At 70.9% G+C, this 54,696-nt stretch carries 61 protein-coding genes and 1 pseudogene (2 of these 62 cut by a window edge); 37 read left to right on the top strand and 25 right to left on the bottom strand.

Features of this window, described 5'->3' with window-relative positions:
- The 9 genes from FLV34_RS18195 to FLV34_RS18155 all read left to right on the top strand — a co-directional run.
- Positions 1-285, top strand: the 3' portion of a protein-coding gene (locus FLV34_RS18195; RefSeq protein ID WP_168066271.1) for a branched-chain amino acid ABC transporter permease. It extends 813 nt beyond the left edge of the window; 285 of the gene's 1,098 nt are visible here — the last part of the coding sequence; its start codon lies beyond the left edge, outside the window; it ends in the stop codon at positions 283-285.
- The gene (locus FLV34_RS18190; RefSeq protein WP_168066269.1) at positions 282-1,058 is read left to right on the top strand and encodes an ABC transporter ATP-binding protein; all 777 of its coding nucleotides are present in this window, start codon (positions 282-284) and stop codon (positions 1,056-1,058) included. The genes FLV34_RS18195 and FLV34_RS18190 overlap by 4 nt, the downstream gene beginning before the upstream one ends.
- Positions 1,058-1,774 (top strand): ABC transporter ATP-binding protein, encoded by a 717-nt coding sequence (locus FLV34_RS18185; protein ID WP_142650063.1) that lies wholly within the window; start codon positions 1,058-1,060, stop codon positions 1,772-1,774. The genes FLV34_RS18190 and FLV34_RS18185 overlap by 1 nt, the downstream gene beginning before the upstream one ends.
- Positions 1,771-2,547, top strand: coding sequence for an SDR family NAD(P)-dependent oxidoreductase (locus FLV34_RS18180; RefSeq protein WP_168066267.1), 777 nt, complete (start codon positions 1,771-1,773; stop codon positions 2,545-2,547). The genes FLV34_RS18185 and FLV34_RS18180 overlap by 4 nt, the downstream gene beginning before the upstream one ends.
- On the top strand, positions 2,544-2,930 hold the full coding sequence (locus tag FLV34_RS18175; RefSeq protein ID WP_142650062.1) for a hypothetical protein: 387 nt from the start codon (positions 2,544-2,546) through the stop codon (positions 2,928-2,930). The genes FLV34_RS18180 and FLV34_RS18175 overlap by 4 nt, the downstream gene beginning before the upstream one ends.
- A complete protein-coding gene (locus FLV34_RS18170; protein ID WP_142650061.1) occupies positions 2,914-3,678 on the top strand; it encodes a GntR family transcriptional regulator in 765 nt (254 codons plus the stop codon). The genes FLV34_RS18175 and FLV34_RS18170 overlap by 17 nt, the downstream gene beginning before the upstream one ends.
- A gap of 195 nt (positions 3,679-3,873) precedes the next feature.
- Positions 3,874-4,626, top strand: coding sequence for an SDR family NAD(P)-dependent oxidoreductase (locus tag FLV34_RS18165; RefSeq protein ID WP_142650060.1), 753 nt, complete (start codon positions 3,874-3,876; stop codon positions 4,624-4,626).
- Positions 4,627-4,702: 76 nt separating this feature from the next.
- Entirely contained in the window at positions 4,703-5,872 is a 1,170-nt protein-coding gene (locus FLV34_RS18160; protein ID WP_147943637.1) for a serine hydrolase, read from the top strand.
- A gap of 194 nt (positions 5,873-6,066) precedes the next feature.
- The gene (locus FLV34_RS18155; protein ID WP_142650058.1) at positions 6,067-6,750 is read left to right on the top strand and encodes a GntR family transcriptional regulator; all 684 of its coding nucleotides are present in this window, start codon (positions 6,067-6,069) and stop codon (positions 6,748-6,750) included.
- Between the two features lie 49 nt (positions 6,751-6,799).
- Here the strand turns inward: FLV34_RS18155 and FLV34_RS43400 are convergent, their stop codons facing one another.
- Positions 6,800-7,150 carry a transposase gene (locus FLV34_RS43400; protein ID WP_168066265.1) on the bottom strand — a complete coding sequence of 117 codons (351 nt, stop codon included), beginning with the start codon at positions 7,148-7,150 and terminating at the stop codon, positions 6,800-6,802.
- On the opposite strand from FLV34_RS43400, the pseudogene FLV34_RS18145 reads away from it, so the two are divergent.
- Positions 7,131-7,265 (top strand): annotated as a pseudogene (locus FLV34_RS18145) (IS21 family transposase); the annotation flags it as partial. The gene FLV34_RS43400 and the pseudogene FLV34_RS18145 overlap by 20 nt on opposite strands.
- A gap of 527 nt (positions 7,266-7,792) precedes the next feature.
- Here the strand turns inward: FLV34_RS18145 and FLV34_RS18140 are convergent.
- Positions 7,793-8,293, bottom strand: a complete 501-nt coding sequence (locus FLV34_RS18140) for a MarR family winged helix-turn-helix transcriptional regulator (RefSeq protein WP_147943636.1) — start codon at positions 8,291-8,293, stop codon at positions 7,793-7,795.
- 133 nt (positions 8,294-8,426) lie between these two features.
- On the opposite strand from FLV34_RS18140, the gene FLV34_RS18135 reads away from it, so the two are divergent.
- The 6 genes from FLV34_RS18135 to FLV34_RS18110 all read left to right on the top strand — a co-directional run bounded on the left by FLV34_RS18135 (position 8,427) and on the right by FLV34_RS18110 (position 14,678).
- Positions 8,427-9,182, top strand: a complete 756-nt coding sequence (locus tag FLV34_RS18135) for an ABC transporter ATP-binding protein (protein ID WP_222709550.1) — start codon at positions 8,427-8,429, stop codon at positions 9,180-9,182.
- Positions 9,183-9,186: 4 nt separating this feature from the next.
- Positions 9,187-9,978: an ABC transporter permease gene (locus tag FLV34_RS18130; RefSeq protein ID WP_147943635.1), complete on the top strand. Its 792-nt coding sequence runs from the start codon at positions 9,187-9,189 to the stop codon at positions 9,976-9,978.
- 48 nt (positions 9,979-10,026) lie between these two features.
- Positions 10,027-11,835, top strand: coding sequence for an FtsX-like permease family protein (locus tag FLV34_RS18125; protein ID WP_147943634.1), 1,809 nt, complete (start codon positions 10,027-10,029; stop codon positions 11,833-11,835).
- 429 nt (positions 11,836-12,264) lie between these two features.
- A complete protein-coding gene (locus tag FLV34_RS18120) occupies positions 12,265-12,912 on the top strand; it encodes a nitroreductase family protein (protein WP_142650054.1) in 648 nt (215 codons plus the stop codon).
- A gap of 37 nt (positions 12,913-12,949) precedes the next feature.
- Complete coding sequence (locus tag FLV34_RS18115) at positions 12,950-13,867, top strand: NADP-dependent oxidoreductase (RefSeq protein WP_142650053.1); 918 nt, start codon at positions 12,950-12,952, stop codon at positions 13,865-13,867.
- A gap of 187 nt (positions 13,868-14,054) precedes the next feature.
- Positions 14,055-14,678, top strand: a complete 624-nt coding sequence (locus tag FLV34_RS18110) for a sigma-70 family RNA polymerase sigma factor (RefSeq protein WP_142650052.1) — start codon at positions 14,055-14,057, stop codon at positions 14,676-14,678.
- Between the two features lie 244 nt (positions 14,679-14,922).
- Here the strand turns inward: FLV34_RS18110 and nhaA are convergent, their stop codons facing one another.
- Together nhaA and FLV34_RS18100 are read right to left on the bottom strand one after the other, a co-directional pair.
- Positions 14,923-16,800 carry a Na+/H+ antiporter NhaA gene (gene nhaA, locus FLV34_RS18105; protein WP_142650051.1) on the bottom strand — a complete coding sequence of 626 codons (1,878 nt, stop codon included), beginning with the start codon at positions 16,798-16,800 and terminating at the stop codon, positions 14,923-14,925.
- Positions 16,801-16,923: 123 nt separating this feature from the next.
- Positions 16,924-17,256, bottom strand: a complete 333-nt coding sequence (locus tag FLV34_RS18100) for a conjugal transfer protein TraR (protein ID WP_147943633.1) — start codon at positions 17,254-17,256, stop codon at positions 16,924-16,926.
- 430 nt (positions 17,257-17,686) lie between these two features.
- Between FLV34_RS18100 and FLV34_RS18095 the strand changes: the two genes are divergently transcribed.
- Together FLV34_RS18095 and FLV34_RS18090 are read left to right on the top strand one after the other, a co-directional pair.
- Positions 17,687-18,160 (top strand): hypothetical protein, encoded by a 474-nt coding sequence (locus FLV34_RS18095; protein ID WP_147943632.1) that lies wholly within the window; start codon positions 17,687-17,689, stop codon positions 18,158-18,160.
- A complete protein-coding gene (locus FLV34_RS18090; RefSeq protein WP_147943646.1) occupies positions 18,160-18,786 on the top strand; it encodes a TetR/AcrR family transcriptional regulator in 627 nt (208 codons plus the stop codon). Before FLV34_RS18095 ends, FLV34_RS18090 begins: the two co-directional genes overlap by 1 nt.
- A gap of 257 nt (positions 18,787-19,043) precedes the next feature.
- Here the strand turns inward: FLV34_RS18090 and FLV34_RS18085 are convergent, their stop codons facing one another.
- Genes FLV34_RS18085 through FLV34_RS18065 form a run of 5 tightly spaced genes read right to left on the bottom strand, consistent with a single transcriptional unit; the run spans position 19,044 to position 21,493 of the window.
- Positions 19,044-19,394 carry a GNAT family N-acetyltransferase gene (locus FLV34_RS18085; RefSeq protein ID WP_142650048.1) on the bottom strand — a complete coding sequence of 117 codons (351 nt, stop codon included), beginning with the start codon at positions 19,392-19,394 and terminating at the stop codon, positions 19,044-19,046.
- A 48-nt stretch (positions 19,395-19,442) separates the two neighbouring features.
- Positions 19,443-19,748 (bottom strand): DUF427 domain-containing protein, encoded by a 306-nt coding sequence (locus FLV34_RS18080; protein ID WP_147943631.1) that lies wholly within the window; start codon positions 19,746-19,748, stop codon positions 19,443-19,445.
- A 44-nt stretch (positions 19,749-19,792) separates the two neighbouring features.
- A complete protein-coding gene (locus FLV34_RS18075; protein ID WP_142650046.1) occupies positions 19,793-20,107 on the bottom strand; it encodes a DUF6510 family protein in 315 nt (104 codons plus the stop codon).
- Complete coding sequence (locus FLV34_RS18070; RefSeq protein ID WP_147943630.1) at positions 20,104-20,904, bottom strand: FAD-binding oxidoreductase; 801 nt, start codon at positions 20,902-20,904, stop codon at positions 20,104-20,106. The genes FLV34_RS18075 and FLV34_RS18070 overlap by 4 nt, the downstream gene beginning before the upstream one ends.
- On the bottom strand, positions 20,897-21,493 hold the full coding sequence (locus tag FLV34_RS18065) for a sulfite oxidase-like oxidoreductase (RefSeq protein WP_261985818.1): 597 nt from the start codon (positions 21,491-21,493) through the stop codon (positions 20,897-20,899). Before FLV34_RS18065 ends, FLV34_RS18070 begins: the two co-directional genes overlap by 8 nt.
- Positions 21,494-21,761: 268 nt before the next feature.
- Between FLV34_RS18065 and FLV34_RS18060 the strand changes: the two genes are divergently transcribed.
- Positions 21,762-22,571: an RNA polymerase sigma factor gene (locus FLV34_RS18060; RefSeq protein WP_147943628.1), complete on the top strand. Its 810-nt coding sequence runs from the start codon at positions 21,762-21,764 to the stop codon at positions 22,569-22,571.
- 374 nt (positions 22,572-22,945) lie between these two features.
- On the opposite strand, the gene rpmF is transcribed toward FLV34_RS18060, so the two are convergent.
- Genes rpmF through rpmG form a run of 5 tightly spaced genes read right to left on the bottom strand, consistent with a single transcriptional unit; the run spans position 22,946 to position 24,057 of the window.
- A complete protein-coding gene (rpmF, locus tag FLV34_RS18055) occupies positions 22,946-23,113 on the bottom strand; it encodes a 50S ribosomal protein L32 (protein WP_076443167.1) in 168 nt (55 codons plus the stop codon).
- Positions 23,114-23,115: 2 nt separating this feature from the next.
- The gene (gene rpsN, locus FLV34_RS18050) at positions 23,116-23,415 is read right to left on the bottom strand and encodes a 30S ribosomal protein S14 (protein WP_142650042.1); all 300 of its coding nucleotides are present in this window, start codon (positions 23,413-23,415) and stop codon (positions 23,116-23,118) included.
- The gene (gene rpmB / locus FLV34_RS18045) at positions 23,415-23,651 is read right to left on the bottom strand and encodes a 50S ribosomal protein L28 (protein ID WP_147943627.1); all 237 of its coding nucleotides are present in this window, start codon (positions 23,649-23,651) and stop codon (positions 23,415-23,417) included. Before rpmB ends, rpsN begins: the two co-directional genes overlap by 1 nt.
- Complete coding sequence (locus FLV34_RS18040; protein ID WP_142650040.1) at positions 23,651-23,896, bottom strand: type B 50S ribosomal protein L31; 246 nt, start codon at positions 23,894-23,896, stop codon at positions 23,651-23,653. The genes rpmB and FLV34_RS18040 overlap by 1 nt, the downstream gene beginning before the upstream one ends.
- A complete protein-coding gene (rpmG, locus tag FLV34_RS18035) occupies positions 23,893-24,057 on the bottom strand; it encodes a 50S ribosomal protein L33 (RefSeq protein ID WP_142650039.1) in 165 nt (54 codons plus the stop codon). Before rpmG ends, FLV34_RS18040 begins: the two co-directional genes overlap by 4 nt.
- A gap of 76 nt (positions 24,058-24,133) precedes the next feature.
- On the opposite strand from rpmG, the gene FLV34_RS18030 reads away from it, so the two are divergent.
- The 5 genes from FLV34_RS18030 to FLV34_RS18010 all read left to right on the top strand — a co-directional run bounded on the left by FLV34_RS18030 (position 24,134) and on the right by FLV34_RS18010 (position 28,312).
- On the top strand, positions 24,134-25,288 hold the full coding sequence (locus tag FLV34_RS18030) for a GTP-binding protein (RefSeq protein ID WP_142650038.1): 1,155 nt from the start codon (positions 24,134-24,136) through the stop codon (positions 25,286-25,288).
- Entirely contained in the window at positions 25,285-25,512 is a 228-nt protein-coding gene (gene rpsR / locus FLV34_RS18025; protein WP_147943626.1) for a 30S ribosomal protein S18, read from the top strand. Before FLV34_RS18030 ends, rpsR begins: the two co-directional genes overlap by 4 nt.
- A 64-nt stretch (positions 25,513-25,576) precedes the next feature.
- Complete coding sequence (locus FLV34_RS18020) at positions 25,577-26,533, top strand: metal ABC transporter solute-binding protein, Zn/Mn family (protein WP_147943625.1); 957 nt, start codon at positions 25,577-25,579, stop codon at positions 26,531-26,533.
- A complete protein-coding gene (locus FLV34_RS18015; RefSeq protein WP_261985817.1) occupies positions 26,526-27,437 on the top strand; it encodes a metal ABC transporter ATP-binding protein in 912 nt (303 codons plus the stop codon). The genes FLV34_RS18020 and FLV34_RS18015 overlap by 8 nt, the downstream gene beginning before the upstream one ends.
- Entirely contained in the window at positions 27,434-28,312 is an 879-nt protein-coding gene (locus FLV34_RS18010) for a metal ABC transporter permease (protein ID WP_142650035.1), read from the top strand. The genes FLV34_RS18015 and FLV34_RS18010 overlap by 4 nt, the downstream gene beginning before the upstream one ends.
- Here FLV34_RS18010 and FLV34_RS18005 read toward each other — a convergent pair.
- Complete coding sequence (locus FLV34_RS18005) at positions 28,309-29,259, bottom strand: NADP-dependent oxidoreductase (protein WP_147943624.1); 951 nt, start codon at positions 29,257-29,259, stop codon at positions 28,309-28,311. The two genes, FLV34_RS18010 and FLV34_RS18005, sit on opposite strands and share 4 nt — an antisense overlap.
- Positions 29,260-29,359: 100 nt before the next feature.
- Here FLV34_RS18005 and FLV34_RS18000 point away from each other — a divergent pair, with 100 nt between their 5' ends.
- The 3 genes from FLV34_RS18000 (at position 29,360) to FLV34_RS17990 (ending at position 31,762) form a co-directional block, all read left to right on the top strand.
- Complete coding sequence (locus tag FLV34_RS18000) at positions 29,360-29,926, top strand: TetR/AcrR family transcriptional regulator (RefSeq protein WP_147943623.1); 567 nt, start codon at positions 29,360-29,362, stop codon at positions 29,924-29,926.
- Positions 29,927-30,046: 120 nt separating this feature from the next.
- Complete coding sequence (locus FLV34_RS17995) at positions 30,047-31,195, top strand: glycosyltransferase (protein WP_142650032.1); 1,149 nt, start codon at positions 30,047-30,049, stop codon at positions 31,193-31,195.
- Between the two features lie 87 nt (positions 31,196-31,282).
- Complete coding sequence (locus FLV34_RS17990) at positions 31,283-31,762, top strand: hypothetical protein (protein ID WP_222709548.1); 480 nt, start codon at positions 31,283-31,285, stop codon at positions 31,760-31,762.
- Here the strand turns inward: FLV34_RS17990 and FLV34_RS17985 are convergent.
- The 4 genes from FLV34_RS17985 to FLV34_RS17970 all read right to left on the bottom strand — a co-directional run bounded on the left by FLV34_RS17985 (position 31,749) and on the right by FLV34_RS17970 (position 34,971).
- Positions 31,749-31,961 carry an SDR family oxidoreductase gene (locus tag FLV34_RS17985; protein WP_240971827.1) on the bottom strand — a complete coding sequence of 71 codons (213 nt, stop codon included), beginning with the start codon at positions 31,959-31,961 and terminating at the stop codon, positions 31,749-31,751. The two genes, FLV34_RS17990 and FLV34_RS17985, sit on opposite strands and share 14 nt — an antisense overlap.
- Positions 31,962-32,090: 129 nt before the next feature.
- Positions 32,091-33,926: a glycoside hydrolase family 15 protein gene (locus FLV34_RS17980; protein ID WP_147943622.1), complete on the bottom strand. Its 1,836-nt coding sequence runs from the start codon at positions 33,924-33,926 to the stop codon at positions 32,091-32,093.
- A 105-nt stretch (positions 33,927-34,031) separates the two neighbouring features.
- On the bottom strand, positions 34,032-34,511 hold the full coding sequence (locus FLV34_RS17975; RefSeq protein WP_142650029.1) for a YkgB family protein: 480 nt from the start codon (positions 34,509-34,511) through the stop codon (positions 34,032-34,034).
- A 229-nt stretch (positions 34,512-34,740) separates the two neighbouring features.
- The gene (locus tag FLV34_RS17970; RefSeq protein ID WP_205830729.1) at positions 34,741-34,971 is read right to left on the bottom strand and encodes a hypothetical protein; all 231 of its coding nucleotides are present in this window, start codon (positions 34,969-34,971) and stop codon (positions 34,741-34,743) included.
- A 238-nt stretch (positions 34,972-35,209) separates the two neighbouring features.
- Between FLV34_RS17970 and FLV34_RS17965 the strand changes: the two genes are divergently transcribed.
- Positions 35,210-36,208, top strand: a complete 999-nt coding sequence (locus tag FLV34_RS17965; protein ID WP_147943621.1) for an RNA polymerase subunit sigma-70 — start codon at positions 35,210-35,212, stop codon at positions 36,206-36,208.
- 6 nt (positions 36,209-36,214) lie between these two features.
- On the opposite strand, the gene FLV34_RS17960 is transcribed toward FLV34_RS17965, so the two are convergent.
- The 4 genes from FLV34_RS17960 to FLV34_RS17945 all read right to left on the bottom strand — a co-directional run bounded on the left by FLV34_RS17960 (position 36,215) and on the right by FLV34_RS17945 (position 40,327).
- Entirely contained in the window at positions 36,215-37,177 is a 963-nt protein-coding gene (locus FLV34_RS17960) for a GlxA family transcriptional regulator (protein WP_147943620.1), read from the bottom strand.
- Between the two features lie 101 nt (positions 37,178-37,278).
- The gene (locus FLV34_RS17955) at positions 37,279-38,190 is read right to left on the bottom strand and encodes an alpha/beta fold hydrolase (RefSeq protein WP_142650026.1); all 912 of its coding nucleotides are present in this window, start codon (positions 38,188-38,190) and stop codon (positions 37,279-37,281) included.
- A 411-nt stretch (positions 38,191-38,601) separates the two neighbouring features.
- Positions 38,602-39,231 (bottom strand): HD domain-containing protein, encoded by a 630-nt coding sequence (locus tag FLV34_RS17950; protein ID WP_142650025.1) that lies wholly within the window; start codon positions 39,229-39,231, stop codon positions 38,602-38,604.
- Between the two features lie 118 nt (positions 39,232-39,349).
- Positions 39,350-40,327 (bottom strand): L-threonylcarbamoyladenylate synthase, encoded by a 978-nt coding sequence (locus FLV34_RS17945; RefSeq protein ID WP_142650024.1) that lies wholly within the window; start codon positions 40,325-40,327, stop codon positions 39,350-39,352.
- Positions 40,328-40,656: 329 nt separating this feature from the next.
- Here FLV34_RS17945 and FLV34_RS17940 point away from each other — a divergent pair, with 329 nt between their 5' ends.
- The 4 genes from FLV34_RS17940 (at position 40,657) to FLV34_RS17925 (ending at position 47,144) form a co-directional block, all read left to right on the top strand.
- A complete protein-coding gene (locus FLV34_RS17940; RefSeq protein ID WP_147943619.1) occupies positions 40,657-44,826 on the top strand; it encodes a SpoIIE family protein phosphatase in 4,170 nt (1,389 codons plus the stop codon).
- Positions 44,826-45,128: an STAS domain-containing protein gene (locus FLV34_RS17935; RefSeq protein WP_142650022.1), complete on the top strand. Its 303-nt coding sequence runs from the start codon at positions 44,826-44,828 to the stop codon at positions 45,126-45,128. Before FLV34_RS17940 ends, FLV34_RS17935 begins: the two co-directional genes overlap by 1 nt.
- A 134-nt stretch (positions 45,129-45,262) precedes the next feature.
- Entirely contained in the window at positions 45,263-46,468 is a 1,206-nt protein-coding gene (locus tag FLV34_RS17930) for a cytochrome P450 (protein WP_147943645.1), read from the top strand.
- Between the two features lie 46 nt (positions 46,469-46,514).
- Positions 46,515-47,144: a TetR/AcrR family transcriptional regulator gene (locus FLV34_RS17925; RefSeq protein ID WP_260617403.1), complete on the top strand. Its 630-nt coding sequence runs from the start codon at positions 46,515-46,517 to the stop codon at positions 47,142-47,144.
- Here the strand turns inward: FLV34_RS17925 and FLV34_RS17920 are convergent.
- A complete protein-coding gene (locus FLV34_RS17920) occupies positions 47,112-48,005 on the bottom strand; it encodes a helix-turn-helix domain-containing protein (RefSeq protein WP_147943618.1) in 894 nt (297 codons plus the stop codon). The two genes, FLV34_RS17925 and FLV34_RS17920, sit on opposite strands and share 33 nt — an antisense overlap.
- 91 nt (positions 48,006-48,096) lie before the next feature.
- On the opposite strand from FLV34_RS17920, the gene FLV34_RS17915 reads away from it, so the two are divergent.
- From FLV34_RS17915 to argG, 3 genes are all read left to right on the top strand, one after another.
- Positions 48,097-48,924: an SDR family NAD(P)-dependent oxidoreductase gene (locus tag FLV34_RS17915; RefSeq protein WP_142650018.1), complete on the top strand. Its 828-nt coding sequence runs from the start codon at positions 48,097-48,099 to the stop codon at positions 48,922-48,924.
- A gap of 262 nt (positions 48,925-49,186) precedes the next feature.
- Complete coding sequence (locus FLV34_RS17910; RefSeq protein WP_142650017.1) at positions 49,187-50,383, top strand: ROK family transcriptional regulator; 1,197 nt, start codon at positions 49,187-49,189, stop codon at positions 50,381-50,383.
- 88 nt (positions 50,384-50,471) lie between these two features.
- Complete coding sequence (gene argG, locus FLV34_RS17905; RefSeq protein ID WP_142650016.1) at positions 50,472-51,920, top strand: argininosuccinate synthase; 1,449 nt, start codon at positions 50,472-50,474, stop codon at positions 51,918-51,920.
- Positions 51,921-52,524: 604 nt separating this feature from the next.
- On the opposite strand, the gene FLV34_RS17900 is transcribed toward argG, so the two are convergent.
- Positions 52,525-53,421: an NAD(P)-dependent oxidoreductase gene (locus FLV34_RS17900; RefSeq protein WP_142650015.1), complete on the bottom strand. Its 897-nt coding sequence runs from the start codon at positions 53,419-53,421 to the stop codon at positions 52,525-52,527.
- A 50-nt stretch (positions 53,422-53,471) separates the two neighbouring features.
- On the opposite strand from FLV34_RS17900, the gene FLV34_RS43275 reads away from it, so the two are divergent.
- Both FLV34_RS43275 and FLV34_RS17890 read left to right on the top strand, forming a co-directional pair.
- Complete coding sequence (locus tag FLV34_RS43275; RefSeq protein WP_315985200.1) at positions 53,472-54,023, top strand: helix-turn-helix domain-containing protein; 552 nt, start codon at positions 53,472-53,474, stop codon at positions 54,021-54,023.
- A gap of 572 nt (positions 54,024-54,595) precedes the next feature.
- Positions 54,596-54,696: the start of a glucose 1-dehydrogenase gene (locus FLV34_RS17890; RefSeq protein WP_142650014.1), read on the top strand. Its footprint extends 946 nt past the window's final position; 101 of the gene's 1,047 nt are visible here — the first part of the coding sequence; its start codon is at positions 54,596-54,598; its stop codon lies off the right edge, out of view.

The following is a 54,696-nucleotide window of genomic DNA, read 5'->3' as shown; positions in this document are numbered from 1 at the left end:
GCCGCCGTCCTCATCCCCGTGCAGCAGATCCTGTCCGCGCAGTTGTCCTCGGCTCCCCCGGGGCTGTCGGGCATGGCCTACGCGGTCGTCGTGGCCGCTGTGATGCTCGTCGAACGGCGAGGTCTCGTCTTCCTCATCGCTCGACTGGCGCGAGCGGTCACCGCCGCCGTCCGGGCGCGCCGGCCGCACCGACTCGGCGGGAGTCCGGCCAGCGGTGGCGAAGCCGCGCAAGCGGCCACCGTGCCCGCACAGGAAATCCCCGAACAGCCGAGGAGTGGATCGTGAGCGCCAGCCGTGAGAACGTCCGGACTGGTCCCGACGGGGAGCCGGGTCTGCTGCGGATCACCGGTGCCTGCGTGACGTTCGGGGGACTGCGAGCGGTGGACGACGTCTCGCTGGAGGTCGGCAGCGGCGAGATCGTCGGCCTCGTCGGTCCGAACGGAGCCGGCAAGAGCACTCTGTTCGGCGCGATCGCCGGAGCGGTCCGGCTCAGTGGTGGGTCCATCGAGTTCGCTGGGCGCGACGTCACCGGGCACGGAGCTCAGCGCATGTCGTCCTGGGGCGTCGCCCGGACCTTCCAGAAGGTCAGGTTGTTCCCCACCATGACGGCCGAGGAGAACGTGCTGGTCGCGGCACGCGCGCACCACCGGAATGCTCGCGAGGCCCACGAGGCGGTCGCCGCCGCGCTCGACATGGCCGGCTTCACCCTGGATCCGGCGACTCCCGCCACGGCTCTGGCCCTGGCGGACCGCAAGCGCGTCGAGATCGCTCGTGCGGTCGCCGCCCGCCCCCGGCTGCTGCTGCTGGACGAGATGCTCAACGGGCTCACGCGCCAGGAGACCGACGCTCTCGTGGCCGCGGTCGCGGAGCTTCCGGCGGCGGGGATCACCGTGATGCTCGTCGAACACGTGCTGCACGTCGTACGCAGCCTGTGCGATCGGCTGGCCGTGCTGCACCACGGCAAGCTGATCGCGACGGGCGACCCCGGCGACGTGCTCGCGCGGGACGAGGTCATCGAGGCATGGCTCGGACGAGCCCACGAGGAAGGAGCGCGCTGATGCTCGAGGTCCGGAATCTGTCGGCTCGATACGGCGACAGCCACGTGCTCGATGACGTCTCCTTCGCCGTCGCCGATGGCGACTTCTTCGGGATCCTGGGGCCGAACGGAGCGGGCAAGACCACCATCCTCCGAGCCCTGGCGGGGCTGACCCCACCAGACGCCACCGGCCACGTGCGGTGGAACGACATCGATCTGGCCGCCGAACCCGCGCACCGCAGGCCGGCGCTGGGAGTGGCCCACGTCCCGGAGGGGCGGCGCATGTTCTCGTCGCTCACGGTCGAAGAGAACCTGCTCATGGGGGCCTACCGACGGGGCAAGGCGTGGCAGAGCCGCAACCTCGACCGCGTCCTGGAGACCTTCCCGGAACTGGCCGACCGTCGCGACCAGCAGGCGGGCAGCCTGTCGGGAGGCCAGCAGCAGATGGTGGCCATCGGACGCGCGCTGATGGCGGAGCCGCGGCTGTTGCTGCTCGACGAGCCCTCTCTCGGGCTGGCGCCCGTCGTGGTCGCGCGGGTGTTCGAACTGCTCACCACTCTTCACCAGGCGGACGGCGATCTCACGATCGTCCTGGTCGAACAGAACGCATTGGAGGCGATCCCCCTGCTCACCCGTGGCTGCGTGATCGAGCGCGGCAGCGTCGTCATGGCCGGAACCCGCGCCGAACTCGAGGCGTCGCCGGCCGTTGCCCAGGCCTACTTCGGAGCTGCCTCGTGAGCGCCCCGTCGTCCCGCGCCACACCGCTGCGCGGCCGGACGGCGCTGGTCACCGGCGGGGGAAGCGGCATCGGTCAAGCCATCTGCGCTCACTTCGCCGCCGCGGGCGCGGCTGTCGCGGTGGTCGACCGGGACGGCAAGGCCGCGGCACGGACCTCCGACCAACTGGCCCGCTCCGGAGCCGTGAGCTGCGCCGTGACGCTGGACATCTCCCAGATCGAGCGAATCGACGCGGCGCTCGACGAGGTGGAGGTGGCACTGGGCATCCCGGACGTGGTCGTGAACAACGCCGGTGTCGGCGTGCACGCCGACTTCCTCGACGTGACGCCCGAGCTCTGGGACCAGACGCACTCCATCAACGCCCGGGGCACGTTCTTCATGACCCAGCGCACGGCCGCGCGTCTTGTGGCCCAGGGGCGGCCGGGTTCCATCATCAACGTGACCTCCGTCGTCGCGGAGCGGGTCTGGCTGCCCAGCACGGCTTACGCGGCGAGCAAGTCCGCGGTCCGCACCTTCACCGAGTACGCGGCCGCCGAACTCGGCCCGGCGGGTATCCGCGTGAACGCGCTCTGCCCCGGGCCGACCGATACCCCACTATCCGCTCCCCGCTACCAGGACCCCGACTATCGGGCCGGTCTGCTGGCGGTCGTGCCGCTCCGGCGCATCGGAACCGTTGACGATCTGGCCCGGGCGGCGGTGTTCCTCGCCAGCGACGAATCGGCGTTCACCACCGGCAGCACCGTCTACGTCGATGGTGGAAGGCGAGTCGGGTGACCGGCGCTCTTCGGCTGCTCACCGACGCCGGCGTCCGCGCCGGGGTAGACGTCCCGTCGTCGGTCGGCTCCACTGCACCGAACTGGCGGGGTGCCAGTGATTCGGACCCGGCGTCGGTCGAACGGGCCGACAAGGTTGTGAGCGACTCCCCGGAGCAGGCGGTAGCGGGGAACCGTCCATGGTTCCCCGCTCTGGTGCCGGATGCGCTCGGCGCCGTGGTCGCGGGCCGGCACGTCGCGCGCACCGGGGATGATGAGGTGACCCTCTGCCGCTCGACGGGTCTGGCCGGCTCGGAAGTGGTCCTGGCGGATCCGCTGCTCGACCGCATCGACCGCAGCCGCTCACGGTCAGGACTGGGAGAGAGCCATGCCCCTGTTCGATGACGGGGACTCCGCTGGACCAGCTGCGGCCGGCGCGGACGTGCCGCCGATCCCGGCGATGCAGGTCCGGCGACACGCGCCGATCCGGGAACAGGTTGCCGCGATCCTCCGCCAGGCGATCGTCGACCTGCGTCTTGAACCGGGCCAGGTGTTGATCGAACGTGAGCTGTGCGAGATGACATCCGCCAGCCGCCCATCGGTTCGCGAGGCCCTCCGGCAGCTCGAGGCGGAGGGGCTCGTCGAGTCGGTCAACGGCCGGGGCACGATCGTGCGGGCGATCACCCGGGAGGAAGCGCGACAGGTCTACGTCGTTCGCGCCAACCTCGAGGGGCTCGCCGCTCGCCTCTTCGCCGAACAGGCCGGGAGCGCCCTGCGCCACGACCTGCGCGCCGCGATGGCACACCTGACGGAGAGCATCCACAGCGGCGCCTCCTCTACGAGCCTGATGGCCGCCAAGAACCTGCTCTACGACATCCTCTTCGAGGGCGCCGGGAACGAGGTTCTGCACCAGCTGGTGCGGATCCTGCATCACCGGGTGACGCAGTTGCGAAGGCTTACACTCGCTCAGCCCGGTCGTCCGGCTCAGAGCGCACGGGAGCTTCAGGAGATCGTCGACGCGATCGAGCGCCGGGACGGCGAGGCCGCCGATGCCGCCGCCGTCCGGCACGTCCAGGCTGCCGCCGCGGTCGTGCTCGGCGTCCTGGAGTCATCGTCCACCGCGCTTGACTCCCCACCCACCCCCAGGCCCTAGACACGACCTAGAGGAGTGGCGATCGCTGCGCCCGCCTCACGTCCACCCCGTGCACGCCCACCCCTGGAGCACATTCCGGGCAGCGCGCACGGAGCAATCGGAATCGCGTAGAGAGAAAGAGGTAACGATGGTCATCCCCACGCCGAAGCCGAGGCGGTTTCCGACGCTCCCGCGACGAGCCGGCGCGGAGGAGCGGTGAGTCCCGCGTCCAGTGCCGGGGTCGCGCTTGTCACTGGTGCGGGCCGCGGGATCGGCAGGGCGACCGCCGAGCGTCTCGCCCGCGACGGTCTGCGGGTGGTCGTGGCCGACCGGGATGAGGAGTCGGCCGCTCGGGTCAGTGAGGGCATCACATCTGGAGGCGGATGTGCCGAGGCGCTCTGCCTCGACGTGACCGATCGCGACGCCGTCCGCGGAGCCGTCGAGGACGTCATGACGCGCCACGGGCGACTTGCCGTCGTCGTGAACAACGCTATGTGGATCCGGTACAAGCCCTTCCTGGATTTCACCGAGGATGACATCGACGGCATGCTGGCCGTCGGTCTCAAGGCCGTGTTCTGGACCATGCAGGCGGCCATCGCCGCCATGTCCGAGCAGGGCGGCGGCGTCATCGTCAACGTGTCGTCGCCGGCGGCGTGGCGGGGAATGCCGGGCACGGCCGTCTACTCGGCGGTGAAGGGTGCCGTCACCAGCCTCACCCGGCAAGCCTCACGCGAGCTCGGACCGCTCGGTATCCGCGTGAACGCGGTCATCCCCGGAGCCATCCCGACGGAAGGGGCACGGCAGATCGTCGACGAGGCCGGCTACGACCTCCGTCGCCAGATGACACCGCTGGCGCGACTTGGCTCCCCCGAGGAGATCGCCGCCGGCATCGCCTGGCTGGCGTCCGAGGACGCCTCCTACGTCACCGGCCACCTCCTCGCGGTGGACGGCGGCATCCTCGCCTCCTGATCCCGGCCGGGCGGGACCGCGAGTCCGCTGAACTGGTCGTACGGATCAACGCACACTGCAAGAAGGAGTGAACATTATGGCGATCACCAAGGGCGCGGCTGCCGCCGGGATGTCAGAGGAGCGACTGGCCCGTCTTGAGGAGGTGGTGCAGGCCGACCTCGATTCCGGGCTCTACCACGGTGCCTCAATCCAGGTCGCCCGGCATGGAGAACTGGCCTTGGACCTGGTGGCAGGCCACGCTGACGAGGGCAAGACGCGACGGCTCGAGAGCGACACCGTCTTCACGATCTTCTCGGTGACGAAGACGTTCATCAACATCCTCGCCCTGCGTGCCGTCGAGCTGGGGCAGTTCGCCCTGACGACCCCGATGGTGGAGATCATTCCGGAGTTCTCCGGCGCTCCACGGGAGCGTGCCACGATCTTCCACTTCCTCACGCACACGGCCGGGCTACCGGGGGTATGGGAGGTCAGGACCGGGATGCCGATGGACCGACTCGGCGACATCGTCGCCGCGGTCTGCGAGAACCTGCACGGGGTGGTCGAGCCGGGGTCCAGGTGCGACTACTCGCCCATGGTCAACCACGCGCTCCTCGGTGAGGTCCTGCGCCGGACCGATCCGAAGAAGCGGACCATCAACGAGATCCTCGACGAGGACCTGTTCCAGCCCCTCGCAATGTCTGATACGGCCCTCGGCATCAAGCCGCACATGCGAGAGCGGCATGCCTTCCCCGACCTGCGCGGCAACCTGGCGGTCCGGCACACGTCCTCCACGACGCCGGGGGACCAGGGGCTCTTCGCCTCCGAGTCCAACGAGGCGACCTGGGTCGGGGCGGCGTCAACGACCCGTGATCTCATGCGGCTGGCGGAGATGCTGAGGAATGGTGGCAGCCTTGACGGGGCGCGTATCCTGTCCCCGCGCATGATCCAGATGGCGCGCCAGAACTGGACCGGCGAGCTGCCCAACGAGATCTACCGAGCGGTTGCCCTGCGGCACGGTTACACCCCGCCGCCGGCCAACCTGGGCCTTGGGTTCACGGTGCGCGGCCACGGGGTGGTGCGCCACATCTTCGGCACGATGACCTCACCCGAGACGTTCGGGAACTTCGGCTTCGGCAGCAGTATCTACTGGGTCGATCCGGACCTCGACCTGACCTTCGTCGCGCTGACGACGGGGCTGCTGGGACAGGCAGCCAACATCGATCGCTTCCAGCGGCTGGCCGATCTCGTCGTCGGCGCTGCCGTGTAGCAGCCGGTCAGGATCCTCACTCAGAATGAGGTCGGGCCACCGCGCGCGGTGACCCGACCTCATTCTGAGCGGCCATCCCGAGAGCGTGCGATGTCGGGCCGCCCGCGCGCCGGTGCCCAGAGCGATTCCGCTCGCCCGAGCGAAGCTGCCGTCTTATAACCAACCACGCGCAAAGTTTCGGATACATTCGGGTCATGTGGGAGATGCAGGTCCAACGCCATGCCCCCATCCGTGAGCAGGTTGCGGCTATTCTCCGGCAGGCCATTGTCGACATGCGACTCAAGCCTGGCCAGCTGCTCATCGAACGGGAACTCTGCGAGCTGACCTCGGCGAGCCGTCCGTCGGTGCGCGAGGCGCTCCGGCAATTGCAGGCCGAGGGTCTGGTCGAGTCCGTGAACGGCCGGGGAACCATCGTCAGCGTGGTCACCCCCGGCCAGGCACGCCAGGTGTACGAGGTGCGGGCCAACCTGGAGGGTCTGGCGGCACGCCTCTTCACCCAGTACGCGTCGGACGAACAGCGCGAAGCTCTACGCACCGTCATGGCGGCGTTGTCCGAGTCGGTCAGTCGCGAGGACGAGCCCGCCGCGATCATGGCCGTGAAGAACAGGTTCTACGACGTGCTCTTCGAGGGGTCGAGGAACGAGGTGCTGCAGCAACTTGTGCAGAGCCTGCATCGGCGTGTGACCCAACTGCGGGCTCGGACCCTGGCGTCCGTAGGGCGCCCCGCCCAGAGTGAGGCCGAGATCAAAGCGATCGTCGATGCCATCGAGGCGCGCGACGCGGACCTGGCTGATCTCGCCGCTCGACGCCATGTCCTGGCCGCGGCGGCCGTGATCCTCGGCAGCGGTACGGAGTCGATCGCCGGCACCACCGCGTAGAGGTGTGCGTCGTCGCCCCCTCTCTCTCAGGGCGCGTATCGAGTTGTGATCAAGGGCTGGTCCGGGTGAGGTCTTTGATCCAGATCATCGCGGCACGGAGGTGGAGGCCGGCGAGGTAGCTCGCAGGGGTTTTGTCGTAGCGGGTGGCGATGCCTCGCCAGGCCTTCAGCTTGTTGATCAGGCGTTCTACGGTATTCCGTTCCTTGTACAGGCCGGTGTCGTGACTGACGGGCCCGGCCGCCCTCGCTGCCCTTGTTCTTCCGCTTGGCGGCCTGGTCCCTCTTTTCTGGGGTGACTGCCTTGATACGACGTCCGCGTAGGTAGGCGCGGTTGCCGCGGGATGAGTAGGCTTTGTCTGCGGCGACCGCGCCGGGCGCCCTCCGGCCGATCCGGAGGCCAAGGGCCTGGTCGAACGCGCCAACGGCTATTTGGAGACCTCCTTCCTGCCCGGCCGGTCGTTTGCCGGCCCCGCCGACTTCACCGGGCAGCTGAGCGATTGGCTGGTGCGGGCCGCTACCCGTCATCACGGGCGGCTCGGTTGCCGGCCGACCGACCGGTCGCCAGTTCGCGTCCGCGCGCGGTGACGTATGGTGCGACGAGCCGGTACGGCCCGTGCAGGATGTACGGCGGGGCAAGATCGTGCGGATAGGTCTCGGCCCGCTGCTGAGCAATCTCCAAAGCGCGATTGAACGGCTCGATGCCCCGTAGGACTTGAGCAGCACAAGATTGACCGGTGTGAAGTAGACCTCAACCGCGTCGTCCGTCGCAGGCTGCACGATCACTCGGTCGGCGCGACCGGCGGCAGGGGTAGCATCGCCACCCGGTCGGCCTCCCACGCCGCCGATCCAGGGCGTACTGGTCGAGCGGGAAGAGCGTCCGCTTCAGGATCGTGCCTCGGCTGAGACTGGCGGAGAACAGCCAGGCCGAGCTGAAGACCAGCCCGCCTCATCCAACCCCGTCAACAAAAGGGACATAAACGCGCGAACCGACCTTTGAGACGAGCGGGCCGCCGGGCGTTGCACGGCCCGCTCGCCTGGGACGGTCATCGCGGGGCGGGGGCGTCAGGCGGCGGGGGTGCGGCGGCGTGCTCGGCGAGGCCGCGCAGCAGATCGACGAGGTGGCCGCGTTCGGGCTCGGCGAGCCAGCCGAAGATGTGCTCGCCCACCTGTTCGGTGATCTGCCGCGCCTGCGCCAGGGTCTGCTCGCCACGGCGCGTGAGCACGATGGAGTACGCGCGCCGGTCCTGCGGCGCCCGTTCACGCGAGACCAGCCCGCCGTCTTCCAGCTCGTCGATGAGCCGGACCATCGTGGACTTGTCGATGCCCATGTGATCGATCAGGTCCCGCTGGCTGACCGGGCCGTACATCGGCAGCGCGAGCAGCACGGTGAATCCGCGGACGTTGATGCCCAGCGGGCGCAGCGCCTCGTTGATCCGCTCACGGCTCCGGTTGTGGGCCTCGGCCAGGAGCATGCCGAGCGCCACATGATCGGCGGCCGCGCCACCGTCGCCGGACAGGAGCCGTTCAAGCAGGTCGTGGCGCATGCGCTCATTCTAGTGTCACTTGAGTTAGTCTCATATGAGACTATCTCATATGAGATTCAGTAGACGGGGAGGCGTACATGCGTGAGCAGACCTGTGGGCACGCGCGGAGCCGCTGTCGTGCGGGAGGGCTCCAATGATCGGGGCACCGGCCGGCGAGCGTGCGACCGGCCACGTGATGATCGCAACCAACGTGGTTAAGACGTATGGCGCCGGCGACGGCGCGGTCAGGGCGCTGCGCGGGGTTTCCGCCGCGTTCGCCCGGGGCGAGTTCACGGCGATCATGGGTCCGTCGGGGTCGGGAAAATCGACGTTCCTGCACTGCCTGGCCGGTCTCGACACCGTGACCTCCGGCACCGTCCTCGTCGACGAGGTCGACCTCACCACCCTGTCACGCACGCGGCTCACCGAGGTCCGCCGCGAGCGCATGGGCTTCGTCTTCCAGTCGTTCAATCTCCTGCCGATGTTGACCGCCGAGGAGAACATCCGGCTAACCGTGGGGCTGGCAGGCCGTCACGCGGAGCAGGAATGGTTCGACACGCTGGTGGACGCGCTGGGGTTGCGCCCACGGCTGGCGCACCGGCCCGCGGAGATGTCGGGTGGTCAGCAGCAACGGGTGGCCGTGGCGCGGGCGATGCTGAGCAGGCCGGAGGTGCTGTTCGCGGACGAGCCGACAGGAAACCTGGACTCCCGCTCCGGCGCGGAGGTGCTGGGCTTCCTGCGCGCGGCCGTCGACGACTACCGGCAGACCGTGGTCATGGTGACGCACGACCCGGTGGCCGCCGCGTACGCGGACCGGGTGCTGTTCCTGAGCGACGGGACGATCGTGGACGAGCTGGCCGCGCCCACCATCGACGCCGTACACGCCCGCATGCGCAAGATCGAGGACTGAGGCCATGGGAAACCCTCTGTGGCTCATCGCGCGCCGGACCTTCGCCGAGGGCTGGCTGCGGCTGACCGCCACACTGCTGGCGGCACTGGGATCGGTCGCGCTCATCGCGGGCTCGCTGCAGTTCGCGTTGCGCGCGCAGGAGGCGGTGGCGGGCAGCGACGCCAGCGAGTACGTGCGCGCGGACGTGCTGGTGCAGGGCGGAACGGTGGATCCGGACGACCCGTACGCGCCACCCGACGGGTGGGTGCGGCTCGATCGCCTCACCTCAAGACCGGACGTGGCGGCGGCCGTCGGCGACGCCACGGTGACGGTGACGGCCATGCGTCCCGACGGGCAGGCGATCACGGCCGCCGCCGAGGGCCGCACCCTGCTGCGCCCCTGGGTGCCCGACCCGCGGCTGAACCCCTACCTGCTGGAGGCGGGACGCGCACCCGCCGCCGACGACGAGGTGGCCGTCGTCCGGCATGTGTCGCGCGCCGGGGAACTGCGCGTCGGCGACACCATGACGCTGACGCTGCCCCACCAGACGCGCCAGGTGCGGATCACCGGGATCGTCAGCGTCCATGGCCGCGGCGCGGTGGCCGCCGGCGACCTGGTGCTGGCCCCGCCCGAGACCGTCCGGCGCGCCGCCATGCTGCCCGAGGGCAGGTGGCAGAGCGTCTGGCTGAAGGCCGCACCGGGCGTGTCCGCCGATCGGCTTCGCGACGCCCTGGCCCGCGACCTGGCCCGTGACATGGCCCGTGATCTGGGCGGCACGGCCGCGGTGCGCACCGCCGCATCCGTACGCCAGGCGTAGGCCGCCGCCGCTGCCGGTGAGGGCGCCTCCGTCGCCGGCGTCGTCGGCATGCTCGCCTCCGTTGCGATCTTCGTCGGCCTGTTCGTGGTGGCCAACACCTTCGGCACCCTCGTACGGCAGCGCACTCGGCGACTCGCGCTGCTCGGCGCGATCGGCGCCACGCCGCGGCAGGTCGGCAGGCTCATCCGGCTGGAGGCACTGTTGCTGGGCGGGATCGCCTCCGCAGGCGGCGTGGCCGCGGGCTTCCCGGTGTCCGAGCTGATCATCCGGTTGTTCGCACGAGACGGCTTCGACGTCTCCGCCTCCGACGCCCAGTACGGCTGGGTCGCGCTGGCCCTCCCTGCCGCTGCCGGGATCGTGGTGACTCAGGCCGCCGCGTGGCGGGCGGCGCACCGTGCCGCGGACGTCTCGCCCGTCCAGGCGCTGCGCAGCAGCGTGGCGGAGCCCCGGGAGCGCCGCTGGCCGCGCCTGCTGTCCGCGTCCGTGATCTTCGCGGGCGCCTGCTTCTGGTACATGGTGGCGGTCGTGGTCCGCGCAGACGAGCCGCCCGGGCCGGACCGCACGTTCTCCGTCGCCCTCATGAACCTTTTCGGGACGCTGCTGACCGTGACAGGGCTGGCCGTGCTCACGCCGTTCTTCGTCGGGCCGCTGGGCGGGCTGGTGGGCCGCGTCGGGACGCTGGTCAGCGGGGAGACCGGACGGCTGGCGCGCGCCACCATCACCCGCAGCCCGCGCCGGGTCTCCTCGGCCGCCTCCTCGCTGATGCTCGGCGTCGCACTGCTCGCCTCCGTGGTGCTGGTCACGATGTCGGTGCAGGACCGGTTCCGTGAGGCGGGACGGCAGGTGATGGCGGCCGAGCACGCGATCGCCTCCACCGCGAGGACCGCCGAGGGTGCGCCCGCTCCGCTGGCCAGGGATGTCGCGGCGAAGGTCACGGGCGCACATGGGGTGTCCCGGGCGGTCGTCCTGACCCGGACCGAGGTCACGCTGGTGTCGCCGGAGCCGGACGCGGCCGGCCTGGAAGAGCCGGGCATCGCCGGATCGGAGGAGGCGGCTGAGCCGTTCCGATTCCTGGTCAGTGGTGTCGAGCCGGCCGGGCTGCGGGACGTCCTGAGGCTGGGCGGCCGGCCGCCCGCACTGCGTACAGGGCAGATCGCGCTGTCGTCGGCCGTCATGAAGGAACGGGGACTCCGCCGCGGCCAGGACCTCGTCGTGCGTGGCGCGCGGGGCCGCGTCACGCTTACGGTGGCGGGCGCGTACCACGATCCGTCCCACCTGTTCGCCGACCAGGCGCTGGTGGCCCCGGCGACGATGGACCTGCTCGACGCCAACGCCGCCACCGTGGCGGTGCTCGTGCGTGGCGGCTCGGCGGAGACCCTGGCGCGCGCCGTGGCCGGGGTGCCGGGCGTACGCGTTCTCGGCCGCGACGCGTACGTGGAGGCGGCGTCGCAGTCGCTCACCCGGGCGTTGCGCGCGACGCACAGTTTCGTCGGCATGGCGCTGTTGCTGGCGCTGTTCGGGATGGCGACCACGGTGTCGATGAGCGTCGCCGAACGCAGGCGGGAGTTCGGGTTGCTGGGGGCCGTGGGCGCGACCATGCGGCAGATCCGCTCGATCGTCCGCTGGGAGGCGGCGGCCGTGGTCGCCCTCGGCACGATCCTCGGTTTGGTGATCGCGATGGGCACGCTGGAGCTGCTGCATCTGACGAGCGGCAGCTCGTACCTGCGCCCGGCCCCGCAGTGGTGGCTGTTCCCGCTGGTCGCGGCGGGTGCGGCCGTGGCGACGCTGGCGACCTCGACGCTGCCCGCGCGCCGGGCCGCGTCCGTACCCGTCCTGGAGGCGGCCAGGGCGCAGTGAGCCCCCACGTCCGGTGACGCCGACGGCTTCCAGCGGTACGGGCGGCGACCACGCCAGGCGCGGCAGATGTCCGACGAACGTCTCCGCCCTGGATCGCCGACGTCCCGGGCCGGAAGCCTTGCCGCATCCGCCCGGAGCGAGGTTGGCGACGGCGGGTCGCATCTCGGCAAAGTGGACTATATAGTCCATGTACTGTGGCCTCTTGCTGGTGAACCACGCTGGCATCATGCCTTCAAGGCGGTCGTGGCATCGGATAACTTGGACTATTGGGTCCACTATGCTGGTGTCCGGCTGATTCTCGACAGCTATCTGTGACTCTCGCCGAAGACGATCAGTGGCGCTCGTCCGTGAGCGACGCGCCCATCGATGCGCGCGGCCGGCCGGTCCGCCGCTCTTCACTCACTCCGCGTAGGAAGAAGGCAGATCGACATGGATCTCGACAGGCTCATGGGCAAGCACCTGACCAGGTATTTCGACCCCGGCAGGACCATTCCGGAGGAGACCCTTCAGCGGTTGCTGCGGTTCCTGCGCTCCACGCCCTCGTCGGTGAACGTGCAGCCCAACCACTTCTACGTCGTCGCCACGCCGGAAGGGAAACAGCGGCTCGCGAGCAACCTGGGCGAACGGTTCATGGACAACAGCGAGAAGATCCTGAACGCGTCGCACACGATCATCCTCACCACCAGGGCGGATGTGTCTGACAGCCACCTTGAGGCGGTGTTCGCCAAGGAGCGGGCCGACGGCCGCTTTCCCGACCCCGCCAAGCAGGAGCTGTGGGAATCGATGACCCGTGACTTCCTCAACCTGCGCAGCTACGGCTACAAGGACCTGAACCACTGGATGGAGAAGCAGACCTACATGGCGGTGGGCCTGACCATGATGGCGGCCGCCGAGCTGGGCGTCGAGGCCACACCGCTGGAAGGGTTCGACCCGGCCAGCGTCGACAAGGCGTTCAAGGTCCGCGAGACCGGGCACAGCACGACGGTGCTGCTGGCGCTCGGCTACCCCGACCCGCGCAAGGTGTACAGCAACCCGATCTCGCGGTTCGACGCCGACCGGCTGTTCACCTTCGTCTGAACCGCCGACACTCACAACACAGAAGGGGACAGTCCCGATGAAAGCCATCGTGGTGACCGACCAGGCCGCTGGAACGGCCGGGATGACGCTCGCGGAGCGGCCTGAGCCGTCCGCGGCGATCAACGACGTCGTCGTCCGGATTCACGCCTCCGGCTTCGTCCCGACCGAGATGGAATGGCCGTCGACCTGGACCGACCGCACCGGACGGGACCGGACGCCGTCGATCCCCGGCCACGAGCTGGCCGGAGTGGTCAGCGCCCTCGGCTACGGCACGACCGGGCTGTCGGTCGGGCAGCGGGTGTTCGGCCTGGCCGACTGGCACCGCGACGGCACCCTCGCCGAGTACGTGGCGATCGAGGCGCGCAATCTCGCGCCGCTGCCCGGCGATGTCGACTTCACCGCGGGCGCGTCCCTGCCGATCTCCGGGCTGACCGCGTGGCAGGGGCTGTTCCAGCACGGCCGTCTTCAGGCCGGGCAGACCGTCCTGGCCCATGGTGCGGCCGGGGCGGTCGGGACGATGGTGACCCAGCTCGCGCGGGAGGCCGGGGCGTACGTCATCGGCACCGGGCGCGCCGCCGACCGCCAGAAGGCGCTCGACTTCGGCGCGCATGAGTTCCTCGACCTGCAGAACGATGCGCTGAGCGACGTCGGTGGCGTCGATCTGGTCTTCGACGTCATCGGCGGGGACGTGCAACGGCAGTCCGCCGCCCTGATCAGGCCCGGGGGAACGCTGGTGTCCGTCGTCGGCCCGGTCGAGGCGCGGCCCGCAGACGGTCTGGCGATCGACTTCGTGGTCGAGGCCGATCGCGCCCAGCTGGATGCGATCGTCCAGCGGGTGCGGGATGGACGGCTGCGGACCAACATCGGCACCATCGCCCCCCTCGACGACGCCGTCGCCGCTCTCAATCCGACCGAGCGGCTCAAGGGGAAGACGATCATCCGCGTACGTCCGTGAGTTCTTGACGACAGCGACATTTCCCGACTCGTACGGGAGTGGTGGCCGGGCCGGCCTGCCATCCGGCGTGCACGCCGCGTGATCGCGGCCGGCTCTGCCATATGGACAAAACAGTCGGGCAGTGACCCGGCCGCCGCGTGCGTGGCGTTGCCATGCTCGAAAGTCGTGATGCTCGAAAGAGGAGGCAGTGAGCGACCCGGAGACCGATCGCGACAACCGCCGATGGGTGCGTGATCTCGCCACGGCCGGTCCCGCCAGGGAGGCGGCATGCAGGGAGCTGTATCCCTTGCTGCTTCGCATCGCGCGTTCCGAGGCCCGTCGCCGTGCGCCGAGCCTGGGGCTGTACGGCCCGGAGCTTGAGGACATCGCTCGCCAGGCCGCCGCTGACGCGTTGATGGCGGTCACCGAGCGGCTGGACACGTTCCGAGGTGAGGCGCGGTTCACCACGTGGGCGGGCAAGTTCGTGCTCTTCAACGTCGCCGCCAAGATGAACCGGCACTTCTGGCGTCGCCACGAGGTCTCCTACGATCAGGAGGACTGGTCCAGGATCGAATCGAGGGCCGACGTGGGCCCCGACGACGAGGCGCAGGTCCGGGAGTTCGCGGCGGCGGTCTCGACCGCGGTCGAAGAGCATCTGTCGGAGCGTCAGCGCATCGTGTTCCTCTCGACGGTCCTCAACGGCATGCCGATGGATGTCCTGGCCGACGAGCTGGGCTCGACCCACAACGCGCTCTACAAGGTGCTCTTCGACGCCCGGAAGAAGCTCCGCGCGGCGCTGGTGGCGGGCGGCTACCTTGCCCGAGGCGCCTGAGGCCCTGAGGCCCTGGGGTCCTGAGGTTCTGAGGTCGCGAGGTCCTGGGGTCCTGGGGTCCTGAGGTCGCGAGGTCCTGAGGCCCGCGGAACAACGAGGCCGGCACCCGACCACGTCGCGAGGCCCGCGGCCTGGTGGTCTGCGCCACCAGAACTCGCGTGTGCCGACTCGGCGGCAGCGCGATCGGGCCCTCGTGTCGTCGTCGGCGGAGGCGCCGTTGATCGTCGGGCGACTACGGCATCCGTCACTCGGCGACCGGGGCGTCGGTCGTGGTCGTCAGCGCTCGAAGCAGCGATCGGGCGTCGTACGGGCCGACGTGCCGGCGGCCGTTGATGAAGAGCGTGGGGACGGCGGTGATGTTCATGGCCTCGGCGTCGAGCATGTCGTCGCGCACCCGGCCGGTGACCTCGGCCGAGATGAGGTCCTTCTCGAACCGCTCCAGGTCCAGGCCCAGGTCGCGGGCGATCCGGATGATGTCGGACGGCCGCTGGTTGTCCTGGTCGTCCAGGATCGTGCGCGCGAAGTCGAAGAATCTGCCCTGCGCCGCCGCGGCCTCGGCCGCCTCCGCCGCCGCGAGGGCGTTCGGGTGGATCTGCACGAGCGGGGCGTGCCGCCACACATAGCGGAGCCGGTCTCCGAGCACGTCGCGCACCTCCAGGATCGAGCCGGTCGCCTTGAGGCAGAAGCCGCACTGGAAGTCGCCGTACTCGACGATCGTGAAGGGAGCGTGCGGGTCGCCGAGCACGTGGTCGCGCTCCGGGTCGACCGGGCGCGCGAGCGTCTGACCCGAGTCGTCGTCGGGGCGCGCGGCATCCGAGATCCGGAAAGTGATCGTCGCGAGCACGAAGGCGATGACGGATGCCGCGAGCACGCCCACCCGTGCCTCGTTGCGCGCGAGCTCGTCGTCGATCGCGAGGTCCACGATGAACAGCGAGATGGTGAACCCGATCCCGCACAGGACGGCGCCGCCGAGGACGCGATCCAGGGTGAGCCCCGCCCCGAGCTCGCCGAGCTTCAGGCGCCGCAGGAGCGCGCTCGATCCGAAGACACCGAAAAGCTTGCCGGCGACGAGACCCACGACGATGCCCCACGTCAGGGCGGAGCGGGCGGCGCCGGCCAGGAGCTCGGAGCTCAGTACGACGCCCGCGTTGGCGAGGGCGAACAGCGGAAGGATGACGTACGCGACGTACGGGGCGTAGGCCGCCTGGAGCCGCTCGTTGATCGAGATGGATTCGCGGAGGCTGTTCGCGGCGGCGCGGGCATACTCGGTGCTGGGCGACTGGCGGAAGGTGCGCGCGAGCTCCAGTGCGTGTTCGACGTCGGTGCGGTTGGGGCGATACACGGGCACCAGCAGCGCGATCGCGACGCCCGCGAGGGTCGGGTGCACACCCGAGGCGAGGAAGGCCAGCCACACCACGATCGCGAGGGATACGTACACCGGCCCGCGGCCGCTGGGGAGATAGCGCGTGACGTACACCCCGGCGAGCCCGGCGGCGGCGACGAGGAGCGGCAGCGGGGTGAACCTCTCGGTGTAGACCAGCGCGATGATGCTGAGCGCCCCGATGTCGTCGACGACCGCGAGCGCCAGGAGGAAGACACGCAGGCGTCCGGGGACGCGAGGGCCGACCAGGGCCAGGGCGCCTACGAGGAAGGCCGTGTCGGTCGAGATCACGACTCCCCACGCGTGCTCGTTTCCGGAGCCCTGCGCGATGAGGACGAAAAGGAGCGCGGGCACCACCAGGCCCGCGACGGAGGCGGCGACGGGCACGAGGGCACGGGACCAGCTCGTCAGCTCGCCGATCGCGAACTCCCGGCGCACTTCGAGCCCGACGGTGAAGAAGAAGATCGCCATCAGCGCGTCGTTCACCAGCGCGTGAAGCGTGAAGTCCAGATGCCGGTCACCGACGCCGACCATCAGATCGGTCGCCCAGAACGTCTCGTACGACGGCAGGGACACGTTGGCCCAGACGATCGCCGCGAGCGTCGCGACGAGGAGGATCAGGGCGCCGATCCGGTTCTGGCCCATCGCGCCGATCCGCGCGGCGATCGACGGGCGCCGGCGAGCGCCGGTGGCACCCCGCTCAGGGGCGAGTGAGGTCTGGGTGACGGTGGGGTTCGTCATGATTACTCCCACGCCGGCCGTTCCCGCTCATGTCGGGATGCGGGTCGCGTGCGGCGATGACGGTGAACACGGTGGCGGCGAGGGCGAGTTGTCGCTTCTGTGCAATGTACGCGGTGCCGGGTCCTACTCGGCCTCGTCGACGAGAAGCTCCGCCGCGGGGTCGGCTTCGAGCCGCTCGTCCGGAATGGGCCGGCCGCTGCGCAACGAGACTCCGTACGTGCCGGCCCGCAGGCGCTCGCGGGCCCGGTCGAGCGCGGCCAACCGTGCGCTGAGCTGCTCGGCCACGGCATCGTCAAGCAGCTCTTGAGCGAGCGGGCTCGCCGAGTCGAAGACCGAGATCCTCGCGTCGGCGGCCGCCTCCAGGTCGGCCGCCCGCACCGCGGCCGAGTATGTGAGCAGTTCCTTGACGCGTGCACGTTCACGCTCGATCAACTCGTGTGCCCGGGTCGGGTCCATCTGTGACTCCCTGGTGGTGACGATCGGCGATCGGCGTCGGCGGCGGGGCGTCGGCCGGCCAGGTCATGGCCCCTGGCTCTCTCCTGGTTAGTGCCGGGGAGTCCGCGTCTCTTACGTCCGCATCTCCTACGTCCGCTCGCGGTGCCGCGAATGGACTATTCAGTCCAATGCGGCGTGGCGTTGTCGACCACTGTGCGCGCCGCCGGGCGTGCCCGTCCCCGCGTGGAGGAGCAGCGTTGGCGTACGAGGTCACTGCCACCGGTTCGATCATCGGCGCGCCGTGGTTGCGCCGATCTCGGGGTGGCCCATCCGATATTGGACTGAGCAGTTCACTTATTGTGCGGGTTGCGACCTATTTCCATTTGTCCACCATGAGAAAATGGACTGGATAGTCCCATAAAGGGCAGAGCGTGTGAGCCGGGAGGGATTGATGAGGACCCACTTCGCGGAGGTCCTGGCCCGCGAGAGCGTGTGTCTGGCCGCAGTCACAAACGGGGCGAAGCTGGCCGGTTGGCGCCGCCGGGTCGTCGAGGAGCTCATGACGCCCAGGTCGCCGTACGCGCTCGCGCTGAGACAAGCAGGTGACGGCGCTGAGCGAGCCGACTTCCTCGATCGGTGGCGCGAGCTCATCACCGAGACGCTGGACCGATTGCTGCGGTCCGGCTCGACGGGCGACACACACTGCTCCTCGGGCCAGACGCGAAAGGCCGATGCCGATCCCCGGAAAACCGCGGTGCTCATTCTCGCGGCGCTGCATGGGGGCAGCACGCTGAGCCAGATCGCGAAAGACCCTTGGCCGCTCAACGCCGCGCTCGACCTCGCGCTCGCACCTTTTGTGGCAACCGAGGACAACGGCCCAGCAAGGACGGTAATGAGTAGTCCGATCGGTACCATGAGCCCGTGATGACGACCGCTGACTCGCACAATGGCAGACGCCTGACGGCGCGCGGTGCAAAGACGCGGTCAAGGATCGTCACCGCCGCGAGCGACCTGATGTACGTAAAGGGAGTCAGGGCTACCACGCTTGATGACGTGCTGGCGGCGAGCGGAGTCAGCAAGTCGCAGTTGTATCACCACTTCGACGGCAAGGACGCGCTCGTGCGGGCCGTCATCGACAACGTGGGAGAACGCGTCATCGAGCGCGAGCGCGAGGCACTCGGCCATGTCTCGACGATCCGGGGCCTGCGACGCTGGCGGGACGCGTTGGTCCAGAACAACGCCCTTCGGCATGGCGCCTACGGCTGTGCGCTCGGCTCGCTGGCCTCCGAGGTCTCCGATCACGACGCGGTCGCACGCGAAGCCCTGTCTCGGCTGTTCAACGAATGGCAGGGACTGCTGGCCGGCGTGTTGCGACGACTTCAAGACGGTGGTGGACTCGCGCCCGAGGCGTCGGCGGACCAGCTCGCGACCGGGCTCATGGCCGCCCTCCAGGGCGGGTACATGCTGGCCCAGACCGCGCGCGATGTCACCCCGATGGCGACGGCACTCGACATGGCACTCGCGCACATCGAGAGCCTGTCGAAAGACTGAGCTCGTCGCCGTACGGTCCCGGCCGCGAGCCGAAGTCGCAGGCCGGGAGCACGCCCTGCCCGGAACCCGCGTAAGCCGGCAGCCGAGCGAGCCACCCCGTCACACGCGCCCTCGCTTCCCCGTGGTCGTACGACGACACAGGCAGGGCCGGGTCATATGGCGAGGCGTGCGGGCTCGGCGGTGACCTGCGGGTCCACGTCCACCTGCCTTGTTGTCTTCCGCACAGATCGGCCCCGCGGATCTGACGAGTCCATCGCTCACCGGTCGCGGTTCGAGTCCCGCGCGGTGCGAGTGGCGATGAAGGCCGAGCGGTTGATGTCGACGGCGTCCTTCCATTCGGGATGGTCTTCGACGTAGTCGGCGACGAACCCGCAGTAGACGCCGGCCCTGGACCGACTCCGGCTCAGATCTTCGAGCGCGTAGCGCGCCAGGGCCGAGGCGACGCCTCGATGCCGTTGGTCCGGGTCCACGTAGGAGTGCGTGAGCGAGATCCGCCCACCGGTCGTCTCGTACGCGAGACTGCCGACGACCTGCCCGTCGATCAGTGCCTCGTACAGGCGGGTGGTCTCGTCCTTGCGCACCTCAACGGCGGCCGGTGATCGATTCATGCCGTCCTCTCGCCTCGTTCGTCTCCAGTCGGTGCCTGTGGGCGGTTGTCAGCTCTCGATCCGAACCTGCCGCCTGTCGAAGGCGACATAGCCGATGAAGTCGCGGCCGCCGCGGGCCGCCGCCGACTCCTTGATGCCGGGGTAGGACCACGCGCCGTCGCTGAGCACCGTCTCTCCGGCCAGGACGTCGTGATACTGCGCCTTCCCCTTCCAGGGACAGGTGTAGGGCGTCGGGCTGTCGCGGAGCGTGCCGGCCACGACCGAGTCCGGCGGGAAGTAGACGTTCCCCTCTATCCTGACCACCGCGTCGTCCGCGGCCTCGGCCACCACGGTCTCCCCCACCACTGCCCGCATGTCCGTTTCCCTTCATCGATCCTTTGGCCGGCCGATGGTCGCGGTCAGGCGAGGCCAGGGGCGGGCGAGAACGACCACGAGCTGGAGCCCGAGAGGTCGAGCCACGTGCCCCGAGGTGTCCGGGCCACCCGGGCGACCATCGCCTCGCACTCGCGGCAGCGCAGCACGGTTCCAGGCCCGCCCATGTAGGCATGCAACTGCCCGAACGCCTGCGCGGCGCCGCAGCCGGCGCAACGGACGGTGGCGATGGTCGGGTCGCCCGCGATGATCCCGGCGAACTCGCCGGCGGCGGCGTTGCCGTCCAGGACCGGGCCGGTGCCGCCGCCGGGTGCGGCCGGGGTCGAGAAGTCCGAGGTCATCGAGTAGCTCCCGTTGCTCCGAATCGTTCCGTACGTATGCGATCTTCGGGGTATCCCGTCGTGCGGAGCAGCCGTGTGGCGTGGTCGACGAAGCCGGAGGGGCCGCACACGTAGACCCGGGCCGCCAGAGGCTCCGGCCACGCGGACGGAGGCCGGATGTCCTCGACCGTGAGGTGTCCGGCGGGACGGAGGTGCCCGTCGGGGACCCTGCGCGTGTAGACGAGGCGCACGTCCGCGAACCCCGGCGCGGACGGATCGGCCGACATCTCTTCCAGCTCGGGCCCGTACATGAGGTCGCGCGGGCCGCGAAGCGAATACACGAGCATGGTCCGCGTCGGGTCCCCCGCTCGCTTCCGGGCTCGCACCATGGTGACCAGCGGCACCACTCCTGATCCACCGGCGATCAGGAGCACCGGGCCGTCCCCGATGGACGGGTCGCCCGGCTCCCAGACGAACCATCCGCCGATGGGCCCGCGTACGTCGAGCTCGTCGCCGATCTCCATGGTCTCCACCAGGTAGGGCGAGACCTCGCCATGGGGCAGGAGGTCGACGGTGATCGCGACGCGGTCGGGCGTGGCGGGCTCGGCCAGTGAGTAGCTCCGCTGGGCCGAGTAGCCGTCCGCCGCTGTGAGACGGATATCCACGTGCTGGCCGGGCAGATGTCCGGTCCAGCCGGGCACGTGGAGATCGAGTGTCCGGGAATGCCACGACTGCGAGTGCACACCGACGAGCGTTGCCTTGCGCCAGCGATTCCCTGCCAGAGCCACGGAGCCCAAGGCCGTGTTCGTGTCAGTCATCGGCGTACCGCTGCTCGCGCCATGGGTCGCCGTACGTGTGATAGCCGAAGCTCTCCCAGAAGCCCGGCTCGTCGGAGCGCTGCATGGTGATGCCCTTCACCCACTTCGCGGACTTCCAGAAGTAGAGATGCGGCACCAGGAGCCTGGCCGGACCGCCGTGCTCGGCGTGAAGCGGCTCTCCCTCGAACTCGTACGCGATCCAGGCCCTGCCGCCGAGCAGGTCCTCCAGAGGGAGGTTCGCGGTGTAGCCGCCGTACGAGTGGACCATCGCATAGTCGTCGTCGGTCTCGACGTCCTCGAAGAAGGTGTCGAGCGCGACGCCCCGCCACCGGGTCCCGAGTTTCGTCCACCGGGTCACGCAGTGGATATCGACGTTGATCTCCTCGGAGGGCAGGGCCGTCATCTCGTCCCAGCTCCACCGCTTCGGCTCGCCGATCTCCGGTGTGATGGTGAAGCTCCACCTCTCCGTCGGGATCAGCTGCGTCGGACCGGCCGTCAGCACGGGGAATCCGTGGGTCAGATGCTGGCCGGGCGGCAGATCGGCGGCACGCGGGTCGTGATGGCCGAAGAAGCCACGCGAGATTGTCACCCTGTGCTCTCTTCCAGACCCAACGGTCTCTAGTGGTGGGCGCCTCACGGACGAGTTGATGGACTCTTTGGTCCAAACTAGGGTCCGGCTGCGACCGGTGTCAAAGCGTATCTGGCCCGTTATATGCCGCATGTGACCATGAGATAGGTTGCAGAAATTGGACTGCATAGACCAATCTCCGACGAGATGGCCACGGAGGCAGGCTGTCGATCAACGCCTCCGGCCGGTGATGTCGTGGCGCGGCCTGGCGAACCGAGAAGGTGACTCCGTGACTGATGGCAGATGCTCCGACATGGTGCGATTCGGCGGCGATCTCGGGCTGGCACCGGAACACCTCCGGGGTTCGCTGACCGCTCATCTGGCCGACTGCCCGGACTGCGCGTCGTATGTCTCACAGATCGCCACGACCCGCGAGGTCCTCGGACGGCGCTCCGGTCCCGGTGGCGTACGGAACGACGGGTCCCCGGCGGGCGCCGAGGCCTTGCGACGTGCTCTCCTCGCGCGTGCCGAACTGCTCGACCCCGCGAACGCCGAGGACCTCGCCCAGCGATCGCTGGAGGTGGGCCTGGCCCTGCAACGCAGGGATTCCCGCCCGCGAGGGATCGCCGAGCTGACCACGATCATGCACGCGCTCAGTGACGCGCAGATGCGGCTGGAGGGCCGCACGACGCCCGCCGTCGACGTCGACGCGGCCGCCCGAGCCCCGGCGGGCTCACTGGACGACCTCAACAGCGATGCCGATGAGCCCGAGCTCTTCTATCCGGATCTCTACCCGGGTGATGACGGGATCGACGGGTGGGTCGACAGCCCGAGCCGGTGGCGGTACGGCGCGGAGATCCTGGGCCCGGAGGAAGCGGACGAGACCGGAGAGGTGTACGACCTGGTCGACAAGGCGCTCGGCGAACTGCCCGAGCCGCTCGGCGACCTTCTCGCGCTCGTCGACATACAGGGCTACCCGCTGACCGGCGCGGCGCGGGCACTCGGGCTCGATGAGCCATCGGCGACGGCTTCCTTGGCCCGCGCCCGGAACCACGTCCGTGGCCGTCTCGACGAGCACCTGCGTGGTGTGTCCCGGTAGGCCAAGACCACGATTCGGTACCCCCGCGAGAGCGGTGGCCCTTCGGGGTGGCCGTCGGCGGCCGTTCGGGGTGGCCGCATCACGGGCGCGCGGCAGATGGGCGGCGAAGGGTTGCGCCGAGGGGTGCCATGCAGGGCAAGGGTTGCGCCGAGGGGTGCCATGCAGGGCAAGGGTTGCGCCGAGGGGTGCCCAGCAGGGCAAGGGTGGTGGCGAAGGGGTGCCCAGCAGGGCAGGGGCGGCGGCGACCTGCGATGCGGCCCACAGGTCGCCGCCGCTTCGGCCCAGGCCCGTGCGGGACCATGACCACGCCCCCGAGGTGACCCCGCCCCCCGAGGTGACCCCGCCCCCCGAGGTGACCCCGCCCCCGAGGTGGCTCAGCCGGGAACGATGAGCCCGCGCTGGTAGGCGCGTACCAGCCGGCGGGGCACCAGGAGCTCGCGGCCGTTCACGGTGATCGGCACCAGGTCGGGCGGAGTCGCCTTCCACTGGCTGCGACGGTGGCGGGTGTTGCTGCGCGAGGTTCTGCGCTTGGGAACGGCCACGATCACCAGCTCGCCTTCGTCACGCCCGGCAGTTCGCCCCGATGGGCCATCTGCCGGAACCGGATCCGCGACAGCCCGAACGTGCCGAGATATCCCCGCGGGCGGCCGTCGACGGAGTCGCGGTTGCGCACGCGGGTCGCGCTCGCGTCGCGCGGCTGGCGCGCCAGCTCGCGTACGGCCGATGCCCGCTCTTCCGGAGTGCCGGTGCGTACGACCTCCTTCAGCTCCGCACGCCGCCGGGCGTAGCGGGCGACCACGGCCTTGCGCCTCTCGTTGGCCGCGATCTTGCTCTTCTTGGCCATCAGATCTTCTCTCCGCGGGCCCGGATCCGGGCGACGGCGGTCTCGATGCCGATCTTGTCGATGGTTCTGATCGCCCGGGTGCTGAGCGTGAGCCGTACATAGCGGTTCTCGCTGGGCAGCCAGTAGCGGCGGTGCTGGATGTTGGGGTTCCATCGCCGGCGGGTGCGGCGGTGGGAGTGGGAGACGCGGTTGCCGAAGACCGGCGCGGCTCCCGTGAGCTGGCAGTGCGCCGACATCAGGCCCTCCCGTAGCGCTGGTTGAACCGCTCGACCCGGCCGGCGGTGTCGAGCACCCTGCTGCGCCCGGTGTAGAAGGGGTGGCTCGCGGAGGAGACGTCGACGTCCACCACGGGATAGGTGTTGCCGTCCTCCCACTCGATCGTCTTGCCGCTGGTGATGGTCGAGCGGGTGAGGAAGGCGAACCCGGCGCCCGGGTCGCGGAACACGACCGGGTGGTAGTCGGGGTGGATGCCCTTCTTCATCGTTCCTCCCGGAATGCGACGTGCCTGCGGATGATCGGGTCGTACTTGCGGAGCGTGAGCCGGTCGGGGTCGTTTCGCCGGTTCTTGCGGGTCACGTAGGTGTAGCCGGTGCCCGCGCTCGATCGCAGCTTGATCACGGGGCGTAGCTCGTTTCTGGCCATGGGCCGTTCCTCTCTCGCCGTCGATATGTGTAATGATAACGATAATCGTTTTCATTCCGGCAACCCGGAGGCACCCATGTCCACCCCCGTCGTCCTGGTCGCGGGCCTGCACGCCTCTGCTCGCACGGCCGTCGTCGATCGCCTCCTGCGCGACCATCCCGGCTCCGTGGCCGTCCACCACGACCTGCGGGAGGTGACCGCCGACCGGGTGCAGCGCGTGGTGCGCGACGCGTCCACCGTGCTCGACCTGGCCGACGTACGGCTCGCGCACGGCTGCGTCACCTGCACCGTCCGCGAGGACCTGCTCCCTCAGCTGGTGCGGCACGCCGCCACCGCGTCGCTGCTCGTGGTCGACCTGTGGGACTCGGTCGAGCCGCGCTCGGTCGCCGAGGCGCTCGACTGTGAGGAGGCCCACGACATCCTGCGGCTGACCTGCGTGCTGACCGCGCTGCACGCCGAGCACATGCCCGTCGACATCACCCGCGGCGACCGCCTCCGCGAGACCGGCCAGATCGCCGCGTCCGGCGACCAGCGCTTTCTCGCCGAGGTCCTGGCCCGGCAGATCGAGTACGCGACCGCCCTGTCCGTGCACGGCGGCGACGAAGAGGATGTGGAGCTCTCCCGCGCCGTGCTCGCCCACCTCGCGCCCTGCACGCCGGTTTTCGCCCCGGGTTCCGCCGAGTCGCCGCTGCCCGACGTGACCGGCGCCCGGCTGTGCACGCGGGAACTGGCCGAACGCGTCGACCCCGCCACCGCCCAGCTGCCCTGCGACGCCCAGACCGACGAGATCACCACGGTCGTCTGGCACCGGCTGCGCCCGCTGCACCCCGCCCGCCTGTTCGAGGCCGTGGACGAGCTGGTCACCCAGTCCGTACGCTCCCGCGGGCGGTTCTGGCTGGCCAGCCGGCCCGATCGGCAGCTCGCCTGGGACGCGGTCGCGGGCATCGTGTCGGTCGAGGACGCCGGGCCCTGGCTGGCCGCGCTGCCGGAGGCCGCCTGGGACATGGTCTCCCCCGCCCGCCGTACGGCCGCCGGCCTCGACTGGGACCCCGTCACCGGCGACCGGGTCCAGCACCTGGTGTTCACCGGGCCCGACCTCGACCGCGAGCGCCTCCACGCCCTGCTCGACTCCTGCCTGCTCACCGGGGAGGAGGCACGGGCGGGCTCCGGCGTGTGGGCCGGTTACGACGACCCCTTCGCCCACATCCTCGACCTCAAGGAGATCGCATGAAGCCCCGCCGTACGCCCCGGAAGAAGGGCAACCCGCTGCAGGGCGTGAGCTACATCGACTACAAGAACACCGACCTGCTGCGGAAGTTCATCTCCGACCGCGGCAAGATCCGCAGCCGCCGCGTCACCGGCGTCACCGTGCAGCAGCAACGCCAGATCGCCCGCGCCATCAAGAACGCCCGTGAGATGGCGCTGCTCCCCTACGCATCCCAGCCGCGTTCCTGACCGGCACGGCGCCCCCGGCCCTCGGCGGGCAGACCGTCGACCCGTTCGAACCACAAGGATTGACATGAACACCTCCTCCCTCCGTCGTCCCGCCGTGCTCGTCGTCGCGGGCGTGGCTTCCGTGCTGCTGGCCGGCTGCGGCGGCTCGCCTGCTCCCGCGGCGTCCGCGGCGCCGTCCGCGAGCGCGTCCACGAGCGCGTCCACCGGCGCGGTCGCCGTGGTGACCTCCACCAACGTGTACGGCGACATCGTGCGGCAGATCGGCGGCGACAAGGTCGCGGTGACCTCGTTCATCGCCAGCCCCGACCAGGACCCGCACTCCTACGAGGCCAACACGCAGAACCAGCTGGCCCTGTCGAACGCCAAGGTGATCATCGAGAACGGCGGCGGCTACGACGACTTCATGGACAAGATGCGCGACGCCGCCGGCAACACCACGGCCCAGGTGCTGAACGCGGTCGAGATCTCCGGGAAGACGGCGGCCGCCGGGGAGGAGCTCAACGAGCACGTCTGGTATGACTTCCCGTCCGTCGCGCGGCTGGCCGACTCGATCGCCGCCGCGCTGGGCAAGGCCGATCCCTCCGGAGCCGCCGCCTTCACCGCAGGGGCCGAGGCCTTCAAGCAGAAGCTCACGCCGCTGGAGGAGCAGGAGGCGACGATCGCGCAGAGCGCGAAGGGCACCGCCGTGGCGATCACCGAGCCGGTCCCGCTGTACATGATCGAGGCCTGCGGCCTGACCAACGCCACCCCCGAGGACTTCAGCGAGGCCATCGAGGAGGGCAACGACGTCTCCGCCCGCGCCCTGCGGGACACCCTCGCCCTGTTCAGCGGCAAGAAGGTGCGGGCCCTGGTCTACAACTCCCAGACCTCCGGCCCGGAGACCGAGAAGGTCCGTGAGGCGGCGGACGGCAGCGGGATCCCCGTCGTCCCGGTCACCGAGACCCTGCCCTCCGGTGAGGACTACATCGGCTGGATGACCGCCAACCTCGACGCGCTCGGCAAGGCCCTGCACGATGACTGAGCCGATGACCGAGCCGGTGGCCGAGCCGGTGGCCGAGCCGGTGGCTGGGCCGATGATCGAGCGACCGGGCGCCGTCGCACCGCAGGCCGCCCCCACCGGCGGATCGCCCGTCGTCCTCAGCCTGACCGGCGCGGAACTGCGCCGTGGCGAGCGCGTGCTGTGGTCCGGGCTGGACCTGGAGCTGCACGGCGGCGAGTTCATCGCCGTGCTGGGGCCCAACGGAGCGGGCAAGACCAGCCTGCTGCACGCCGTCCTGGGCCAGGTGCCTCTCTCCGCCGGCACCCTGCTGATCGGCGGCCGCCCGCCGCGGCGAGGCGGCGATCTGATCGGCTACATCCCCCAGCAGCGTGCCGTCGCCCCGCACACGCCACTGCGCGCCCGCGATCTCGTACGGCTCGGCGTCGACGGCCACCGCTGGGGTCTGCCCCTCGGCGGCCGGGGGCTGCGGCGCCGCATCGACGAACTGCTGACCGAGGTCGGCGCGCAGACGTACGCGGACATGCCGCTCGGCCTGCTGTCCGGCGGCGAGCAGCAGCGGGTGCGCATCGCGCAGGCCCTGGCCACCGATCCCGCGCTCCTGCTGTGCGACGAGCCGCTCCTGTCGCTGGACCCGCATCACCAGCACGCGATCGTCGACCTGCTCGACCGGCGGCGGCGCGCCCGCGGCACCGCGGTGCTCTTCGTCACCCACGAGCTCAACCCGGTGCTGCCGCTGGTCGACCGGGTGCTCTACCTGGCCGGGGGCCGGTTCCGCGTCGGCACGCCCGACGAGGTGATGACGTCGTCCGTGTTGTCCGACCTGTACGGCGGCCAGGTCGAGGTGGTCCGGGCCCACGGCCGCTACCTGGTCGCCGGCGCATCCGTCCCGCATCACCTCGACCACACCGAAGGCGTCCCGTCATGAGCACCGGCATCTGGCACCAGATCTTCAACTACGACGACTACGGGCAACTGCTGGCTCTGGTCACCAACTCGATCATCGCCGCGGCCGTGCTGGGCGTGGTCGGCGGCCTGATCAGCACGTTCGTGATGATGCGGGATCTGGCCTTCGCCGTGCACGGGATCGCCGAGCTGTCCTTCGCCGGCGCGGCGGCCGCGCTCCTGCTCGGGGTGAACGTGGTGGCGGGATCCCTGGCCGGATCGGTGCTGGCCGCCGCGGTCATCGGCGCCATGGGAGTGCGCGTCCGCGACCGCAACTCCGCCATCGGCGTGCTGATGCCGTTCGGCCTGGGCTTGGGCGTGCTGTTCCTTTCGCTGTACAAGGGCCGCGCCGCCAACAAGTTCGGGCTGCTCACCGGTCAGATCGTGGCCGTGGACACGCCGCAGACCGCTTGGCTCATCGGCGTGTCGGTCGTCGTCCTGGTCGCCTTGGCGGTCATGTGGCGTCCGCTGACCTTCGCCAGCCTCGATCCCGAGGTCGCCGCCGCCCGCGGCGTGCCCGTCCGGGCCCTGTCTCCCGTGTTCACCCTGGTGCTGGGTCTCGCCGTGGCCACGACCATCCAGATCGTCGGCGCTCTGCTGGTGCTCGCCCTGGTGGTCACCCCAGCGGCCGCCGCCACCCGGGTGACCGCCTCTCCTCGGCTTATCCCGCTGCTCAGCGTCCTGTTCGCCGTCACGTCCGTGGTCGGCGGCATCCTCATCGCGTTGGGCAGCAGCATCCCGATCAGCCCGTATGTCACCACGATCGCCTTCGTCATCTATCTGGCCTGCCGCGCCGCCGGTGCCGTACGGGCCCGGAGCGGCTGGGCGCGCAGACCCCCGGCCGCGGTCGCGGGCTAGAGGTCGATGACGACCTTGCCGTGCACGTGCCGGCCGGCCTGGAGCTCGGCCGCGCGGCGGATCTCCTCGATCGGGAAGCTCGCCGCGATGGGCACCCGGAGCCGCCCCGCCGCGACCAGGCGGGCGATCTCTTCCAGGGCGCCGGGGGCGGCGTTCGCGCCGTTGGCCGCCGCCACGCCCTCGACCTGTGCGGCGATGGTGCAGATGCGGCCGTCCGGGACGCCGAGCTTCCTCGCGGCGTGCACCGTCTCCGTGCCGTGCAGGTCGATGGCGGCGGTGACACAGCCGGGGGCGAGGTCGCGGACCCGGTCGGCCAGGCCGTCGCCGTAGACGACCGGCTCGGCTCCGAGATCGCGCAGGAAGCCGGCCGAGTTCGCCGATCCCGTCCCGATCACGCGCGCTCCCGCGAGCCGGGCGAGCTGGACGGCGAACACGCCGACCCCGCCCGCCGCGCCGCCGATCAGCACGGTGTCGTCCGGGCCGGGGTCGATCACGGCGAGGGCGGCGGACGCCGTTCGCCCGGCGATCGTGAGGGTGGCGGCGGTGCGGTCGTCGACGCCGTCGGGAGTGTGATGGGCCTCGTTCGCCGCGATCCCTCCGGCCGGGTCGATCACCACGAAGTCGGCGACCGCGCGGGACAGGGCGCCCCCGAACACCCGGTCGCCGGGCGCGAAGCCGGTCACCCCGCCACCGACCTGGTCGACCAGCCCCGCGTAGTCGGTGCCGAACCCGGCCGGGAGGCGCAGGCCGAACCGGGCGGCGGTGTCCGCGTCGGCGGTCATGATCCAGTCCATCGGGTTCAGCCCGGCCGCGGTGACCCGTACGCGGATCTGTCCCGGGCCCGCCTGGGGAGCGGGAACCTCGCGGACGTCCAGAACCTCGGGGCCGCCGAACGAGTCGAGCCGGACCGCCCTGCCCCTGCCCGTCGGCGGTTGATCGTGCTGCATGTGCGCCTGCCTCCTTGGGGGAACACGAAACGGACTATGCTCCGTTTCGATGGACGACCCTAACACAACCGGAGCGTGTTCCGTTTTGACTGAGGCAGAGATGCGCGCGACACGGGCGGACGCGGCCCGGAACCGCGACCAGTTGCTCGCGGTGGCGACCCGCGTGTTCGCGTCGGCCGACGCCGAGCCGTCGATGCGTGCGATCGCCCGCGAGGCCGGAGTCGGCATCGCCACGCTCTATCGGCACTTCCCGACCCGAGAGTCGCTGGTCGACGCGGTCTACCGGGACCAGGTCGTACGGCTGACGACCGGCGCCCGCGAGCTGCTCGGCGAGATGCCTCCGGCCGCGGCGATGCGGCGCTGGATGGACCTGTTCGGCGACTGGATCGCGACCAAGAACGGCATGCTCGGCACGCTGCTCGCGATGATCGAGTCGGGCGAGATCGCCCACGCGCAGACCCGGAACGAGCTGCTGGCGGCCATCACCACGATCCTCGACGCCGGCCGGGCGGCGGGCGACCTCCGCTCCGACGTCGGCGCCGAAGACATCGCCGCCTCCCTCATCGGCATCTTCACCGTGGCACCCCGGCGAGAGCAGGACGCCAGGGCCGGTCGCCTGCTCGACCTGCTGATGGACGGCCTCCGGCCCGCCGACCGCCCGGCCTGAGCCTGCACCGAGCAGGCCTGAGCCGGTCCGAGCCTGGACCGAGGCGGGCACCGGAGCACGGCCGCACCCGTGAAACGATCATGAGTGCCGATGCCGTACACATGGAGGAGAGACCACCGCATGACAGCCGCGCGGAAGATCCGGATGCTCGTCACCGGAGGCGGGACCGGCGGGCACACTTATCCCGCGCTCACGACCATCTCGGCCGTCCGCCGGCATGCCGCGGCGCAGGGCCGCGACCTGGACGTGCTGTGGGTGGGCACGGCCGACGGGCTGGAAGCGCGGATCGCCATGGAGCACCACATCCCGTTCAGGGCGATCAGCGCGGGCAAGGTCAGGCGATCGCCGAACCTCCGTGAGCTCGGCCGGAACGTGGCCGATCTTTTCCGGATCCCGATCGGGGTTCTGCAGGCCGCCGGGATCGCCGCGCGCTACCGGCCCGATGTGGTGTTGTCGACGGGAGGGTATGTCTGCGTGCCCCTCGGTCTCGCCGCTCGCCTGCTCGGCCGTCCGCTGGTCATGCACGAGCAGATCACCGCGCTCGGCCTGGCCAACCGCATCCTGGCCCGCGTGGCCACGACGATCGCGCTCACCCATCCCACCTCGATCGACCACCTCCCCGCGCGGGCCCGCGCGCGGGCCGTGGTCACGGGCAACCCCATCCGTCCCCAGCTCCTGCACGGAAACCCTGTCCGAGCGCACCAGCGGTATGGCCTCGCCCCGGACCTGCCGCTCGTCTACGTGACCGGCGGCGCGCAGGGCAGCAGGCAGATCAACACCCTGATCGAGCGGATCCTGCCCACGCTGCTCACCCGCGCCCAGGTGCTCCACCAGTGCGGCCGGGACTGGATCGGCCACCTCACCGAGGTCGCCGCCGGCCTGCCCGCCGGGATCGGCGCGCGCTATCACCCCACGGCGTACGTCGGCGAGGAACTGCCCGACGTGTACGCCGCCGCGGACGTCGTCGTCTCCCGCAGCGGCGCGGGAACCGTCGCCGAGCTGGTCGCGGTCGGGAAGCCGTCCGTCCTCATCCCGCTGATCCCCGCCGCCGGAGACGAGCAACGCGGCAACGCCCGCTACCTCGTCGAGGCCGGAGCCGCCCGCGCCCTGCTCGAACCCGGCCCCACCCCCGAGCAGCTCCTGGCCGAACTCGACGTGCTGCTCGCCGATCCCGGCCTCCGCGTGCGCATGACCCATGCCGCCAGAGCCCTCGGACGGCCCGACGCCGCCGACGCCCTCGCCAGGGTGATCCTCGACCAGGCGAAGTGACCCCCCTCCGTCCGGGTGCGGCCGATTCCTTTTCGCGGCGACCGGGGTCTGTACGGCACGTTCCTGGACGGCCCGTGACCGCCGTACGTGGCCGGTTTCGATGCCGGTTTCGAGGCCGCCGGTGAGGTCGTCGCGATGGGCGAGGGGGTGACCGCCCCGGGACCGGGGCCCCCACGCGCGCTGCTCGACGGCTACATCGCGGCCTTCGAGCGCTCCGACGCCGGCCTGCTTGAACAGGTGCTGCGTGCGGACGCCACGCTCGAGGCGACGCCGTTCCGCGACTGGCAGTCGGGCCGGGCGAGGTGCGTCCACATGCTCGGCACGTACGTGCTGGGCACTCCGGGCGACTGGCGGATGATCGCCACCGCGGCCAACGGCCGGCCCGCCGCCGTCGTGTATCACCGGGACGCCGGCGGCGTGCTCCGCGCCGACGGCGCCGTGGTGCTGACCGCGACCGCCACGGGTGTCTCCCGCGTGGTCAAGTTCCATGATCCCGCGCTGGTCGCGATGTTCGGCTTCCCGGACGTGCTCGCGGACACCGCTTCCCTGGCACTCAGGCGGCGGTGATTCCGCCGTCGACGGCGAGCGCGGCACCGGTGATGAACCGGGCTTCGTCGCTCAGCAGGAACGCCACGAACGCGGCGATCTCCTCCGGCTGCCCGATCCGCCCGATCGGGTGCATCGCCCCGGCCACGCGCAGGGACTCTCCCGGCGACGGACCCATGTTGTCGCGCAGCAGCGGCGTGTCGACGCCACCGGTGACCAGGGCGTTGATCCCGTGGTCGAGCCGTGCATGCGTACGAGCCCCTGAACGCGCTTGCCGTCGGCCGGCGACGAGCGCAGGACACCTGCTTGAGGGCGCCGCCCGCCGGCTACGCGGGCGCCTACGCCGAAGTCAGGAGGTGTGCGCCCGCGCGGTCCGTTCGGCCTGGTCGATGGCCCAGGCGGCGTTGATGAGCCCGATGTGGCTGAACGCCTGCGGGAAGTTGCCGAGCAGCGCGCCGCTCCCGGGATCGACCTCCTCCGACAGCAGGCCCACGTCGTTGGCGTACGCGGCGGCCCGCTCGAATGCCTCCCTGGCCCGGCCGACCTGCCCGGACACGGCGAGCGCCTGCGCCAGCCAGAACGAGCACAGCAGGAACGTGCCCTCCTCGCCGGCGAGGCCGTCGACGCCGTCCTCGGTGCGGTAGCGGTAGACCAGGCCCTGGTCGTCGGTGAGCCGCTGCGCGATCGCGTCGATCGTGGAGAGCACCCGCGGGTCGTCGGGCGGCAGGAAGCCGGTGATCGGCACCATGAGGGCACTGGCGTCCAGCTCGTCGGAGCCGAAGGACTGCGTGAACGCCCCCACCCGCTCGTTCCAGCCCTCGCGCAGCAGGGCGTCGCGGATCTCGGCGCGGGTCAGCCGCCAGGACTCCGTACGATCCTGCGCCCGGAGCAGGCCGGCGAGGGTGATGCCGCGGTCCAGCGCCACCCAGCACATGAGCTTGGAGTAGAGGAAGTCGCGTGGCTCTCCGCGTATCTCCCAGATGCCCTGGTCCTTTTCCGTCCAGCGCTCGGCCGCGGTGTCGGCGCAGGCGACGAGGAAGCGCCTGACGTCGTCGTCGATGCCGCCGATCTGGCGTTCGAGGCGCGCGGCCGCGTCGAGCAGCTCGCCATAGACGTCGATCTGCCGCTGGTTCCACGCGCCGTTTCCGACGCGTACGGGCCGGCTGTCGCGCCAGCCGCGCAGGTGCGGCAGGGTGCGCTCGCTCAGGTCGTGCTCGCCGCGGACGCCGAACATGATCTGCAGCGCGCGGTCCTCGTCCAGAGTCGGGGCCGCGGTGGTGAGGAAGGAGAAGAAGTCGCTCGCCTCGTCGGGGCAGGCCGCGACCCACAGGGCGCTCATGGTCAGTGACGCGTCCCGGACCCACGTGAACCGGTAGTCCCAGTTGCGCGCACCGCCGGGCCATTCGGGCAGCGACGTCGTGGCGGCCGCGACGATCGCGCCGCTCGGCTGGAAGGACAGCGCCTGCAGCACCCGCCCGCTGTGGTGCACGAGGTCGCACCATGGGCCGTCATAGGCCTGGTGGAGGCTGGACCACGACCGCCAGGCGGCGATCGTGCCGTCCAGCCGGGCCGCCAGCTCCGTCTGGTCCCACACCCGCGCGGGAGTCTCCTGCGGCGTCGAGCGGTGCATCCCGAAGTGCAGTGTCTCGCCCTCGTGCACCGTGAACGCGCCGTACGCGCTGCCGTCCTCGATGCGGAGGGGGACCGGCGTGGTCAGCACGAGCGACTCGGCTCCGCCGTGGGCGGTGACGCCGCCGTCGGCGACGGACAGGATCGGGTGGATCAGGCCGTACTCCGGCCTGGGCCGGTAATCGACCTCCATCGGCACCTCGCCGCCGAGGCCGGACACCCGTCGGGCGAGCAGGTGCGGCACCCCGACGCCGAGCCGGTGGCCGCCGTCGTCAGGTCCGGTGAGCAGGGCGTCGGTGAGGACGACCGTGCCGCTCCCGGTGCGGAACGTGGTCTCCAGCACCATCGTCCGCGGCAGATAACGGCGCGTCGTCTCGAAGGGGATGGCCGGGCGGATCGACCAGTGCCCGGCCTCGTCGTCCAGCAGGCGGGCGAAGACGGACGGCCCGTCGAACCGGGGGAAGCACAGCCACTCGGCCGATCCGTCCCTGCTGATGAGGCCGGCGGAATGGCGATCGGACACCAACGCGAGGTCGGCGATGGGGGTGGTGCTCATCAACGCCCGATACCCGGAGAAGACCACGACCGTGCGTACGGGCTGGGCAAATCGCGGCAAAAGCAGCGGAGCGCTCCGTTAGCCCGGCGCGACACCCGGCCTGGGCTACCGGCGCTCGGCGGCCCGCAGGGCGTCCGCGGCCGTGAGCAGGCAGGCTCCGAGGAGCACGGCGTCCTTCAGCAGGAACTGCCCCGTGAGCGACAGCTTCGGTTCGCCGTGTGTCTCCTGCCACGCCCCGGGCGTCGTGGCCAGGAAGCTGAGGGTGGTGGCGAACATGCCGACGGCGGCGAGGCTGCCGAGGGCCGACACTCTCGGCGCGATCGGCTTCGCTCCGATCAGCGCTCCCAGAGCGATCTCGGCGACGCCGAGCAGGCCGGCGAGCCTCTTCTCCCCCAGCCTGGCGACGAGCCATGCGAGCGGGGGGCTTGCGGTCACGAGGGGGCGGATGTTGTCCACCTCGTAGTCCTCGAATTTCAGCCGGCCGATCTCCAGAAGGTTGAGCGCAAGACCATACCGAATGGTCGAAATCCCGAGACTGTGCACGATTTTGCCGATGCAATGCAGTTCCATCGAAGCCTCGCTCACCGCGTCGATTGCGCTCGATGTAGGACTCGCGGGCGACGACCATGCGGCCGGGCCGTGTCCGCGGCGCCGCTCACCACGCTACTCCGGTCGGTTTCGCCGCCGGACGGCGCTCGGCGCCCCGGAAGCGGGCCGGCGTGCGCTCACGCTCCCGGGAAGGGCCGTGGCCGTGCGTTCTAGGCCGCGTAGACGGGGGCGAGATCGGCGCAAAGTAGGGATTTCCTCCCCCGGCTCACGCCTCGGCCGCGTTATTGCTCCCCGACACGAGCGCGCTGGCGATGCGTTCCTGCCGCATGATCTCGGCCTTCAGCTGCCCGAGGTCGTCGGCATCCACGGTGCGGCAGGCGCCTGCCATCTCGGCCGCGCGGTCGAAGGGGCGCTCGCGGGTCGCCCACAGCCGCCCGGCATCGCTCCGCAGGATCCGCCAGCCATCATGCGACCCAGGCATGGGGAGCGTGTTCACGTGGGCAGACACTATCCGATCATGATCACGACTGGACCACGAGGGGTGTGGTTTTATCCCCCGAGCGGCCGCAGAGGGGGCGATAGGAGATAAATCCACACCAGGGACAAGATCTTTACACCGGGAGCCCGCGCCCGCCCGGGTCCTCCCGCCCCTCCGGCGGACCCCTGGTGATGAGTTGTCGCGCCCGCGGCCGTCACACCTACGACGGGACACGACGACGCGGAAGGATGACGCGATGGGTGCGGACACGCTGCTGAAGGAGCTGGGCGTGAGCGGTCTGGGCGAGCTCGACGAGCCGGGCTTCTCGGCCTTGACAGGACGGCACCGGCGGGAGCTGCACGTGCACTGCTACCGGATGCTCGGGTCGTTCGAGGACGCCGAAGACGCCGTACAGGAGACGTTCCTGCGGGCCTGGCGGCGGCGGGAGACCTTCGAGGGGCGGTCGACGTTCCGGGCCTGGCTCTACCGGATCGCCACCAACGCCTGCCTGGACCTGCTCGCCAAGTGCCGTCCGGAGCCCGCGACCGGCGGCGAGGCGCGGTGGCTGCAGCCGTACCCGGACCGGCTGCTGGACGAGCTGCCCGCGGGCGACGCGGACGAGCCGGAGAGCGTCGCCGTCGCGCGGGAGACGATCGAGCTGGCCTACCTGGTCGCCGTACAGCACCTCGCGCCGCGCCCGAGGGCCGTGCTGATCCTGCGGGACGTGCTCGGCTGGCCGGCGAAGGACGTCGCGGAGCTCCTCGGAGACTCCGTCAACTCCGTGAACAGCGCGCTGCAGCGGGCCCGCGCCGGCATGCGGGAGCACCTGCCCGCCGAGCGGCAGGACTGGACCGGCGGCGAGGAGGACGCCGGGACGCGCGAGCTGGTGCGCCGCTTCACCGAGGCCAGTGTGGCCACGGACATCAAGACGATCACCACGATGTTGCGGGACGACGTCCGCTGCTCGATGCCGCCCACCCCCGGCCTGTACGTCGGCCGTGAGGCGGTGGTGAACGACTGGATCCAGGACGGCTTCGAGCGCCTGGAGAACCTGCGCGCCGTCCCGGCCTCCGTGAACCGGCAGCCCGCCGTGGCCTTCTATCTCTGGCGGGAGCAGGAGGGCGCCTACCTGCCGCTGACGATCGACGTCCTGCGCATCACCGGCGGGGTGATCACGGAGATCTTCGTCTTCCACGCCGACCGGTTCCCGCGGCTCGGCCTGCCGGAGCGCCTGCCCGCGGACGGCACGAAATAGCCGCCGTCACCGCATGGCCGTGGTCAGGCGGTAGCGCGAGGGCGGGATGCCGTACCGGTCGAGGAAGTTCTGCCGGAGGCTCTCCGTCGTGCCGAAGCCGCAACGGGCCGCGATGGCGGCCATGGGCAGGGACGTGGAGACGAGGAGATGGGCGGCGGCCTCGGTGCGGGCGCGGCGGACGAACCGGCCCGGGGTCTGGCCCAGGTGCCGGAGGAACAGGCGGGTGAGATGCCGCTCGCTCACGGCCGCGCCGGCCGCGAGGGTGGCCGTGGTCAGATCGCCGTCGAGGTGGCTCGTGATGTGGTCGACGACGCGCTTGACCAGGCCGTCGCTCGGCGGCGGGCTCTCGGTGAACATGCTCATCTGGGCCTGGTTGCCGGGCCGCTGCAGGTAGGCCACCAGATAGCGGGCCACCTCCCGGGCGAGCGGCGCCCCGTTGTCCTCTTCGATGAAGGCGAGGGTGAGGTCGAGGGCGCTCGTGACCCCGGCCGCCGTGGCGACGTTGCCGTCGCGGATGAAGATCGGCTCGGCGTCGACGGTGATCTCCGGGTGGCGGGTGGCGAGCACGTATCCGTACTTCCAGTGCGTGGTGGCCCGGCGTCCGTCGAGCAGTCCGGCGGCGGCCAGCACCGCCGCGCCCGTGCACACCGAGGCGACGCGGCGGCTCTCCCGGGCCAGACGGCGTACGTGACCGACGATCACCTGGCTGGCGGCGGCGTCCTCGTGCCCGATTCCTCCCGACACCACGAGCGTGTCGAGCGGTCCGGTGATGTGCTCAAGGGCCTGCTGCCCCTGCAGCGTCAACCCGCTCGCGCACGTGATGGGCAGGCCCGACGGGGTGGCCAGGCACACGTCATAAGGCGGCGCGGCGCCGTGCAGGTTCGCCATTATCAGGCTGGACGTCACGCAGGAAATGTCCAGCAACTCCGCCGCATGGTATCCGAGCACGACCACACGTCGTCGAGTCATGGCCCGACTCTATGTCGGAAAGGCATAAAGCCAAGATATCCGGGCCTTTCGGCGGCGCTTTCTTCCATGAAAGGGCGAAATGTCATATCGCGCGGCCCCGGCTACTCGTCCTCAGCCTGACGTGCGGCCTGGGCGGTGACGCGCTCGACGGCCTTGACGGCCACGTCGGGCTGGTCGACGTAGATGTAGTGGCCGCTCTTGGCGGCCGTGCTCAGCGTGCTGTCGCTCGACAGCGCGAGCCACCTGCGCTGGCCCGCGGCCCACGCCCGCTCCAGGCGCGGGCCGTACGTGGGGACGGCCGCGAGGTACGGCGTGCCGTGCTGGATGACCTCCACCGGGATGTCCCCGGCGGAACGGACCTTGCCGTCGGGGACGACGAGCTTCTCCGGGTTCTCGCCCTTGAACACCGCGAGGTTCTGCGCGCGCAGCTCGGCCGCCGGGCCGGTGGCCGACTCGGGGATCGCCGTGCTGATGTCGTGCAGCATGGTGGACGGGGTGGCGTCCATCAGGACCAGGCCCTTGACCCTGTCCTGGTGGTCGGGGGCATATCTGGCGGCGATCAGCCCGCCCAGCGAGTGGCCTGCCAGGACGACCGGGCCGTCGCCGGCGACGCGGTCGATCACCCCGGTCAGGATCTTCCCGGTGCTGGAGAAGCTCTGCGGGCCGTCCGGCTTGTCGCTCGCGCCCTCGCCGAGCCGGTCGTAGGAGCAGACCCGGTTGTGCTCGCTCAGCGTCTTCTGGAAGGCGGCCAGCTTGTCGAGCCCGTCACCCGCCCCGGCCAGCAGGACGACGACGGGCCCGCCCTTCTCCGGGTCGCCCGAACAGGACACGTTCACCGACCGGCCCGCGACCTCGATCTTCGTGGTCCCGGAGATCGGGGCGGCGGCCGTCCGCGTGGCGGGGGCGAGGGGGTCCCAGTCGTCCAGCGACTCGCCGTCGCAGCCCGCGACTCCCGCGCCGAGCACGGTGCAGCACAGCGCGGCCACGACGGATGTCCTGATCCTGGGAAGCATGAGGTCCTCCGGTGAGGGATTCGACGCAGGGGGACGCGCACGGCGGTGCGGCGGGAAAGCGGGCACGGCGCGGTGGCTGCGTCGTAACGCTACGGATCGGGTGGTCCGAGATCGTCACCGCTCAGTGGACATTCGCCGGTAGCTCGCACGGGGGACGAACGCGAGGACGAGCGCGGCGTACGAGCGGGGACGAGCGCGGCGTACGAGCGGGGACGAGCGCGGCGCACGATCGTGGACGAGCGCGGCGGACAATCAGGAACGAACGCGGCGCGCGAGCGGGGACGAGCACGGACGAACGCGGCGGACGATCAGGGACGAGCGGGGATACGCGGCGGGCACGCGGCGCAAGCTCCCCCGCGTCGTGCCGCTCAGCGGCTCCACCGCGGCCCGGGCGTTGGCGCGGGCCGCGCCCTACTCCGGCCAGGGGGAGCCGAGGATCGTGTCGACGAAGTTGCCCCGCCGATAGCCGGGCACATAGCGTTCGAGCACGTCGGCCTTGACGTTGCCGAACGTCGTCTCGGGCTTGGGTGCGATGCCCTCGGTGAACGCCCGCAGGATCGCCTCCTTGAACCCCGGGCGCGGGTGGAGGGCGGTGATCTCGGCCCGCTGGGCGTCGTCGAGATCGTGATAGCCGATGCCGAGCACGTCATACTCCACGCCCGCGGTGACCAGCGCCACCTCCGGCTCCATGAACTCGGGGATACCGGGAGTGGTGTGCAGGGCGATCGCGGTCCACACCCGGCGGATGCTGTCCTCCGGCACCCCGCGTCGCCGCAGGAAGCCGCGGGCGGCATCGGCGCTGTCCACCTCGAAGCGCCGCCCGCTGCCGCGATGCTCCTCGTTGAGCCCCAGGTCGTGGAACATCGCGCCGATGTAGAGCAGCTCCGGGTCGAAGCTCAGGTCCCGTCGCCGCCCCAGCAGGCTGCCGAAGAAGTAGACACGGCGCGAATGGTGATAGATCAGGTCGCTGGTGACGTCACGGACGAACTCGGTGGCCTCCGTCGCGAGCTTGGTGTCAGGCACGGTCTGCTCGATCGTCATCGTTTCGCTCCCCCTCCGGCTCGGGCTCCACTGTCACCCGCGGCGGCCGAGGAACGTCGCAGCAACACGTCTTGCCCCGTCCATGGACCGGTCACGGAGGGTCAGCGTGATCGGCCGGTCAGTCGGAGGGCCGGGGTCCTGCCGCGCGGCGGAGCCGGTTGGCGATCGCGAGTCCCAGCCCCTCCTCCACCGGCAGGGACGCGATGATCAGGTCGCATCCTCGCTGGTCGAGCTCGCGGAGGAAGCCGTACAGCTCGCGCGCGTACGCGTCCGGCGAGGCGGGGACCTCCACCACGGCGTGCGCCTTCACCTCGGCGTCGGCGAAAGCGGGGGGAAGGAAGACGCCCACCTGGTGTCCCAGCTCCTGGGCGAGCTCCGCTTCGGCGACGACCTTCTCTGGCTCGACGAGCACGACCCGCGCACGTGGCGCGTAGTGCGACGGATGCTGGCCGGGCACCCGTACGCGGCTCGTGGAGGGGACCGCGAGCGGGCGGCCCAGCGCCGCTTCGAGGTCCTCGCGCGTCACCCCGCCGGGCCGCAGGATGGTCGGGACGTCGCTCGTGGCGTCGACGATGGTGGACTCGACGCCGACCCCGCAGGCGCCGCCGTCCAGCACGAAGTCGACGGCGTCGCCGAGCTCCGTACGGACGTGGTCCGCGGTCGTGGGGCTGACCGAGCCGAAGCGGTTGGCGGAGGGGGCCGCGACACCGCCGCCGAAGGCCTCCAGCAACGCGAGCGCGACAGGATGGTCGGGCACGCGTATGGCCACCGTCTCCAGGCCGCCCGTCGTTTCGAGGGGCACCCGGGGGCCGCGCCGCAGGACCAGCGTGAGCGGCCCCGGCCAGAAGCGTTCGGCCAGCAGGCGTGCCGTCTCGGGCACGTCCTCGACCCAGTCGCCCAGGTGCTCCGCGCCGCCGATGTGGACGATCAGCGGGTGGGTGGGCGGACGCCCCTTGACCTGGAAGACGCGCGCGACGGCGGCGGGGTTCTCGGCGTCGGCGCCCAGACCATAGACGGTCTCGGTCGGGAGGGCCACGAGGCCTCCGGCGCGCAGCACGGCCGCCGCCTTCTCTATGTCACCGGTTCCTGCCGTCACCCTCGGGATCCTTTCACTGTTCCGCTCACTGTTCCGCTCTCCGCGCGCCGGGTTCTCGTCGCGGCGGTGCCGTGTGCGCGGCGGCGCGGGGGAAACGCCGCCAGGACGTGTCCAGCTCAGCGTAGAACCCCACAAGTCCTACCTCGGTCGTGCCGTCAGGCCGCCGATGAGCATTCCGTACGGATCCATCCGGGTTCGGGGAGCCGGATATCCTGCTCCGAACGTGTCACCCGACTTTTGCGGGACCCGCCGCGTGGCAGTAGCACGGCAACGGCATGGCGGGGTCCGGCGCGGGGGGGCCGGGCTCGGCGTGAACGAGAGGGTGTCAAGTGACGCGCTGTGATGACGCTGAGCAGGGGCCGCCGGAGGCGGCCGGGGCCGGGGTGTTCGCCGCCGAGGACGAGGTCGGCCGTGATCTGGCGTCGGTGGACTGGCGGGCCACCCCGCTCGGGCCGCCGGAGGAGTGGCCGCAGAGCCTGCAGACGGCGGTGAGCATCCTGCTGTCGTCCCGGTTCTCCATGTGGATGGCGTGGGGGCCGGAGCTGACCTTCTTCTGCAACGCCGCCTACCGGCGCGACACGCTGGGCCGGAAATATCCATGGGCGCTCGGCAGGCCCGCCGCCGAGGTCTGGGCGGAGATCTGGGACGACATCGGCCCGCGGATCGACACCGTGCTGGCCACCGGGCAGGCCACCTGGGACGAGGCGCTGCTGCTGGTCCTGGAGCGGGCCGGCTATCCGGAGGAGAGCTACCACACGTTCTCCTACAGCCCCCTTCGCGACGACTCGGGCGCCGTGGTCGGCATGCTGTGCGTCGTCAGCGAGGAGACCGAGCGGGTCATCGGCGAGCGGCGCATGGCGACGCTGCGGGATCTCGGCTCCGACCCCAGCGTGGTCCGCACCGAGCAGGAGATGCTCGGGTTCGCCTGCCGGCAGCTCGGCCGCAACCTCTACGACCTGCCGTTCACACTGACCTATCTGTTCCAGGACGGCGGCGGCGCGCGGCTGGCCGGGGTGACCGGCATCGCCGCCGGGCATCCGGCCGCCCCGCTCACCCTGGCGGCCGGCGACCCCGGCACGGTGTGGCCCGTGGGGGCGCCGGCCCGGGGAGAGCCGGTGATCGTGCCGCTCGACGGCGCGCCGTTCGCCGGTCTTCCGGCCGGAGCCTGGCCGGAGCCGCCCACGCAGGCGCTGGTGGTGCCGCTGCTCCAGCAGGGCAGCGCGCCGTACGGGTTCCTGGTGGCCGCGCTCAACCGCTATCGGCCGCTGGACGAGGCGTATCGCGGGTTCATCGAGCTGGCGGCGGGGCACGTCGCGGCGGGCGTCGCGAGCGCCCGCAGCTACGAGGCCCAGCAGCGGCGGGCGGGGGAGCTGGCCGAGCTCGACCGTGCGAAGACCGTCTTCTTCTCCAACATCAGCCACGAGTTCCGCACGCCGCTGACCCTGATCATGGGGCCGGTGGAGGAGCTGCGCGCCCGGCTGCACGGAGCGGACCCGCAGGTGCGCGAGGAGCTGGAGGTCATCCGCCGCAACGGGTTGCGGCTCGGCAAGCTGGTCAACACCCTGCTGGACTTCTCCCGCATCGAGGCCGGCCGCATGCAGGCCGGCTATGAGCCGGTCGATCTGGCCGCCGTCACGGCCGAGCTGGCCAGCCTCTTCCGCTCCGCGATCGACAAGGCGGGCCTGGAGTTCCGGGTCGACTGCCCTCCCCTGGACGAGCCGGTCTACATCGACCTCGGCATGTGGGAGAAGGTGGTGCTCAACCTGCTCAGCAACGCGTTGAAGTTCACCTTCGAGGGCGCGATCGGCGTCACCGTGCGCGGCGAGGACGACCACGCCGTGGTGACCGTCACCGACACGGGCGTCGGCGTCCCGGCCGACGAGCTGCCGCGGCTGTTCGAGCGGTTCCACCGCATCGAGAACGCGCGCTCGCGCTCCAACGAGGGAAGCGGCATCGGGCTGGCCCTCGTGCAGGAGCTGGTCGGCCTGCACGGCGGCACGATCAGCGCCGACAGCGCCGAGGGTGCGGGCACCCGTTTCACCATCCGCCTGCCGTACGGCTCCGCGCACCTGCCCGCCGAGTCGATCATCACGGCCGGCACCGGGGCGGGCGCCACCGCCGCGGATCCGTACGTCGAAGAGGCGCTGCGCTGGCTGCCCGCGGACGAGGACGGCGAGCCCGCCGGGAACGGCATGGAGCTGCCGTCGCACGACGGCTCCGCCATCCGGCCGGGGAGCTCGGCCGCCCCGGCGCGTGTGCTGGTCGCCGACGACAACGCCGACATGCGCGGCTATCTCGTCCGACTCCTCAAGGGCGCCGGATATCTCGTCGGCACCGCGAGCGACGGCATGGAGGCCCTGGACGCCGTACGCGCGGACGCGCCCGACGTCGTGATCAGCGACGTGATGATGCCGCGCCTCGACGGGCTGTCCCTGGTCGCGGCGCTGCGGTCCGATCCGCGCACCGCCGCCGTGCCCGTGGTGCTGCTGTCGGCCCGGGCGGGCCAGGAGGCGTCGATCGAGGGCCTGCAGGCCGGGGCCGACGACTACCTGGTCAAGCCCTTCGCCGCCGCGGAGCTGCTCGCGCGGGTGCGGGCGAACATGGACATGGCACGGCTGCGCCAGCACCAGGCGCGCTGGCGCAGCGCGCTGGTCGACTCGCTGCAGGAGGCGTTCTTCGTCTGCGACGAGCAGGGTGCCGTCATCGAGATCAACAGCGCCTTCACCGACATCCTCGGCTACGGCCCGGAGAACCTGCCCTACACGCCGATCCATCCGTGGTGGCCGGACGCCGCCGATCCCGAGGCCTACCAGCAGGTCGCCGACGCCTTCAGCGGCCTGCTCGGCCCGGGCCGGGGCAGCCACACCATCCCGGTCGTCCACCGCGACGGGCACCGGCTGTGGATCAGCGTGACCTTCAACGAGGCGCAGGATCCCGACACCGGGCGGCGTGTCGTCGTCGGCACCTTCCGCGACGTCACCGCCGAGCACTACGCCATCCAGCGCGAGAGCGCCCTCGCCTCGCTGAGCACCGGCCTGTCGCAGGCCGGGAGCCTGTCCGACGCGCTGACCGGCGCCCTGCGGGAGCTGCGCGGCCTGTGGCGTGCGACGTCGGTCGTCGCCGCGGTCTTCGGCCAGGGCGAGGAGCCGTCCCTGACCGTCGAGGGCGGGCCGGTGGACTGGCACGGGCTGCCGGGCGAACGCCGCCGGGCGCTCGCCGATCTGCTGCGACGGCCGCTGCTCACACCGGTCACCGAGCGCGACGGGGCCGGCATCCTGCTGGAGCACCCCGAGGGACAGCTCGCCCTGTGGATCGACCTGGGCGGCCACCGGCCCTTCACGGGTGAGGACCAGGTGCTGCTGTCGCTGCTGGCCGGACGTCTGGCCCAGGGCCTTGTGCGCGCCCACCAGATCGACCAGCAACGCGAGACCGCCATCGCGCTGCAGCGCGCCATCCTCGGCCCCGCCCGGCTTCCCGACGGGTTCGCCGTACGCTACGAGCCCGCCACCCGGCCCCTGGAGGTCGGCGGCGACTGGTACGACACCGTCGCCTTGCCCGGCGGGCGCATCGGCATCGTCGTCGGCGACTGCGTCGGGCGCGGGGTGCAGGCCGCCGCCGTGATGGGACAGCTGCGCAGCGCGTGCCGCGCGCTGCTGCTGCAGGACGACAGCCCGGCGCGCGTGCTCATGGCCCTGGACCAGTTCGCCGCCGGTGTCCCCGGGGCCCGGTGCACCACCGTCTTCTGCGCCGTCCTCGATCCGGAGACCGGGCGCCTGTCCTACTCCAGCGCCGGGCACCCGCCGGGGATCCTCGCCCACCCCGACGGCAGCACGGGCCTGCTCGACGGCGGGCGTTCGGTGCCGCTCGCCGTACGGCCGGGGGCGGCCCGCCCGGAGAGCGAGACGGTCATCCCCCCGCGCGCCACGCTCATGCTCTACACGGACGGCCTGGTCGAGCGCCGCCGCCGTCCGCTCTATTCGGGCATCGACCAGGCCAGTCAGGCCGTACAGGACGGCAGGAACGTCGCCGTCGACGACCTCGCCACGCACGTGATGATCCGCCTTGCGCCCGCGGACGGCTACGACGACGACGTCGCGCTGCTGCTCTATCGGCACCCGGCCCCGCTGGAGGTGACCTTCCCGGCGGAGTCGTCCCAGCTCGCGCCGGTACGCAAGGCGCTGCGGAGCTGGCTCGGCCAGTGCGACCTGCCGACCCAGATCGTCCAGAACGTCCTGGTCGCGGCGGGTGAGGCGTGCGCGAACGCCATCGAGCACGGCCACCGGCACGCCCCCGGTGAGATCGTCCGCCTGCGGGTCGAGGCGTCGGTCGACAACCTGCGCCTCACCGTCGCCGACAGCGGCCGCTGGAAGTCCCCCGAGCCCGAGGCCAACTCCCACCGCGGGCGCGGCGTCGCGCTCATGCGCGCCATGATGCAGCAGGTCACCATCACCCCCGGCCCGTACGGGACCACCGTCGACATGCAGATGAGGATCGCCTGATGACCACACCCCTGACCATCACCCCTGGGGTTCGCCCGGACGGCGTCGCTCTCCTGACCGCGGCCGGCGAGATCGACATGAGCAACACCGACGCCCTCGCGGCGGCTCTTGAGAGCACCCCGGGGCCCGTCGTCATCGACCTCACCTCGGTCGAATATCTCGACAGCGCGGGCCTGAGCGTGCTGTTCGCGCACGCCGACCACATCGCGCTCATCGCCAACCCCCTGCTGACCCCCGTACTGACCATCTCCGGGCTGGCGGACCTCGTCACCGTCGCCGAGGGGGACTCCGGCGCCCGATAGGACCCGTCCTGCCTCCTTCAAGTGAGATTTTGCTCTCGCTTGCGTTGATCTCTTTACACGAGTCATGTGAGAGTTGACTATCAAGTGGCGACTCGACGAATCGTGGTGAACGGCGATCCGCTCTGGGAGGCATGATGACCACTGTCGAACCCCGGATCTTCCCCTTCGGACAGACGGACCGGCTGGAGGTGGATCCCCTCTTCTCCCGCTTGCGGCAGGAGGAACCGCTGTGCCGGGTCCGGCTGCCGTACGGGGAGCCCGCGTGGCTCGCGACCCGCTACGAGGACGTCAAGGTCGTGCTCGGTGACGCGCGGTTCAGCCGGGCCGCGGCGATCGGCCGTGACGAGCCGCGGATGCGGCCCCACCGGTCCCGCCCCGGCAGCATCCTCAGCTTCGACCCGCCCGAGCACAGCAGGCTGCGGAGGCTGGTGTCGAAGGCGTTCACCGTACGGCGGGTCGAGCTGCTGCGGCCCCGCACCCAGGAGATCGCCGACGGTCTCGTGGGCGCGATGCTCGGCAAGGGCGCCCCGGCCGACCTCGTCGAGGACTTCGGGCTGCCGCTGCCGATCACGGTCATCTGCGAGTTGCTGGGCGTGCCCGTCGAAGACCGGGTCGACTTCCGCACCTGGTCGGACGCGCTGCTGTCCACGACGCGGTTCACCCCGGACGAGGTGGTGCGCTGCATGGGGCTGCTCCGGGACTACATGGCGGGGCTCATCGCCCAGCGCCGCGAGGCTCCGAAGGACGACCTGCTCAGCGCGCTCGTCGCGGCCCGCGACGACGAGGAGCGGCTGTCGGAGGAGGAGATGCTGTCGCTGGCCGAGGCGCTGCTGGTCGCCGGCCACGAGACCACGGCCACGCAGATCCCCAACTTCGTCTACGTGCTGCTCACCCATCCCGGGCAGCTCGCGGCGCTGCGCGCCGACCTCGACCTGATCCCCAGGGCAGTCGAGGAGCTGATGCGCTTCGTCCCGCTCGGCGGCGGCGCGTCCATCGCGCGCTACGCACTGGAGGACGTCGAGCTGGGCGGCGTCATGGTGCGCGCCGGTGAGCCGGTGGTCGTGAGCCTGATATCGGCCAACCGCGACGAGTCGGTCTACACGAACCCCGACGACCTCGAACTCGACCGTCAGCAGGCCTCGCACGTGGGGTTCGGGCACGGGGCGCACCACTGCCTCGGCGCCCCGCTCGCCCGGATGGAGCTGCAGGTCGCGCTGCGTACGCTGCTCACCCGGCTGCCCGGGCTCCGCCTCGCCGGCTCCGAGGACGACGTCGTGTGGAAGACGGGGTTGTCCACCCGGGGCCCCGAGCACATGCTTGTCACGTGGGACCGGCCCTGACGGGGCTTATCGATAGTCGCCTATCATTTTTGGCTATCCTGTGGGCGTGACCACCGAGACCTCGCGACGGCTGCGCGCCGACGCCGCACGCAACTCGGGGAGGATCCTGCGCGCGGCCCGGGAGGTCTGGGCCGAGCAGGGGCCCGACGCGCTGCTCGAAGATATCGCCCGCCGCGCCGGTGTCGGCATCGCTACCCTCTATCGCCATTTTCCCGACAAGGCGGGCCTGGTCAGGGCGGCCCTCGACCAGAGCTTCGCCGAGGAGATCGCCCCCGCCATCGAACGGGCGCTCGGCGACGACGATCCCCGCCGCGCTCTGGCCACCGTGCTGGAGGCGGCGATGTCCTCGGCGGACCGGGAGCGCAACACCCTGGCCGCCGCCCGGAACTCCGGCGCCGTCACCGCCGAGGCGAGCAGCCCGTTCATCGAGTCGCTGACCCTGCTGGCCCGGCGCGGGCAGGAGGCCGGTCTCATCCGCGCCGACCTCGTCGCCGACGACCTGCCGAGGATCATGGTCATGCTGATGGGCGTGCTGTGGACGATGGAGCCCGGCAGCGACGGCTGGCGGCGCTACCTCGCGCTCGTCCTCGACGCCCTGTCGCCCGGCGCGGCCACCCCGCTGCCGGACGCCGTGCCGCTCAGGTCACCGCGCAAACGAGGCGGCTGGCCCGTGTGACGCGGGCGGCCGGGGCTCTGCCACGTGGATGGCCGCAGCGTGATCCGGAGCGGTGAGCCCGGCCAGCGCGGCGGCCGAGGGCGTTCCCGGATCGGCCTGATAGGCGATCACGACCTGGCCGTCCGTCCCGCCGACCGCAAGGCTGTGCCGCCGCAGCACGAGCCGCCCGGCGACGGGATGGGCGAACTCCTTCGTCTCGTTCCGCGTCGGGCGGACGTCATGGCGTTCCCACAGGCGGCGGAAGTCGTCGGAGGCCGCCGACAGCTCCTCGACCAGCTCGCGCAGGGCCGGGTCGTCGAGGTCGGCGCCGGCCACGGCCCGGAGCGCGGCGACCGAGCCGGCCGCGACCGCGTCCCACCGGGGGAACAGCGCCCGCGCGCCGGGATCGAGGAAGACGTCTCGCACGAGGGTGCGGCCGGGCCGATACATGGGCGCGAGGGCGATCGCCGCCGCGTTGGCGGCCAGCACGTCGAACCGCCGTCCTCGCAGGTAGGCGGGTATGCCTGCCCACGCGTCGAGGAGATCCCCGGCTCCGGGGGCAGGCTGCTCCCGCGGCCGGCGGGGCGGGCCGCCGTTCGGTCTCGACGCGTCTCGGGCCAGGGCGTGCAGGTGGGCCGTGAGGTCGGCGTCGAGGCGCAGGGCGGCGCCGAGCGCGTCGAGCACCTGCTCGGAGGGATTGCGGTCCCTGCCCTGCTCAAGCCGGGTCAGATAGGCGAGGCTGACGCCCGCGAGCGTGGCCAGCTCGTCGCGGCGCAGCCCGGCCACGCGGCGCCGGCCGATCGCGGGCAGCCCGGCGTCCTCCGGGCGTACGAGCGCGCGGCGGGCCTTGAGAAAGCTGCCGAGAGCGTTGGTGCCGGGCATGTCACCCGCCACTGTACGCAGCACCGGCGGGTGATGGTGACCCTGCCGGGGTGATGGCTGTGCCGTCCCGTGCGGGGCAGAGTCGATGGACATGAGCACAGAAAACGCAATCACCTGGTTCATCACGGGGGCGTCCCGCGGCTTCGGCGACGTGTGGACGCGGGCGGCGCTGCGGCGCGGCGACCGGGTCGTCGCGACGGCCCGCGACGTTTCCACGCTGAAGCCGCTCGCCGACGAGTTCGGCGACGCGATCCTCCCGTTGCCGCTCGACGTCACCGACCGGGACGCCGCCTTCGCCGCGGTCGCCCGTGGGGCCGAGCGCTTCGGCGGGATCGACGTCGTCGTCAACAACGCCGGATACGGCCTTTTCGGCGCGGTGGAGGAGGTCACCGAGGCCCAGGCGAGGGCCCAGCTGGAGACGAACCTGCTCGGCGCGCTCTGGGTCACCCAGGCCGCGCTGCCCGGGATGCGGGAGCGTGGGCGGGGCCACTTCCTGCAGGTGTCGAGCATCGGCGGCGTCGCCGCGTTCCCCATGCTCGGGCTCTACAACGCGTCGAAATGGGGCCTGGAGGCGTTCAGCGAGTCGCTCGCCCAGGAGGTCGCCCCACATGGGATCAAGGTGACGATCATCGAGCCCGGCCCGTACGGCACCGACTGGAGCGGCTCTTCGGCCGTCCACGCCGAGCCGCACGCCGCGTACGAGCAGGTCAGGCAGGCCCGCCGGGCCGCCGCGGCGGGCAGGGCGCCGATCGACCCCGAGATCACGGCCGAGGCGGTCCTCGCGGTCGTGGACGCGGAACGGCCCCCGCTGCGCCTGTTCCTGGGGAGCTACTGCCTGCCGATCGCCGAGCGGGTCTATTCCGAACGCCTGGACACCTGGCGGGAGTGGCGCTCCCTCTCCGAGTCCGCCGACGGGTGAGCGCGCGGCGGTTCCCCGGCTCTCGGGTCCGGCCGGGGAAAACATCGGCCGGGTCGCCGAACGCGGCCTGACGAAACGCCGGAGTTACGCCGAGGTGGCAATGAAAGTTTCATTGCGGAGCGGGTCCGCGGGTCTGATCGGGAGTTCCTCACAAATGCGTCTCCGACTAGTGATCAAGGCGAGATTTCGGCCGACGCCGGACTGCGCGCGGATGACGTCAGAGGATGACGTCAGAGGCGTCCTCGGATGAGAAACTTGGCAGGTGGAGACTTCGGTGCCAGGGCGAGCCGAAACGCGGCTCCAGGCCAAAATACTTACGCGATTGCGTGACGCGGGCCCGCAATCCCGCATTCAGCTGTCGGAACACTTCGAAGTGTCACGTACGACGATCGGGGCGGAACTCGGCCGGCTTACGGCGCTGAAACTCGTCGAGGAAATCGGACCGGCCGCGTCTCGTGGAGGGCGCAGGTCGACCGTCATCGATCTGGCCGGCCGGGTGCGGTTCGTCGGCATCGTCATCGGCGCGACCTCGGTGTCCGCCGCGATCACCGACGGCAGGCTGCGCGTCCTCGCGTTCGAACGCACGCAATGCGATGTGCGTCAGGGCCCCGAGCCCGTGCTCGAACTCGCCATGGAACAGAGCCGGGCGCTGCTCCAGAAATTGGGCGTGGACAAGCCGATGGGCGTCGGTGTCGGTGTGCCCGGACCGGTGGACTTCTCCCGCGGTATCCCGGTGTCGCCACCGATCATGCCGGGGTGGGACGGTTATCCGGTCCGCGATGTCATCGGCGGGCGGTTCGACTGCCCGGTCTTACTGGACAACGACGTCAATGTAATGGCCTTGGGCGAACAACACGCCGGCTCGGCGAGCACCGCCGAGAACTTCCTGTACGTGAAGGTAGGCTCGGGCATCGGCTGCGGAATCGTGGCCAAGGGTGAGCTCTATCGCGGCATGGACGGGTGCGCGGGGGATATCGGGCACATACCGGTCACCGGCTCCGACGAGATCTGCGCGTGCGGCAACACGGGATGCCTGGAGGCGTCCTTCGGCGGTGACGCGCTGGCGCGACAGGCGCTCGCCGCGGCCAGGTCCGGGCGCTCGCCCCTGCTCAAGGAGTTCCTCGAACGCGACGGCACGCTGACCGCCGCGCAGGTGGGAGAGGCGGTCGCCGCCGGTGACGCGGCGTCCGTCCAGATGGTGCGCGACGGCGGACGGCGCGTGGGCGAGGTGCTGGCGGGCCTGGTGTCGTTCTTCAACCCGAGCCTCATCGTGCTGGGCGGTGGCCTCACGCAACTGGGTCACATCCTCCTCGCGGAGATCCGCGGCGCGATCTACCGCCGTTCGCTGCCTCTCGCCACCAGGAACCTGCCGATCGCGATGAGCGATCTCGGCCCGCAGGCCGGCGTCATCGGCGCGGCCAGGCTCGTGAGTGAGGAGGTCTACGGCTTCTCCCGGTGATCGACGCCGGCCTCGGGGGTCCGCTCCCGCCGAGATCCGCTGCGCACGGGATTGCATGATCATGCATTCCCGTGTATATATTCTACTCGTGTCCAAGGTGCTCACTTCTCTGCCTGTCGGCGAGCGTGTCGGGATCGCCTTCTCCGGTGGCCTCGACACTTCGGTAGCGGTCGCGTGGATGCGGGAGAAGGGTGCAGTGCCGTGCACCTACACCGCCGAAATCGGCCAGTACGACGAACCTGACATCGCCTCGGTGCCGGGGCGTGCCACCGCGTACGGCGCGGAGATCTCCCGGCTGGTCGACTGCCGGGCGGCCCTGGTCGAGGAGGGGCTCGCGGCTCTGGCCTGCGGGGCCTTCCACATCAGGTCCGGCGGCCGCACGTACTTCAACACCACCCCGCTCGGGCGGGCCGTCACCGGCACCCTGCTGGTGCGCGCGATGCTCGAAGACGGGGTGCAGATCTGGGGAGACGGCTCCACCTTCAAGGGCAACGACATCGAGCGGTTCTACCGTTACGGTCTGCTCGCCAACCCCTCCCTGCGGATCTACAAGCCGTGGCTGGACGCCGACTTCGTCAACGAGCTCGGCGGGCGCAAGGAGATGTCCGAGTGGCTGCTCGCGCACGGGCTGCCCTACCGGGACAGTGTGGAGAAGGCCTACTCCACCGACGCGAACATCTGGGGCGCCACTCACGAGGCCAAGTCTCTTGAGCACCTCGACACGGGCATCGAGATCGTCGAGCCCATCATGGGTGTGCGTTTCTGGGACCCCTCCGTCGAGATCGCGACCGAGGACGTCACGATCGGCTTCGAGCAGGGACGTCCGGTGACGATCAACGGCAAGGAGTTCCCCTCCGCCGTCGATCTGGTGCTGGAGGCCAACGCCATCGGCGGCCGTCACGGCCTGGGCATGTCCGACCAGATCGAGAACCGGATCATCGAGGCCAAGAGCCGGGGCATCTACGAGGCGCCGGGCATGGCCCTGCTGCACGCGGCCTACGAGCGGCTGGTCAACGCGATCCACAACGAGGACACCCTCGCCAGCTACCACATCGAGGGGCGGCGGCTGGGCCGGCTGCTCTACGAGGGCCGCTGGCTGGACCCGCAGGCGCTGATGCTGCGCGAGTCGCTGCAGCGCTGGGTCGGCATGGCGGTCACCGGCGAGGTGACCCTGCGGCTGCGGCGTGGTGAGGACTACTCCGTGCTGGACACGTCCGGGCCCGCGTTCAGCTACCACCCGGACAAGCTCTCCATGGAGCGCACCGAAGACTCCGCCTTCGGTCCGGTGGACCGCATCGGGCAGCTGACGATGCGCAACCTCGACATCGCCGACTCCCGCTCCAAACTGGAGCAGTACGCCAGGCTCGGCATGGTCGGCAGCCAGCAGCCGGCGCTGATCGGAGCCGCCCAGGCGGCGTCGACCGGGCTGATCGGCGCGATGCCCGAGGGCGGAGCCGAGGCGATCGCCTCTCGCGGCGAGGTCTCCACCGAGGAGGAGCTCCTCGACCAGGCCGCCATGGAGCTCGGCACCGACTGACCATGCCACCGACTGATCACGCCACTGACTGATCACAGGACCGACCGACCACGGCTCAGGCCGGTACGGCCGGACTTGACGTCCTCCTCGATGCGTATGCGGGACACCGAGCCCGCACCCGCATCAGGAGGACGTCGTGGCGTTCGGGATCTTCGAGGACTCACCACGACTGGGGCGCCCGGTGCCGCCGGACGCCCCTTCGCCGTACGGGGACCGGGTGCGAGACATCCGGCAGCCGGGCCCGGGGGCGTGCGGGATCCGGGTCCCGGATCAGCCGGATCGGGAACGTCCGGCAGTCCGGTTGGGGACGAGCCCCGGAAGCACCGGGGAAGCCAGGTGGGGACGTGCCGGGCCGGGAACGTCCGGCAGTCCGGTTGGGGACGAGCCCCGGAAGCACCGGGGAAGCCAGGTGGGGACGTGCCGGGCCGGGAACGTCTGGCAGTCCGGTTGGGGACGAGCCCCGGAAGCACCGGGGAAGCCAGGTGGGGACGTGCCGGGCCGGGAACGGCCGGGCGCCTCTTCGCCGTACGGAGACCGGGAGCTGGGAGCGGCCGGGTGCCCCTTCGACTTACGGAAACCGGGCCGGGGACACCGGGGAGCCGGGTCAGGTGTGGGCGCGGGGAGTGAGGAGCTCGGTGATCCGGGTGAACCCGTCGGCGCCGTGGCCCTGTGCGATGACGCGGCGGGCCCAGCCTTGGGCCGCGCGCATCACGCTCGCGTCGATGCCGTGGGCCTCGGAGGTCTCGATGATGTGGGCGATGGACGAGGCCGCCGAGGTGATCGGGTTGCCCTCGCCGGAGAAGCCGCCGCTGTCCACTTCCGCCGCCGCCTCCTCGAAGATCGGCGGCAGGATCGCGCCGATGCCCTTGGCGAACGGCGCCAGCTCCCGCGCTTTGACCCCTTCGGCCCGTGCCACCGCCAGCGCGTGCGCGTAGCCCGCCATCGCGGTCCAGAAGACGTCGAGCAGCGCGATGTCGTAGGCCGCCGCCCGGCCGATGTCCTCGCCGAGATGGGTGTGCGTGCCGCCGAGGGCCTCCAGGAGCGGCCGGTGCCGCCGGTAGAGCTCCTCCGGGCCGCTGTGCAGGAACGCCGCGGCCGGGGTGCCGATGGTCGTGGTTGGCGTCATGATCGCGCCGTCGAGATATCCGATGCCGTGCTCGGTGGCCCAGGCCGCGGTGCTCCGGGCGCGGCCTGGCGTGTCGGCGGTCAGGTTCACGAGGGTGCGTCCCCGGAGCGCGCCGGCGACAGCGTCACGCCGTACGACGGCGTCCGCGGCGTCGTAGTTCACCACGCAGATCACGGTCACCTCGCTCGCGGCGACCGCCGACTCCGGCGTGGGGGCGCTGTACGCGCCACGCTCGGTCAACTGCTGGTCTTTGCCCGGCGTCCGGTTCCAGACCGTGGTGCGGATGCCGGCGTCCAGGAAGGCCCCGGCCAAGGCGCGGCCCATCGGTCCCAGACCGAGCACGGTGACGGCAGACTGGTGGACGTGCTGGCTCATGTCTCGACTCCTGCATGCATGACAGCGATAGCGCTGAACGGGATGGAAAGATGACGCGTAGCCGCGCCGAAGACCCGAACGTCTGCGGGGTCACCGCCGCGATCGCGGTGATCGACGGCAAGTGGAAGACGATCCTGCTCTGGCTGCTGGAATCCGCTCCGCGTCGTCCCGGCGAGCTGCTCCGGCGGCTGCCGGGCCTCACCGAGAAGGTGCTGACTCAGACGCTCAGGGAAATGGAATCCGACGGGCTGGTGCACCGTGAGGTGTACGACGGCCGCCCGCTGAAGACGGTGTACTCACTGACCGATTTCGGTCGTGACCTCTCCGAGGCGCTGGCGCCGCTGTCCGACTGGGGACATCGCCGCCTGGAGAAGCTGGCCCGGGAGACGCCCTCCGGGAAGGCGACGTCCGGGCTGACGCCGTCCGGGAACGCGACGTCCGGGCTGACGCCGTCCGGGAACGCGACGTCCGGGGAGACGTCGGCTGGGGAGATTCCGCCCGGGGAAGTGCCGTCCGGGGAGGGGCCGTCCGGGGAAGTGCCGTCTGGGGATTGGCCGTCTGGAAAGACGGAGGCGCAGGCAGGGCCTCTCCCGGTCTCCTGAGACATCGCCGTCACCCCCGTTCTCGCCTGGACTCAGGCGGCCTTCCGGCTGCCCGCAACCAAGCTTCACGCCGCCCGTCCCGGCCCGACAAGTACCCACAAAAAGGTGGGTAGGCCGCGAAGCCCTGCACAGGACGCCGTTCTCCGTCCAGTGCATACGTTTCCGTTGTCCGGGTAGCCCGGCCCTTGTCCGCGACGGCGAGATCGACCGCCGGAGGGGGAAGATCGGTGGCACAGCGGATCGAGGACTACGGCCTGCTCGACGACCTTTGGCGGGCGACCTGCACACGGCGGCCCCGGCATGGCGGCCTCCACACGGCGGCCCGGACACGACGGCCCTTGCGCGGCGACCCGGACACGGCGGCCTCCACACGGCGGCCTCCACACGGCGGCCCTTGCGCGGCGGCCCGGACACGGCGGCCCTTGTGCGGCGGCCTGCACACGGCCGCCGGACACGGCGAGCCGCGCAGGGCGGCCCTGATGGGACGCGATGAGTCGATCAACCTACGCTGGTTCCGAGGCGGCTGCCGGGCACGTCGCGCACGGCCGCGAACACGTTGGAGGTGAGCGCTGATGCGCGCTCTCACCGTCATCCCGTCGCAGAAGGACTCCCTGGCCGTCACCGACGTCCCCGAGCCGGAGCCGGGCGAGGGTGACCTGCTCGTCGAGGGTCT

The sequence above is a fragment of the Microbispora sp. CSR-4 genome (assembly GCF_008033685.1).
Taxonomy (GTDB): Bacteria; Actinomycetota; Actinomycetes; order Streptosporangiales; family Streptosporangiaceae; genus Microbispora.
This window is presented reverse-complemented; position numbering and strand designations above follow the sequence as displayed.

Coding starts and splice junctions, on each gene's coding strand:
- FLV34_RS18185 (WP_142650063.1), top strand. CDS start 1,058: ATGCTCGAGGTCCGGAATCTGTCGGCTCGATACGGCGACAGCCACGTG.
- FLV34_RS18170 (WP_142650061.1), top strand. CDS start 2,914: ATGCCCCTGTTCGATGACGGGGACTCCGCTGGACCAGCTGCGGCCGGC.
- FLV34_RS18160 (WP_147943637.1), top strand. CDS start 4,703: ATGGCGATCACCAAGGGCGCGGCTGCCGCCGGGATGTCAGAGGAGCGA.
- FLV34_RS18155 (WP_142650058.1), top strand. CDS start 6,067: ATGTGGGAGATGCAGGTCCAACGCCATGCCCCCATCCGTGAGCAGGTT.
- FLV34_RS18140 (WP_147943636.1), bottom strand. CDS start 8,293: ATGCGCCACGACCTGCTTGAACGGCTCCTGTCCGGCGACGGTGGCGCG.
- FLV34_RS18135 (WP_222709550.1), top strand. CDS start 8,427: ATGATCGGGGCACCGGCCGGCGAGCGTGCGACCGGCCACGTGATGATC.
- FLV34_RS18130 (WP_147943635.1), top strand. CDS start 9,187: ATGGGAAACCCTCTGTGGCTCATCGCGCGCCGGACCTTCGCCGAGGGC.
- FLV34_RS18125 (WP_147943634.1), top strand. CDS start 10,027: ATGCTCGCCTCCGTTGCGATCTTCGTCGGCCTGTTCGTGGTGGCCAAC.
- FLV34_RS18120 (WP_142650054.1), top strand. CDS start 12,265: ATGGATCTCGACAGGCTCATGGGCAAGCACCTGACCAGGTATTTCGAC.
- FLV34_RS18115 (WP_142650053.1), top strand. CDS start 12,950: ATGAAAGCCATCGTGGTGACCGACCAGGCCGCTGGAACGGCCGGGATG.
- nhaA (WP_142650051.1), bottom strand. CDS start 16,800: ATGACGAACCCCACCGTCACCCAGACCTCACTCGCCCCTGAGCGGGGT.
- FLV34_RS18100 (WP_147943633.1), bottom strand. CDS start 17,256: ATGGACCCGACCCGGGCACACGAGTTGATCGAGCGTGAACGTGCACGC.
- FLV34_RS18095 (WP_147943632.1), top strand. CDS start 17,687: ATGAGGACCCACTTCGCGGAGGTCCTGGCCCGCGAGAGCGTGTGTCTG.
- FLV34_RS18090 (WP_147943646.1), top strand. CDS start 18,160: ATGACGACCGCTGACTCGCACAATGGCAGACGCCTGACGGCGCGCGGT.
- FLV34_RS18085 (WP_142650048.1), bottom strand. CDS start 19,394: ATGAATCGATCACCGGCCGCCGTTGAGGTGCGCAAGGACGAGACCACC.
- FLV34_RS18080 (WP_147943631.1), bottom strand. CDS start 19,748: ATGCGGGCAGTGGTGGGGGAGACCGTGGTGGCCGAGGCCGCGGACGAC.
- FLV34_RS18075 (WP_142650046.1), bottom strand. CDS start 20,107: ATGACCTCGGACTTCTCGACCCCGGCCGCACCCGGCGGCGGCACCGGC.
- FLV34_RS18070 (WP_147943630.1), bottom strand. CDS start 20,904: ATGACTGACACGAACACGGCCTTGGGCTCCGTGGCTCTGGCAGGGAAT.
- rpsN (WP_142650042.1), bottom strand. CDS start 23,415: ATGGCCAAGAAGAGCAAGATCGCGGCCAACGAGAGGCGCAAGGCCGTG.
- rpmB (WP_147943627.1), bottom strand. CDS start 23,651: ATGTCGGCGCACTGCCAGCTCACGGGAGCCGCGCCGGTCTTCGGCAAC.
- FLV34_RS18040 (WP_142650040.1), bottom strand. CDS start 23,896: ATGAAGAAGGGCATCCACCCCGACTACCACCCGGTCGTGTTCCGCGAC.
- rpmG (WP_142650039.1), bottom strand. CDS start 24,057: ATGGCCAGAAACGAGCTACGCCCCGTGATCAAGCTGCGATCGAGCGCG.
- FLV34_RS18030 (WP_142650038.1), top strand. CDS start 24,134: ATGTCCACCCCCGTCGTCCTGGTCGCGGGCCTGCACGCCTCTGCTCGC.
- rpsR (WP_147943626.1), top strand. CDS start 25,285: ATGAAGCCCCGCCGTACGCCCCGGAAGAAGGGCAACCCGCTGCAGGGC.
- FLV34_RS18020 (WP_147943625.1), top strand. CDS start 25,577: ATGAACACCTCCTCCCTCCGTCGTCCCGCCGTGCTCGTCGTCGCGGGC.
- FLV34_RS18015 (WP_261985817.1), top strand. CDS start 26,526: ATGACTGAGCCGATGACCGAGCCGGTGGCCGAGCCGGTGGCCGAGCCG.
- FLV34_RS18010 (WP_142650035.1), top strand. CDS start 27,434: ATGAGCACCGGCATCTGGCACCAGATCTTCAACTACGACGACTACGGG.
- FLV34_RS18005 (WP_147943624.1), bottom strand. CDS start 29,259: ATGCAGCACGATCAACCGCCGACGGGCAGGGGCAGGGCGGTCCGGCTC.
- FLV34_RS18000 (WP_147943623.1), top strand. CDS start 29,360: ATGCGCGCGACACGGGCGGACGCGGCCCGGAACCGCGACCAGTTGCTC.
- FLV34_RS17995 (WP_142650032.1), top strand. CDS start 30,047: ATGACAGCCGCGCGGAAGATCCGGATGCTCGTCACCGGAGGCGGGACC.
- FLV34_RS17980 (WP_147943622.1), bottom strand. CDS start 33,926: ATGAGCACCACCCCCATCGCCGACCTCGCGTTGGTGTCCGATCGCCAT.
- FLV34_RS17965 (WP_147943621.1), top strand. CDS start 35,210: ATGGGTGCGGACACGCTGCTGAAGGAGCTGGGCGTGAGCGGTCTGGGC.
- FLV34_RS17960 (WP_147943620.1), bottom strand. CDS start 37,177: ATGACTCGACGACGTGTGGTCGTGCTCGGATACCATGCGGCGGAGTTG.
- FLV34_RS17955 (WP_142650026.1), bottom strand. CDS start 38,190: ATGCTTCCCAGGATCAGGACATCCGTCGTGGCCGCGCTGTGCTGCACC.
- FLV34_RS17950 (WP_142650025.1), bottom strand. CDS start 39,231: ATGACGATCGAGCAGACCGTGCCTGACACCAAGCTCGCGACGGAGGCC.
- FLV34_RS17935 (WP_142650022.1), top strand. CDS start 44,826: ATGACCACACCCCTGACCATCACCCCTGGGGTTCGCCCGGACGGCGTC.
- FLV34_RS17930 (WP_147943645.1), top strand. CDS start 45,263: ATGACCACTGTCGAACCCCGGATCTTCCCCTTCGGACAGACGGACCGG.
- FLV34_RS17920 (WP_147943618.1), bottom strand. CDS start 48,005: ATGCCCGGCACCAACGCTCTCGGCAGCTTTCTCAAGGCCCGCCGCGCG.
- FLV34_RS17915 (WP_142650018.1), top strand. CDS start 48,097: ATGAGCACAGAAAACGCAATCACCTGGTTCATCACGGGGGCGTCCCGC.
- FLV34_RS17900 (WP_142650015.1), bottom strand. CDS start 53,421: ATGAGCCAGCACGTCCACCAGTCTGCCGTCACCGTGCTCGGTCTGGGA.
- FLV34_RS43275 (WP_315985200.1), top strand. CDS start 53,472: ATGACGCGTAGCCGCGCCGAAGACCCGAACGTCTGCGGGGTCACCGCC.